Annotated in this window: 53 protein-coding genes and 3 tRNA genes (1 of these 56 running past the window's edge); 39 read left to right on the forward strand and 17 right to left on the reverse strand. The window is 65.4% G+C overall.

What is annotated here, in order from left to right; genetic code table 11:
• The first annotated feature begins 175 nt into the window (after positions 1–175).
• The 6 genes from ACXYMN_RS08590 to ACXYMN_RS08615 all read left to right on the forward strand — a co-directional run bounded on the left by ACXYMN_RS08590 (position 176) and on the right by ACXYMN_RS08615 (position 6,061).
• The gene (locus tag ACXYMN_RS08590; protein WP_459013159.1) at positions 176–1,324 is read left to right on the forward strand and encodes an alpha-hydroxy acid oxidase; all 1,149 of its coding nucleotides are present in this window, start codon (positions 176–178) and stop codon (positions 1,322–1,324) included.
• Between the two features lie 55 nt (positions 1,325–1,379).
• Positions 1,380–4,826 carry a pyruvate carboxylase gene (locus ACXYMN_RS08595; RefSeq protein ID WP_459013160.1) on the forward strand — a complete coding sequence of 1,149 codons (3,447 nt, stop codon included), beginning with the start codon at positions 1,380–1,382 and terminating at the stop codon, positions 4,824–4,826.
• 160 nt (positions 4,827–4,986) lie between these two features.
• Positions 4,987–5,391 (forward strand): rhodanese-like domain-containing protein, encoded by a 405-nt coding sequence (locus tag ACXYMN_RS08600; RefSeq protein WP_459013161.1) that lies wholly within the window; start codon positions 4,987–4,989, stop codon positions 5,389–5,391.
• Positions 5,392–5,402: 11 nt separating this feature from the next.
• Complete coding sequence (locus ACXYMN_RS08605; protein ID WP_459013163.1) at positions 5,403–5,792, forward strand: MAPEG family protein; 390 nt, start codon at positions 5,403–5,405, stop codon at positions 5,790–5,792.
• 97 nt (positions 5,793–5,889) lie between these two features.
• Positions 5,890–5,964 (forward strand) — tRNA-Gly (locus ACXYMN_RS08610).
• Between the two features lie 22 nt (positions 5,965–5,986).
• A tRNA-Gly gene (locus tag ACXYMN_RS08615) sits at positions 5,987–6,061 on the forward strand.
• Positions 6,062–6,380: 319 nt separating this feature from the next.
• On the opposite strand, the gene ACXYMN_RS08620 is transcribed toward ACXYMN_RS08615, so the two are convergent.
• Positions 6,381–9,047, reverse strand: a complete 2,667-nt coding sequence (locus ACXYMN_RS08620; protein ID WP_459013164.1) for a metallopeptidase domain-containing protein — start codon at positions 9,045–9,047, stop codon at positions 6,381–6,383.
• A 472-nt stretch (positions 9,048–9,519) separates the two neighbouring features.
• Entirely contained in the window at positions 9,520–9,759 is a 240-nt protein-coding gene (locus tag ACXYMN_RS08625; protein ID WP_459013165.1) for an Lrp/AsnC family transcriptional regulator, read from the reverse strand.
• Between the two features lie 132 nt (positions 9,760–9,891).
• Between ACXYMN_RS08625 and hisB the strand changes: the two genes are divergently transcribed.
• From hisB to ACXYMN_RS08640, 3 genes are read left to right on the forward strand one after another with little or no spacing between them, the layout of a single operon-like run.
• A complete protein-coding gene (hisB, locus tag ACXYMN_RS08630) occupies positions 9,892–10,479 on the forward strand; it encodes an imidazoleglycerol-phosphate dehydratase HisB (protein ID WP_459013166.1) in 588 nt (195 codons plus the stop codon).
• Positions 10,480–10,481: 2 nt separating this feature from the next.
• The gene (gene hisH, locus ACXYMN_RS08635) at positions 10,482–11,120 is read left to right on the forward strand and encodes an imidazole glycerol phosphate synthase subunit HisH (RefSeq protein WP_459013168.1); all 639 of its coding nucleotides are present in this window, start codon (positions 10,482–10,484) and stop codon (positions 11,118–11,120) included.
• Positions 11,108–11,797, forward strand: coding sequence for a Dph6-related ATP pyrophosphatase (locus ACXYMN_RS08640; RefSeq protein ID WP_459013169.1), 690 nt, complete (start codon positions 11,108–11,110; stop codon positions 11,795–11,797). Before hisH ends, ACXYMN_RS08640 begins: the two co-directional genes overlap by 13 nt.
• Before the next feature lie 90 nt (positions 11,798–11,887).
• On the opposite strand, the gene ACXYMN_RS08645 is transcribed toward ACXYMN_RS08640, so the two are convergent.
• On the reverse strand, positions 11,888–12,274 hold the full coding sequence (locus ACXYMN_RS08645) for a DUF2147 domain-containing protein (RefSeq protein WP_459013170.1): 387 nt from the start codon (positions 12,272–12,274) through the stop codon (positions 11,888–11,890).
• 135 nt (positions 12,275–12,409) lie between these two features.
• Here ACXYMN_RS08645 and hisA point away from each other — a divergent pair, with 135 nt between their 5' ends.
• Positions 12,410–13,129, forward strand: a complete 720-nt coding sequence (gene hisA, locus ACXYMN_RS08650; protein WP_459013172.1) for a 1-(5-phosphoribosyl)-5-[(5-phosphoribosylamino)methylideneamino]imidazole-4-carboxamide isomerase — start codon at positions 12,410–12,412, stop codon at positions 13,127–13,129.
• Positions 13,130–13,205: 76 nt separating this feature from the next.
• Here the strand turns inward: hisA and ACXYMN_RS08655 are convergent, their stop codons facing one another.
• A complete protein-coding gene (locus tag ACXYMN_RS08655) occupies positions 13,206–13,661 on the reverse strand; it encodes a DUF302 domain-containing protein (RefSeq protein ID WP_459013173.1) in 456 nt (151 codons plus the stop codon).
• A gap of 215 nt (positions 13,662–13,876) precedes the next feature.
• On the opposite strand from ACXYMN_RS08655, the gene hisF reads away from it, so the two are divergent.
• Genes hisF through ACXYMN_RS08670 form a run of 3 tightly spaced genes read left to right on the forward strand, consistent with a single transcriptional unit; the run spans position 13,877 to position 15,851 of the window.
• Positions 13,877–14,635, forward strand: coding sequence for an imidazole glycerol phosphate synthase subunit HisF (gene hisF, locus ACXYMN_RS08660; protein ID WP_459013174.1), 759 nt, complete (start codon positions 13,877–13,879; stop codon positions 14,633–14,635).
• Entirely contained in the window at positions 14,632–14,955 is a 324-nt protein-coding gene (locus ACXYMN_RS08665; protein ID WP_459013176.1) for a phosphoribosyl-ATP diphosphatase, read from the forward strand. Before hisF ends, ACXYMN_RS08665 begins: the two co-directional genes overlap by 4 nt.
• Complete coding sequence (locus ACXYMN_RS08670; protein WP_459013178.1) at positions 14,952–15,851, forward strand: DMT family transporter; 900 nt, start codon at positions 14,952–14,954, stop codon at positions 15,849–15,851. Before ACXYMN_RS08665 ends, ACXYMN_RS08670 begins: the two co-directional genes overlap by 4 nt.
• A gap of 58 nt (positions 15,852–15,909) precedes the next feature.
• Here the strand turns inward: ACXYMN_RS08670 and ACXYMN_RS08675 are convergent, their stop codons facing one another.
• The 11 genes from ACXYMN_RS08675 to tldD all read right to left on the reverse strand — a co-directional run bounded on the left by ACXYMN_RS08675 (position 15,910) and on the right by tldD (position 26,986).
• A complete protein-coding gene (locus ACXYMN_RS08675; protein ID WP_459013179.1) occupies positions 15,910–17,169 on the reverse strand; it encodes an aminotransferase class V-fold PLP-dependent enzyme in 1,260 nt (419 codons plus the stop codon).
• The gene (locus ACXYMN_RS08680; protein ID WP_459013180.1) at positions 17,166–17,363 is read right to left on the reverse strand and encodes a DNA gyrase inhibitor YacG; all 198 of its coding nucleotides are present in this window, start codon (positions 17,361–17,363) and stop codon (positions 17,166–17,168) included. The genes ACXYMN_RS08675 and ACXYMN_RS08680 overlap by 4 nt, the downstream gene beginning before the upstream one ends.
• Positions 17,360–18,379, reverse strand: coding sequence for a ribonuclease E/G (locus ACXYMN_RS08685; RefSeq protein WP_459013181.1), 1,020 nt, complete (start codon positions 18,377–18,379; stop codon positions 17,360–17,362). Before ACXYMN_RS08685 ends, ACXYMN_RS08680 begins: the two co-directional genes overlap by 4 nt.
• Positions 18,376–18,957 (reverse strand): Maf family protein, encoded by a 582-nt coding sequence (locus ACXYMN_RS08690; RefSeq protein WP_459013182.1) that lies wholly within the window; start codon positions 18,955–18,957, stop codon positions 18,376–18,378. The genes ACXYMN_RS08685 and ACXYMN_RS08690 overlap by 4 nt, the downstream gene beginning before the upstream one ends.
• Positions 18,958–19,029: 72 nt before the next feature.
• Entirely contained in the window at positions 19,030–19,248 is a 219-nt protein-coding gene (gene infA, locus ACXYMN_RS08695) for a translation initiation factor IF-1 (RefSeq protein ID WP_005978431.1), read from the reverse strand.
• Positions 19,249–19,333: 85 nt separating this feature from the next.
• Positions 19,334–20,236: a carbon-nitrogen hydrolase family protein gene (locus ACXYMN_RS08700; RefSeq protein ID WP_459013183.1), complete on the reverse strand. Its 903-nt coding sequence runs from the start codon at positions 20,234–20,236 to the stop codon at positions 19,334–19,336.
• 5 nt (positions 20,237–20,241) lie between these two features.
• On the reverse strand, positions 20,242–20,535 hold the full coding sequence (locus ACXYMN_RS08705) for a GNAT family N-acetyltransferase (protein WP_459013184.1): 294 nt from the start codon (positions 20,533–20,535) through the stop codon (positions 20,242–20,244).
• Between the two features lie 224 nt (positions 20,536–20,759).
• The gene (gene topA / locus ACXYMN_RS08710; RefSeq protein ID WP_459013185.1) at positions 20,760–23,351 is read right to left on the reverse strand and encodes a type I DNA topoisomerase; all 2,592 of its coding nucleotides are present in this window, start codon (positions 23,349–23,351) and stop codon (positions 20,760–20,762) included.
• A gap of 476 nt (positions 23,352–23,827) precedes the next feature.
• The gene (locus ACXYMN_RS08715; protein ID WP_459013186.1) at positions 23,828–23,989 is read right to left on the reverse strand and encodes a hypothetical protein; all 162 of its coding nucleotides are present in this window, start codon (positions 23,987–23,989) and stop codon (positions 23,828–23,830) included.
• Positions 23,990–24,151: 162 nt separating this feature from the next.
• A complete protein-coding gene (dprA, locus tag ACXYMN_RS08720) occupies positions 24,152–25,462 on the reverse strand; it encodes a DNA-processing protein DprA (RefSeq protein WP_459013187.1) in 1,311 nt (436 codons plus the stop codon).
• 102 nt (positions 25,463–25,564) lie between these two features.
• A complete protein-coding gene (tldD, locus tag ACXYMN_RS08725; RefSeq protein WP_459013188.1) occupies positions 25,565–26,986 on the reverse strand; it encodes a metalloprotease TldD in 1,422 nt (473 codons plus the stop codon).
• A 205-nt stretch (positions 26,987–27,191) separates the two neighbouring features.
• Between tldD and coxB the strand changes: the two genes are divergently transcribed.
• The 11 genes from coxB to ACXYMN_RS08780 all read left to right on the forward strand — a co-directional run bounded on the left by coxB (position 27,192) and on the right by ACXYMN_RS08780 (position 37,483).
• On the forward strand, positions 27,192–28,091 hold the full coding sequence (gene coxB, locus ACXYMN_RS08730; protein WP_459013189.1) for a cytochrome c oxidase subunit II: 900 nt from the start codon (positions 27,192–27,194) through the stop codon (positions 28,089–28,091).
• A gap of 71 nt (positions 28,092–28,162) precedes the next feature.
• Positions 28,163–29,107, forward strand: coding sequence for a heme o synthase (gene cyoE / locus ACXYMN_RS08735; RefSeq protein WP_459013190.1), 945 nt, complete (start codon positions 28,163–28,165; stop codon positions 29,105–29,107).
• Positions 29,104–29,295 (forward strand): hypothetical protein, encoded by a 192-nt coding sequence (locus ACXYMN_RS08740; RefSeq protein ID WP_459013191.1) that lies wholly within the window; start codon positions 29,104–29,106, stop codon positions 29,293–29,295. Before cyoE ends, ACXYMN_RS08740 begins: the two co-directional genes overlap by 4 nt.
• Positions 29,295–29,885, forward strand: a complete 591-nt coding sequence (locus ACXYMN_RS08745) for a cytochrome c oxidase assembly protein (RefSeq protein WP_459013192.1) — start codon at positions 29,295–29,297, stop codon at positions 29,883–29,885. The genes ACXYMN_RS08740 and ACXYMN_RS08745 overlap by 1 nt, the downstream gene beginning before the upstream one ends.
• Positions 29,886–29,913: 28 nt before the next feature.
• Positions 29,914–30,714, forward strand: coding sequence for a cytochrome c oxidase subunit 3 (locus ACXYMN_RS08750; protein ID WP_459013193.1), 801 nt, complete (start codon positions 29,914–29,916; stop codon positions 30,712–30,714).
• A gap of 218 nt (positions 30,715–30,932) precedes the next feature.
• Positions 30,933–31,613 carry an SURF1 family protein gene (locus tag ACXYMN_RS08755; RefSeq protein WP_459013194.1) on the forward strand — a complete coding sequence of 227 codons (681 nt, stop codon included), beginning with the start codon at positions 30,933–30,935 and terminating at the stop codon, positions 31,611–31,613.
• Positions 31,613–33,001, forward strand: coding sequence for a threonine synthase (gene thrC, locus ACXYMN_RS08760; protein ID WP_459013195.1), 1,389 nt, complete (start codon positions 31,613–31,615; stop codon positions 32,999–33,001). Before ACXYMN_RS08755 ends, thrC begins: the two co-directional genes overlap by 1 nt.
• Positions 32,998–34,260, forward strand: coding sequence for a M16 family metallopeptidase (locus ACXYMN_RS08765; RefSeq protein ID WP_459013196.1), 1,263 nt, complete (start codon positions 32,998–33,000; stop codon positions 34,258–34,260). Before thrC ends, ACXYMN_RS08765 begins: the two co-directional genes overlap by 4 nt.
• Complete coding sequence (locus ACXYMN_RS08770) at positions 34,260–34,844, forward strand: GNAT family N-acetyltransferase (RefSeq protein ID WP_459013197.1); 585 nt, start codon at positions 34,260–34,262, stop codon at positions 34,842–34,844. Before ACXYMN_RS08765 ends, ACXYMN_RS08770 begins: the two co-directional genes overlap by 1 nt.
• 165 nt (positions 34,845–35,009) lie before the next feature.
• Complete coding sequence (locus ACXYMN_RS08775; protein ID WP_459013198.1) at positions 35,010–35,849, forward strand: MBL fold metallo-hydrolase; 840 nt, start codon at positions 35,010–35,012, stop codon at positions 35,847–35,849.
• A gap of 215 nt (positions 35,850–36,064) precedes the next feature.
• Positions 36,065–37,483 carry an FAD-binding oxidoreductase gene (locus ACXYMN_RS08780; protein ID WP_459013395.1) on the forward strand — a complete coding sequence of 473 codons (1,419 nt, stop codon included), beginning with the start codon at positions 36,065–36,067 and terminating at the stop codon, positions 37,481–37,483.
• Positions 37,484–37,510: 27 nt separating this feature from the next.
• Here ACXYMN_RS08780 and ACXYMN_RS08785 read toward each other — a convergent pair whose 3' ends face one another.
• Complete coding sequence (locus tag ACXYMN_RS08785; protein ID WP_459013200.1) at positions 37,511–38,353, reverse strand: lytic transglycosylase domain-containing protein; 843 nt, start codon at positions 38,351–38,353, stop codon at positions 37,511–37,513.
• A gap of 334 nt (positions 38,354–38,687) precedes the next feature.
• Between ACXYMN_RS08785 and ACXYMN_RS08790 the strand changes: the two genes are divergently transcribed.
• The 15 genes from ACXYMN_RS08790 to ACXYMN_RS08860 all read left to right on the forward strand — a co-directional run bounded on the left by ACXYMN_RS08790 (position 38,688) and on the right by ACXYMN_RS08860 (position 52,602).
• Positions 38,688–38,876, forward strand: a complete 189-nt coding sequence (locus ACXYMN_RS08790; protein WP_459013201.1) for a hypothetical protein — start codon at positions 38,688–38,690, stop codon at positions 38,874–38,876.
• 245 nt (positions 38,877–39,121) lie between these two features.
• The gene (locus ACXYMN_RS08795; protein ID WP_459013202.1) at positions 39,122–39,310 is read left to right on the forward strand and encodes a hypothetical protein; all 189 of its coding nucleotides are present in this window, start codon (positions 39,122–39,124) and stop codon (positions 39,308–39,310) included.
• A 143-nt stretch (positions 39,311–39,453) separates the two neighbouring features.
• The gene (gene cpaB, locus ACXYMN_RS08800; protein ID WP_459013203.1) at positions 39,454–40,311 is read left to right on the forward strand and encodes a Flp pilus assembly protein CpaB; all 858 of its coding nucleotides are present in this window, start codon (positions 39,454–39,456) and stop codon (positions 40,309–40,311) included.
• 203 nt (positions 40,312–40,514) lie between these two features.
• Entirely contained in the window at positions 40,515–41,936 is a 1,422-nt protein-coding gene (locus ACXYMN_RS08805; protein ID WP_459013204.1) for a type II and III secretion system protein family protein, read from the forward strand.
• Between the two features lie 4 nt (positions 41,937–41,940).
• A complete protein-coding gene (locus ACXYMN_RS08810; RefSeq protein ID WP_459013205.1) occupies positions 41,941–42,642 on the forward strand; it encodes an OmpA family protein in 702 nt (233 codons plus the stop codon).
• Between the two features lie 256 nt (positions 42,643–42,898).
• The gene (locus tag ACXYMN_RS08815; RefSeq protein WP_459013206.1) at positions 42,899–44,155 is read left to right on the forward strand and encodes an AAA family ATPase; all 1,257 of its coding nucleotides are present in this window, start codon (positions 42,899–42,901) and stop codon (positions 44,153–44,155) included.
• Positions 44,156–44,169: 14 nt separating this feature from the next.
• Positions 44,170–45,597: a CpaF family protein gene (locus tag ACXYMN_RS08820; protein ID WP_459013207.1), complete on the forward strand. Its 1,428-nt coding sequence runs from the start codon at positions 44,170–44,172 to the stop codon at positions 45,595–45,597.
• Between the two features lie 3 nt (positions 45,598–45,600).
• Positions 45,601–46,566, forward strand: coding sequence for a type II secretion system F family protein (locus ACXYMN_RS08825; RefSeq protein WP_459013209.1), 966 nt, complete (start codon positions 45,601–45,603; stop codon positions 46,564–46,566).
• Positions 46,567–46,576: 10 nt separating this feature from the next.
• The gene (locus ACXYMN_RS08830; protein ID WP_459013210.1) at positions 46,577–47,554 is read left to right on the forward strand and encodes a type II secretion system F family protein; all 978 of its coding nucleotides are present in this window, start codon (positions 46,577–46,579) and stop codon (positions 47,552–47,554) included.
• A gap of 4 nt (positions 47,555–47,558) precedes the next feature.
• A complete protein-coding gene (locus ACXYMN_RS08835; protein WP_459013211.1) occupies positions 47,559–48,119 on the forward strand; it encodes a tetratricopeptide repeat protein in 561 nt (186 codons plus the stop codon).
• A 30-nt stretch (positions 48,120–48,149) separates the two neighbouring features.
• A complete protein-coding gene (locus tag ACXYMN_RS08840; protein WP_459013212.1) occupies positions 48,150–49,001 on the forward strand; it encodes a tetratricopeptide repeat protein in 852 nt (283 codons plus the stop codon).
• A gap of 15 nt (positions 49,002–49,016) precedes the next feature.
• The gene (locus ACXYMN_RS08845; protein WP_459013213.1) at positions 49,017–49,511 is read left to right on the forward strand and encodes a prepilin peptidase; all 495 of its coding nucleotides are present in this window, start codon (positions 49,017–49,019) and stop codon (positions 49,509–49,511) included.
• 125 nt (positions 49,512–49,636) lie between these two features.
• Positions 49,637–50,944, forward strand: a complete 1,308-nt coding sequence (locus ACXYMN_RS08850; protein ID WP_459013214.1) for an ATPase — start codon at positions 49,637–49,639, stop codon at positions 50,942–50,944.
• A gap of 248 nt (positions 50,945–51,192) precedes the next feature.
• Positions 51,193–51,269: transfer RNA gene (locus tag ACXYMN_RS08855), tRNA-Met, on the forward strand.
• Positions 51,270–51,654: 385 nt separating this feature from the next.
• Entirely contained in the window at positions 51,655–52,602 is a 948-nt protein-coding gene (locus tag ACXYMN_RS08860) for a 1-phosphofructokinase family hexose kinase (RefSeq protein ID WP_459013215.1), read from the forward strand.
• A 261-nt stretch (positions 52,603–52,863) separates the two neighbouring features.
• Here ACXYMN_RS08860 and ACXYMN_RS08865 read toward each other — a convergent pair whose 3' ends face one another.
• On the reverse strand, positions 52,864–57,116 hold the 3' portion of the coding sequence (locus ACXYMN_RS08865) for a VCBS domain-containing protein (RefSeq protein ID WP_459013216.1). Its footprint extends 2,533 nt past the window's final position; 4,253 of the gene's 6,786 nt are visible here — the last part of the coding sequence; the start codon falls outside the window, past its right edge; the stop codon is at positions 52,864–52,866.

Genomic DNA, 57,116 nt, shown 5'->3' on the forward strand with positions numbered 1-57,116 from the left:
CCTCCCTCTCCCCCCCCCCCCCCCCCCCCCCCCCCCCCCCCCCCCCCCCCCCCCCCCCCCCCCCCCCCCCCCCCCCCCCCCGCCCGGTGATCGGCACGATCAGCGGGCCAGATATGCCTGCGCCGTTCGCAGCCTTCTGGACAAAGCCCTCGACGCACAGGCTAATGCGGACACCATGAAAAATGACAGCCGATACCCCGCCATCTCCGACCTCAAGGCCCGCGCGCAGGCGCGGCTGCCGCGCTTTGTCTGGGATTACCTCGACAGCGCGACCGGCCGCGAGGCGACGCAGCGCCGGAACCGCGAAAGCCTCGACCGGATCACCTTCGCCCCCTCGATCCTGCACGGGGAAGTGGCGCCCGCGCTTGCCACGACGCTGCTGGGCGAGACCTATGCCGCGCCGTTCGGGATCGCGCCCGTGGGCATGTCGGGCCTGATCTGGCCCGATGCCGAAACCATCCTGGCCCGGGCCGCGACCGACGCGGGCCTGCCCTACACGCTGTCGACCGTGGCCGCCACGACACCCGAAACGGTCGGGCCGCATACGGGCGGGCGCGGCTGGTACCAGCTTTATCCGCCCCGCGACCCCGAGATCCGGCGCGACTTTCTGAGCCGCGCGAAAACCTCCGGCTTCTCGACCCTGGTGCTGACCGTCGACGTGCCCGTGGCCTCGCGCCGCGAACGGCAGGTGAAGGGCGGATTGACCCAACCCCCGAAGCTGACGGCGCGGCTCTTGGCCCAGACCGCGCTGCGGCCCGCTTGGGCGTTGGCGATGGCGCGGCGCGGCGCGCTGCCCCGGATGGAGTCGCTTGACCGGTACACCGCCACGACGCAAAGCCTCTCGTCGACCGCGCATGTGGGCTATCTGCTGCGCACCGCCCCCGACTGGGACTACCTGCGCTGGCTGCGCGACCATTGGGACGGACCGCTTGTGGTCAAGGGCGTGCTGCGCGCCTCAGATGCAAAACGGCTGGCGGATGAGGGGGTCGACGCGCTCTGGGTGTCGAACCATGCCGGGCGGCAGTTCGACGCGGCCCCCGCCAGCATCGACGCCCTGCCCGCCATCCGCGCCGCCACCGACCTGCCGATCCTGTTCGACAGCGGCATCGACGGCGGTCTCGACATCCTGCGCGCCATCGCGCTCGGGGCGGATTTCGTCATGCTGGGCCGGGCCTGGCACTATGCGCTCGCCGCCCTTGGCCCCAAGGGGCCCGCGCACCTCGTTCATATCCTGACCAGCGATCTTGCCGCAAATTTAGGCCAATTGGGTGTCGCGCACCCGAAAGACCTGCGCGGACATGCGCTTCTGCCGACGCCCGGTTGAGTGACCCGTCGCAGTTCCATAAAATACCGTCACGCCAACGCCAGAAGGACGCCCAATGCCCGAGTTCCAGAAGATTCTCATCGCCAATCGCGGAGAGATCGCGATCCGCATCATGCGTGCGGCCAACGAGATGGGAAAGAAGACCGTCGCGGTCTTCGCCGAACAGGACAAGCTGGGGCTGCACCGCTTCAAGGCCGATGAGGCCTACCGCATCGGCGAGGGGCTCGGCCCGGTCCAGGCCTACCTGTCGATCCCCGACATCATCCGCGTCGCCCGCGAATCCGGCGCCGACGCGATCCACCCGGGCTATGGCCTGCTGTCGGAAAACCCCGAATTTGTCGATGCCTGCGACGCCGCCGGGATCGTCTTCATCGGCCCGCGCGCCGAAACCATGCGGGCGCTGGGCGACAAGGCCAGCGCCCGCCGGGTCGCCATCGAGGCGGGCGTGCCGGTCATTCCCGCCACCGAGGTGCTGGGCGATGACATGGACGCGATCCGCGCCGAGGCCCGCGCGGTCGGCTACCCCTTGATGCTCAAGGCGTCCTGGGGCGGCGGCGGGCGCGGCATGCGGCCCATCCCCTCCGAGGACGTGCTGGAAGACATGGTCCGCGAAGGTCGCCGCGAGGCCGAGGCCGCCTTTGGCAACGGGGAGGGCTACCTCGAAAAGATGATCACCCGCGCGCGCCACGTCGAGGTGCAGATCCTCGGCGACAAGATGGGCAACATCTACCATCTCTACGAACGCGACTGCTCGGTCCAGCGCCGCAACCAGAAGGTCGTCGAACGCGCCCCGGCCCCCTACCTGACCGACGCCCAGCGCGCCGAGATCTGCGAACTGGGCCGCAAGATCTGCGCCCATGTGAACTACGAATGCGCCGGCACCGTCGAGTTCCTGATGGATATGGACACCGACGCCTTCTACTTCATCGAGGTCAATCCGCGGGTGCAGGTCGAACACACCGTCACCGAGGAAGTGACCGGCATCGACATCGTGCAGGCGCAGATCATGATCGCCGAGGGCAAGGACCTGGCCGAGGCCACCGGCAAGGCGTCGCAGGCCGACATCACGCTCAACGGGCACGCGCTTCAGACCCGGATCACCACCGAGGATCCGGCCAACAACTTCATCCCCGATTACGGCCGCCTCAGCGCCTACCGCTCGGCCACCGGCATGGGCATCCGGCTTGATGGCGGCACCGCCTATACCGGGGGTGTGATCACCCGCTATTACGATTCGCTGCTGGTCAAGGTCACCGCCTGGGCCGCGACGCCGGAAAAGGCGATCAAGCGGATGGACCGGGCGCTGCGCGAGTTCCGTATCCGGGGGGTATCGACCAATATCGAGTTCGTCGAAAACCTGCTGCGGCATCCGACCTTCCTCAACAACCAGTACACCACCACCTTCATCGACAACACGCCCGAGTTGTTCGACTTCAAGCCGCGTCAGGATCGCGGCACCAAGGTGCTGACCTATATCGCCGACATCACCGTCAACGGACACCCCGAGACCAAGGGCCGTGCCCGCCCCGCGCCCGATCTCAAGCCCGCCCGCGCGCCGGTGCCGAAGGTCGACACGCCCGCCCCAGGCACCCGCAACCTGCTTGAGGAAAAGGGCCCGCAAGCGGTGGCCGACTGGATGGCCGCGCAGACACAGCTGCTGATCACCGACACCACCATGCGCGACGGGCACCAGTCGCTGCTGGCCACGCGGATGCGCTCGCTCGATATGATCAAGGTGGCACCCAGCTATGCCGCGAACCTGCCGCAGCTTTTCTCGGTAGAATGCTGGGGCGGGGCCACCTTCGACGTCGCCTTCCGTTTCCTGCAGGAATGCCCGTGGCAGCGTCTGCGCGACATTCGCGCCAAGATGCCGAACCTGATGACGCAGATGCTGCTGCGCGCCTCGAACGGGGTCGGATACACCAACTACCCCGACAACGTGGTCCAGGGTTTCGTCAAACAGGCCGCGCTTTCTGGGGTCGATGTGTTCCGGGTCTTCGATTCGCTGAACTGGGTCGAGAACATGCGCGTCGCGATGGATGCGGTGCTCGAGACCGGCAAGGTCTGCGAAGGCGCGATCTGCTATACCGGCGACATCAACGATCCCGACCGCGCCAAGTACGACCTCAAGTATTACGTCGCCATGGGCAAGGACCTGCGCGACGCGGGCGCGCATATTCTCGGACTGAAAGACATGGCGGGCCTGCTGAAACCCGCCGCCGCCGGGCCGCTGATCACCGCGCTGAAGAACGAGGTCGGCCTGCCCATTCACTTCCACACGCACGACACCTCGGGTGCCGCCATCGCGACCGTCATGGCCGCCGCCGAGGCTGGCGTCGACGCGGTCGATGCGGCGATGGATGCGCTGTCGGGCAACACCTCGCAGCCGACGCTGGGTTCCATCGTCGAGGCGATGCGCTTTACCCCGCGCGAAACCGGCCTCGATATCGAGTCGATCCGCGAGATTTCCAACTACTGGGAGGCGGTGCGCGGCCAATACGCGGCCTTCGAATCCTCGCTGCAGGCCCCCGCCTCCGAGGTTTACCTGCACGAAATGCCGGGCGGGCAGTTCACCAACCTCAAGGCGCAGGCACGCTCGATGGGGCTCGAGGAACGCTGGCACGAGGTCGCCCATACCTATGCCCAGGTGAACCAGATGTTCGGCGACATCGTGAAGGTCACGCCGTCGTCGAAAGTGGTGGGCGACATGGCGCTGATGATGGTGTCGCAGAACCTGACCCGTGCCGATGTCGAGGATCCCGCGCGCGACATCTCGTTTCCCGACTCGGTGATCGACATGATGCGCGGCAGCCTCGGGCAACCCCCGGGCGGCTGGCCGGAGGCGATCCAGAAAAAGGTGCTGAAGGGCGAGGCGCCGTTCACCGACCGCCCCGGCAAGCATCTTCCGCCGGTCGATTTCGAAGCCGCCCGCGCGGAATTGTCGGCCAAGTTCGAGGATGCAACCTTCGACGACGAGGATCTGAACGCCTATCTGATGTATCCCAAGGTCTTCACCGACTATTTCGGCCGCCATCAGCAATACGGCCCGGTGCGCACCCTGCCGACGCGGACGTTCTTTTACGGCATGGAACCCGGAGAGGAGATCACCGCCGAGATCGACCCCGGCAAGACGCTCGAAATCCGGCTGATCGCGCTGGGCGAGACCCAGGACAACGGCGAGGTGCGGGTGTTCTTCGAACTGAACGGCCAGCCCCGGTCGGTCCGGGTGATCGACCGCGAAAAGATCGGAGGCCGGGCCGTGGCCCCCAAGGCCGAGCCTGGCAACCCGAACCATGTCGGCGCGCCGATGCCCGGGGTGGTGGCGACCGTCGCGGCAGAGGCGGGCAAGCCGGTCAAGAAGGGCGACCTGCTGCTGACCATCGAGGCGATGAAGATGGAAACCGGGCTGCACGCCGAACGCGACGCCGTGGTCAAGGCCGTGCACGCCGCGCCCGGCGCGCAGATCGACGCCAAGGACCTGCTGGTGGAATACGAGGCCTGAGCCGGCCCCGGCGCGTCCGCAACCGGGCGCGTCAGGGACCGGACGGCCCACCCCTGACCGCCCCGGTGCCGCAGCCTCTGCGCCGCGTGCCCGCGCCCTTGCCTTTGCCGGTTCGCTCCCGCACCCTTGACCGAGCTTCACGACAGGACCCGCAGAACTTATGACCAGCCTCAAGATCACCGCTGCCGACCTCGTTGCCGAAGCGCGCAGCCAAATCCCGGAAGTCACCACCCACGAGGCCCTCGCCATGGCGAAAGAGCCCGACGTGATCTTCGTCGACATCCGCGATGTGCGCGAACGCGCCAAGGCCGGTTTCATTCCCGGGTCGGTCCATGCGCCGCGCGGCATGCTCGAGTTCTGGATCGACCCCGAAAGCCCCTATCACCGCGATGTTTTTGCCCAGCAGAACAAGCGCTTCGTGCTGCATTGCGCCAGCGGATGGCGGTCCGCGTTGGCGGTCTTCCAGTTGCAGAAGATGGGGTTCGAGTGCGCGCATATGAAGGACGGCTTCAACGATTGGGTCGCCCAGGGCGGCGCGGTCGAAAAAGACGAGAGGTCGCGTTGATGGAGACCGTTATGCAGGTCGCCGTGACTCCGGTCTATGCCGGGCTTCTGGGCCTTGTCTATCTGGCGCTGACATGGCGCGTGATCACGCGCCGGGGCGAGACCAGGACCTCGCTTGGCGATGGCGGCGATACCGCGCTGACCCGCCGCATCCGGGCGCATGCCAATTTCGCCGAGTTCGCGCCGCTCGGGCTGGTGCTGCTGCTTGTGACCGAGTTGATGGGCGCGCCCGCAATCGCGCTGCACCTGGCCGGGCTGTCGCTGCTTCTGGGCCGGGCGATGCACGGTCTGGCGCTGACCCGCGAGACCCCGTCGATGCCGCTCCGCTCGGGCGGCATGGTGCTGACATTGCTGATGATCCTTGCGACATCTCTGGCGCTTGTGGCGCACAGCCTGTGGTAGCGCGCCGCCCCCGGCACAAAAAATCGCGACGGCCCGGGGCATTTTCCCCTTGCAGCGCGCGGCGCGATTTTCTACATCCCCGTCACTCGATTGGTTAGCGGGCGTAGCTCAGGGGTAGAGCATAACCTTGCCAAGGTTAGGGTCGGGCGTTCGAATCGCCTCGCCCGCTCCAAATCGAGACCGCCGATGGATATGCGGGCGTAGCTCAGGGGTAGAGCATAACCTTGCCAAGGTTAGGGTCGGGCGTTCGAATCGCCTCGCCCGCTCCATCGGACCCAATTCATTGTGACCGCCCAAGTCACCGTGATCTTCGCGACTTTCCCGGTCACGCTCCCGTCGCCCTCGTGCCGGATCGATGGTCCGCGCGCCGATGGCGAACGCCACGTTGCTTCGGGTGACCGACAGGCAACCGCCACGCCCGACTTGACCACTTTTTATGCATCGAGATCTTTGGCTTGCTGCCGCAGCATGTCGTGCAGGTTCGCCGTCACCCGCAGGCGACGATGCCGCCCCCATTAACCTAACGCCTGATTGCACCCAACCGAAGTGGGCGAGGATCATAGGCGTTTACCCAAGGGTGCGCATGGATCACCGGTCGCGCAACAGATCCCCGAATGCCCCGGGCCGCGTCGGTGAAACCTTGGCAGAAAGCGTTTTTCCCTTCCAACTGACGGTAAAACGCATCGGGGTGGCGCGCTGGTTGGTGTTGGCGAACTGCACTTCGCTGAAGCCCGTCGTTTCTCCGGCCTCGATCCGGATCGGGGGCGCCTTTGCTTGCCTGAGATTGCTGCTTTCGACCTTGAGGGCCACAGGCGTGCGCGACGCTGCCGTCAGCCTGACCTCCAACAACAACTTGCCTTGCTTCCATATCGCGCGCAGGGACGAGATTTCTGGTGCGGGGTCCACGGGCTGAAAGAACACCACCGGCTCTGAAATCGACTCGGCGAACTGCGGTGTTCCGGGGAATTGGGCAATGGCGGCGTGAACATCGCCAAGCGTATCGACGATAAACGAAGTGCCATAGCGCCCGTCTGCACCGGTGGTTGCGGTGAGTTGTATATCACTGCCATTTGCGCGGGACACCGTCAGGTTCACACGCTGATCGGCCAGCGCATCGACAGCGGCCCCATTGCTCATCTGGACAAGCTTGCCCGACAGCTCATATTTGTTGCCCCCGCCAGTAACATTCAGCGAAACGGCGGTCGTGGCCGTCAGCATGAAGTATCGGGGGATGTTCATGACCGGAACAAAACTGTCTCCTTCGTCCATCCACGCGGTGGTCGCCAGTGTCCCGATCTGACCCGGCTTCAGGACATCGGGCAATGGGGGCGTAAAGCTCAGCTTGAAGTGTCCGGACTCGCCAGTTTTCAAGAACATCCGCGCGTTTTCCATCACGTCCAGTTTCCAGCCCTCAGGCAGCGGCTTTGGCAGATTCATCGAAAAGGCAATCAAGTGGTCGCGCTTGTCGATATTGATCACGCTCTGGTCGATATCAAGAGATGGATACGGGCTGGCAAATGCCAGGACCGGGATCTCCAGAAAAGGCTCATAATAGACGTTGTTTAAGAGTTGCAGATCCGTCTCTGCCGAATTGATGTGAATGATCGCGATGGCAATAAAGGAATCCGACGGAGTGATCGTGGTGGTCACGGTCGACGTCCCGCCTGAGGCCATAACCGGTACCGTAAACGGGATGCTTGCGGTTCTGAAAGGCAGCAAGCTGGTCGGATCGGTCAGATCGAATGGAATGGGTATGTTCGGCTCCAACAACCACAGCTCACCGGACATTCCGGCTGGGTTGGCAGCGCTGCCGATATTTCGAAAGCTGATGCGCATGCTGTGCGGCGGCGTCACCGTTGTGACCGAAGGCGGCAGGCTGGACAGCGTCATCGTTGTCGTACTCATCAGCGGATCGCCAAACAGCAGAGGTTCGACAAATACGCCCAACCCGTTGACCGGGCTGTCCAGACGCAAATCGGTGATGACAATGTCCGGGCGCGGCGGCGGCGTCCAGGTGATGAACACGTTGATGCTGCCATCCGCATTTGCACCAATCGGGGTGACTGTCAGCCCCAGCGCCGGATCCACGAAAGGTGCGCCCACCGGAAACGCAGCCGTCGAAGGCGTTGTCACCGGGGCGGGTTCGGTCGGATGCATCAGGGTCAGGGGGCGTGGCGAAAACCCGGTTTCGGTGTTCAGCCAATCCGTATGCCGAAAGACCACCATGCCGCGATTGTAGCCATTTGCGGCGATTGCGGCATCCAGTGGCGTTGCCGATGGATTTCTGAATTCGACGTAATACCCGATAAACGGCACGAAATACCCGATCAGATCGCTGAACGGGCTGGGCAGAGGTGACGCCTCCATGCTGCTGGCGTCGATGCGGATAAGTTCGGGGTTTCCATTGTCATTTCCAGGGGTGTCCAAGCGGATCGGACCGGCAGGCACGGTCGACGGCGTAATGGTGATCACCCGGTTGCCAGGGTCTTCGATCCAGTTGGCCATGTAGCGGGAATAGGCCGTGAAATTCTGCATCCGGTCCTGCGCCATTTCCCCCCATTGCCCGACCAAACGCCCCGGCTCACCGTCAAGTTGATAAAGGTCAGGCAACCCAAGCTGGTGGCCCAATTCGTGCCCGATGGTGCTGAAATCCGTTTCGGCAACTTCGTCGGTCCCAATCACCGCGGCTCGGAGCATCTTGACCCCGGATTTCGGCAATACGAATGGCCAGTGTACCCAGGTCGCCCGCGCCCGCTTTTTTCCATTGACGATGACAATAACCCGAGACACCGTATCGAATACGCCGGGCAGTGCCTCATCGGCAAAACGCGCGCCCTGGAAGAACTCGTTCTGCATGGTTGTCGGATCATCGACCGTGCCGCTGTTTTCGAAATCAAACTGGCACTTTCCCGGAACCGGGATGAATGCAAAAGACGTCACACCCTGCCCTGCGACCGGTTGATGGGTTGCGTCCAGATAGTAGCGATTGACCGCGCCTTCCATCAGCTCGACGAAATCTTCGGCGTTTTCAACTTCCACCAATGTGCTTGGGTCGGCAGGATCGGCACGCAAGAACGGCGTTTCATCCCCCAGATACTCACACATAACCACAACCACGTTCTGGTTCAGACCAACGGAGTGTGCCAGACTGGTCCCGATCGGACCAATCTCGGGTTCCTGCGCGTCCGCCAGTGTCGTGGCAGCCAGGGCGAACAGAACGACAAAAAATGCGCGAAGACCTGAGTTAAAAAACACGGTATTTCCTCCACTGAAAAATTTTTATCCCGGGCATTGACACCGCTAAATATGCGGATGGCTACCGGGTAAAATTAACCAAGAGTTTGATCAATCCGAGGCCATTTGACAAGTAGGGGTAAAAATCCCCGCGCCGACGGCCCATATTAATTCTTGGTTTCAGTGCTTTGCAGGAAAACGCTGGCAAACCGCGATCAACTGCGCCGAATAAATTGGGCGGTTTATCCGGTGTCGCTCTTGGCGTTTTGCGACTCGCAATAAGACAGTCACCGGGACGCTGGACGCGTCGGCTTCGTCCGCGCTGCAGACATATGTCGGCGCCTGGGTAAAGGTCCGCTGTCGGGCGCCGGGCGGTCAAAACCGAACGGTGCTTTCACAGACGACATCGACCACTTTCGGCAGATCCACGCGACGCGAGACGGGCTTTTCCACCTCCGGCGTCATGGTCGGCCTGCCGACCGCTCTGCCCGCCTCAGAACGCCTTGAAGGTCAGCGTCGTCAACGACCGCTCGATCCCCGGAATGACCAGCAGGTTCTCGTTGATGAACTTGCCCACATCCTGCCCGGTCGGCACATACAGCTTCATCAGCAGGTCATACTCGCCCGAGGTCGAATGCAGTTCGGAATGCAACTCGCGCAGCGCGATTTCCTCGGCCACCTCGTAGGTTTTGCCGGGGGTACAGCGGATCTGGATGAAGACGCAGACGCTCATGGGGGCCTCCTCGTGCCGGGACACCCCAAGCTGGCACGGAAGCCGCGGGCGCACAATGGGCCAAGCCCGGCCTTTTCCTCGCCCCGAGCCGCCCCTATAAGCGCGCTGAACCAGCCCCGGAGGACACGCCCCATGCGCCGCGCCGAGATCACCCGCAAGACCGCCGAGACCGCGATCTCGGTGTCCATCGACCTCGATGGCACCGGCGAATACGACAACCGGACCGGCATCGGGTTTTTCGACCACATGCTGGACCAGCTGTCGCGCCACGCGCTGATCGACATGACCGTTCGCTGCGACGGCGATCTGCACATCGACGATCACCACAGCGTCGAGGATGTGGGCATCGCCCTCGGCCAGGCCCTGCGCGACGCCCTGGGCGACAAGCGCGGCATCCGGCGCTACGGGGCCTGTCTCCTGCCGATGGACGACGCGCTGGTGCGCGCGGCGCTTGATCTCTCGGCGCGACCCTACCTGGTGTGGAACGTCGATCTGCCCACCACGAAGATCGGCAGCTTCGATACCGAACTGGTGCGCGAGTTCTTCCAGGCGCTGGCGACCCATGGCGGCATCACCCTGCATGTGGATGCGCTGCACGGCATCAACAGCCACCACATCGCCGAGGCCATCTTCAAGGCCGTCGCCCGCGCCCTGCGCGAAGCGGTCGAACCCGACCCCCGCAAGTCCGACGCCATTCCCTCGACCAAAGGAGCGCTCTGAGCATGCTCACGGCGATCATCGACTACGAATCCGGCAACCTGCATTCCGCCGACAAGGCGTTCCAGAAGATGGCCCGCGAAACCGGCGGCGGCGAGGTTGTCGTCACCGACCGCGCCGACGTGGTGGCCCGCGCGGACCGGCTGGTGCTGCCCGGCGACGGGGCCTTCCCGGCCTGCGCCGCCGCCCTCAAGGGCAAGGACGGCGTCTATGAAGCGCTGGTCGAGGCGGTCGAGCAGAAAGGCCGCCCCTTCATGGGCATCTGCGTCGGCATGCAGCTGATGGCACGCAAGGGCCACGAATATATCGAGTGCGACGGCCTTGGCTGGGTCGATGGCGAGGTGCTCAAGATCACGCCCACCGATCCCGCGCTCAAGGTGCCGCATATGGGCTGGAACGATCTGGTGATCGAGCAGGCGCACCCAGTGCTCGACGGCGTGCGCACCGGCGATCACGCCTATTTCGTGCACTCCTACCAGATCCGCATGGCCAATCCCGATCACCGCATCGCCTATTGCGACTACGGCGAGGAAGTCACCGCCATCGTCGGCTCGCAAAACCGCATCGGGTTGCAATTCCACCCGGAAAAAAGCGCGGCCACCGGCCTCAGGATGATCTCCAACTTCCTGCAATGGACCCCCTGAGCCCGCCGCGCGCGGTGCTGTCCTGGTCGTCGGGCAAGGATTGCGCCTTTGCGCTGCAGGTCTGCCGCCGGCTGGGCCTGGCCCGGATCGAGGCGCTCTTCACGACCGTCGACCAGGCCTCCGCCCGCGTTGCCATGCACGGGCTCCGGCCGTCCCTGCTGCGCGCGCAGGCGACCGCGCTCGGCCTGCCGCTGATCGAGGTGCCGCTGCCCTGGCCCTGCCCGAACGCCGATTACGAAGCGATCATGACCGACGCGGTGGCGGCGCTGACCGCCCGCGGCATCACCCACATGGTCTTCGGGGATCTCTTCCTCGAGGATATCCGCGCCTACCGCGCGTCCCGGTTGCACGGCACCGGCATCACGCCGCTCTTCCCGATCTTCGGCACCCGCGCCCTCAGCCCCCGGCGCGCGCGCGAGATGATCGACAGCGGGCTCAGGGCGCGCATCGTGACCTGCGATCCACGCCAACTCGATGCCTCCTTCGCGGGCCGCCTGTGGGATGCCGACCTGCTCGCCGATTTGCCGGACGGCGTCGATCCCTGCGGCGAAAACGGCGAATTTCACACCTTCGTCTTCGACAGCCCGGACTTCGCGGCCCCCATCGCCCATGACCTCGGCGCCATCGTCGACCGCGACGGCGTCATCCATGCCGACGTGACCCTGACGGCCCCCTGACCACCCGCAACCACGCAAAAAAGGCAGGGACCACGCCCCTGCCTTTCCATTTTCCAAATACGCAGACCCGCGCCCGCGGCCCGCGCGGGATCAGTTCACCCGCGTCCAGTTCTGGCTCGAACACAGCAGCCCGCCCGCGACGCAGCCGCGCAGCTTCAGCGTGTTGCCCGACAGATCCATCTTGCCGAGATAGATCTTGTTGTTCGACGGACGCCAGACCCGGCCCTCGTACTTGCCGCCGCCCTGGGCGGTCATGTTCTGCACCAGCGTCTTGCCCTTGTTGGGCGACTCGTATTCGCTCGCGCCCTTGAAGGTGCGCACGATCACGCCGCACAGCTTGTCGCCGCAGGGGCGCATCTGCACATGCGCGTAGGCGCCGTCATCGACTTCGGTTTTCCAGATGCCCTCGATCGGGTCGGCGAATGCGGCGGTCGCGCTCAGCGCCAGCCCCGCAAGGGCGGTCAATATCGCTTTCATGGCTGTCCTCCTCTCCATGAGACATCGGCACCGTGGCCCGGCCCCGCGCTTCGATCAAGATTGACGCAGGGTCGCGTTGCATGTGCCGTTCCGTCATGCGATCTGGGCGCGAAAGTCTTTTCAGGGACCGCGCTCATGATCCTCTACCCCGCTATCGACATCAAGGACGGCCAGGCCGTGCGCCTTCTGCGCGGCGACATGGAGAAATCGACCGTCTTCAACGACGATCCCGCCGCCCAGGCCCGCACCTTCGCAGAGGCGGGCTGCGCCTGGCTGCACCTGGTCGATCTGAACGGGGCCTTTGCCGGTACGCCGGTCAATGCCGCGGCGGTCGAGGCGATCCTTGCCGCCTGCCCCGGCGTGCCCGCGCAGCTCGGCGGCGGCATCCGCGACATGGCCACCATCGAGGCCTGGATCGACAAGGGCCTGGCGCGGGTCATCCTGGGCACGGTCGCGGTGGAAAACCCAAGCCTCGTGCGCGAGGCCGCGCGCGCCTTCCCGGGCCGTGTCGCCGTCGGCATCGACGCGCGGGGCGGCAAGATCGCGACCAAGGGCTGGGCCGAGGACACCGATGTCGAGGTGACAGAGCTTGCCAGAAGCTTCGAGGATGCCGGGGTCGCGGCGATCATCTATACGGACATCAACCGCGATGGCGCCATGGGCGGACCCAACATCGACGCAACCGAAGCGCTGGCGCGCGCCGTGTCGATCCCGGTGATCGCGTCGGGCGGGGTGTCCTCTCTGGACGACCTGATCGCGCTGCGCGACACCGGCGTGATCGCGGGCGCGATCTCGGGGCGGGCGCTTTACGACGGCGCGCTCGATCTCTCGGCGGCCCTCGCGGCGCTCGGCTAGGCGCTGTCGAAGCCGGGTCCCGGACCTGATCCGGGACTTCGCCTGTGAACTGGTGCAGAACCCCGCCCGGGATCGGTCAGTCCGCCGTGGCAGCTCCGGTCAGCTTCTCCAGCGCGCCGGTCATCATCCCCAGATACGGCGCATCCGGCGCGATCTCGAGATCGGCGAACATGTCCGACGGATCCTGATAGGTGACCCAGACCTGCCCGTCGGCATCCTCATAGGCCAGCACCCGCAGCGGCAGCAGGGTCCCGGCGCGGATGTCGTCCTGCATGGCGGGCGTGCCAAGCTTGGGGTTGCCGAAGATCAGCAACTCGGCCGGGGCCAGCGCCATGTCCACCTTCGCCGCCCCGCCCGCGTGATCGACCCGTGCGAAGATCGACGCGCCCGCGTTCTTCACCGCTGTTTCCAGCTTGTCGATGGTGATCTCGACCGAATGGGCGCTTTGCGTGCGGATATAATCCGCCTGTGCGGACCCCGCGGTCAGGGCGATCAGCGAAATGGCGGCAAGGCGTGCGGCGGGGACGGGCATGGTTTTTCCTTCCGGAGGGTGTGACGCACCAACCCTCTCGCCGCCCATTCCGTTCCACGCCTGCCGGAAAGGCCACTTTGACATCGACGCGAAAAACCGCCCGAAATCCCACGCACCCCGTCGCCTGGCCCAAAGGCGTCGCCAAATCGCACAGCCATTCTTGTGATCCGGCCCCGCTTTCGGCATATCCCCAAGGAACCAGAAGGACCCGAGAAATGCTGAAGACCCGGATCATTCCCTGTCTCGACGTGGCCGATGGCCGCGTGGTCAAGGGGGTCAACTTCGTCGACCTGCGCGATGCTGGCGATCCCGTCGATGCCGCGCGCGCCTATGACGCCGCCGGTGCCGACGAGATCTGCTTTCTCGACATCACCGCCAGCCACGAGGATCGCGACACCATGCTTGACGTGGTGACCCGCACGGCCGAGCAGGTGTTCATCCCGCTCACCGTGGGCGGCGGGGTCCGCTCGGTCGTGGATGTGCGCAACCTGCTGCTGGCCGGGGCCGACAAGGTCAGCTTCAACTCCGCCGCGGTGGCCAACCCGGATGTGGTCTCCGAAGCCGCCGACCAGTTCGGCAGCCAGTGCATCGTGGTCGCCATCGACGCCAAGTCCGTGGGCCCCAACAAATGGGAAATCTTCACCCATGGCGGCAGGCGCGAAACCGGCATCGACGCCATCGACTTCGCGCTGACGATGCAGGCCAAGGGCGCGGGCGAGATCCTGCTGACCTCGATGGACAAGGACGGCACGCGCTCGGGTTTCAACATCCCGCTGACCCGCGCCATCTCGAACGCGGTGACGATCCCGGTCATTGCCTCGGGCGGTGTCGGCACGCTTGATCACCTCGTCGAGGGCGTCACCGAAGGCGGCGCATCGGCGGTGCTGGCCGCGTCGATCTTCCACTTCGGCGATTTCACCATCGGCGAGGCCAAGTCCTACATGGCCGAACGCGGCATCGCGGTGCGGCCATGACCCTTGAGGAACTGGCCCGCACCATCGCCAAACGCGCCAAGGCCGATCCGGGCGAAAGCTGGACCGCCAAGCTGCTCGCCAAGGGCCCCGAGAAGTGCGCCGAGAAGTTCGGCGAAGAGGCGGTCGAGGCGATCATCGAGGCCGCCAAGGGCGACCGCGCCGCGCTGACCTCCGAAGCCGCCGACGTGCTGTTTCATTTCCTGGTCATGCTGGAATCGCGCAAGGTACCGCTGGCGGACGTGATGGCCGAACTTGACAACCGTCAAAAACGCTCGGGCCTGGCCGAAAAGGCCGCGCGCAAGGGCAACCGGGGCGGATGACACCGCAAGCTCGCGGCATCGGCATTGCCGCGGTCCTTGCCGCCGCGATCCTCTGGGGGACGACGGGCACGGTGCAGACTTTCCTGCCGCCCGACCGTGCGCCGTTGGCGGTGGGCGCGCTCAGGCTTCTGGTCGGAGCGGTGGCGCTTTGGGCGTTGGCGCTGGCACAGCCCGAAAGCCGCCGCGCGCTGACCCGTCTTCCCTGGCGCGGCATCGTCTTCGCGGGCATTGCCATCGGTCTTTACAACCTGCTGTTCTTCTGGGGCGTCACCGAGGCCGGCATCGGCGTCGGCACCGCACTGACCATCGGCAGCGCGCCGATCTGGGCCACCGCCTATGAGGCGCTGTTCCTGGCCCGGGTGCCGCCGCCGATGCGCGCGGTCGGACTGTTGCTGTCGATCCTCGGGGTCGGCGTCCTGGCGGTGTCCGGGGCGGGCGGCGTGGCCTCGCCGCTGGGCATTGCGCTGACGCTGGGCGCGGGGGCCTGCTATGCGACCTATTCGCTGGCCACCAGCCGCATTGGCGGTCGCGCGCCCTCGACGGCCATCGCCGCCGCGACCTTCGGCGTCGCGGCGCTGGTCACCCTGCCCGCGCTTTTCGTGCTGCCGCTGGCGTGGCTCGCCGGTCCCGTGGCGCTGGGGGCGATCCTGTTTCTGGGCGTGGCGGCGACGGGCCTGTCCTACGCGCTCTACACCTGGGGCCTGACCCGGGTCGCGGCCTCGACAGCGGTGACGCTGGCGCTGGCCGAACCGGTCACCGCCTGGCTGCTCGCCACCTTCCTCGTCCAGGAGCCGGTGACGGCCTCGGGCCTTGCCGGTGCGTTGATGGTGCTGGCCGGGCTGGCCTTCGTGACCACCGCGCGTTCGGTGCCGGCATCCAGTTCCGACGCGCGCTGACGGCTGTCGCGGGGGCCGCCCCCGCGCGGGTTGGACGGGCCGGAGGCGCGTTCGAAACCTAGCCTAGGATCTTCGCCAGCGCGGCAAGGAACGTCGCCACTTCGGCGCGCGTGTTGTAATGGCACATCGACACCCGCACCGCCGCCGCGATCCCCAGCGGCGTCAGGATGTTGCCCGAGTAGTGATCCGCCTTGCGGATATGGACGCGCACGCCCTCGGCCTCAAGCGCGGCCACGATCTCTGCCGCCGCGCGCCCCTCTGCGGCAAAGGTCACCAGCCCCTCTCGATGGGCATTGTCGGCCCCGCCGATCACCGTCACGCCACGGGTCTCGGCCAGGCCGCGCAGGTTGCCGGTTCCCCAAAGCATCGCCTCGCAGAGCATCCGCTCTTGCGCGGCAATCGCAGCCCCCGCCGCCTCGATCCGCGCACGGGGGTCGGTGGCGCCGCTGACCTCGCCGCCAAGCCAGTCGAAATAGGCCACCACATCCTTAAAGGTCGCATAGGCCCCGGTGTCGCGGGTGCCCAGTTCCCAATGCGCGTCCGGCGCGCCGATCAGCGCGTCATGCGCCAGCGCCGCCAGTCGGTCCGACGCCCAGGCGATGCCGTAGCCGTGGCGCGAAAACACCTTGTAGGGCGAGACGACATAGCCATCGACGCCCGCCGCGGCCAGGTCGATGCGCCCGTGACAGGCGTGCTGGATACCGTCGACGATGATGTAGGCGTCGGGGGCCACCGCCCGGATCGCAGCGGCAATGGCGGCGATGTCGTTGCCGATGCCGGTGACGGGTGAGGTGTGCAGGATCGTCGCCACCCGTGTATCGGGCGTGACATGCGCGGCGTAGGCGTCGGCGGCGACGCCGCCCTCCGCATCGTCATGCGGCACCGCCACACAGGGCCGCCCGGTGATCCCGGCCCAGCGCTGCGCCGCCGAACGGGACGCCGGATGCTCGACGGTCGAGCCCAGAACGATGCCGCCCTCGGGTGCGCCAAGGCAGGCGTCGCGAATGAGGCGGAACAACAGTTCGGTGCCGCTTTCGCCAACCACGACGCGGCCACCCTGCGCGTTGAAGAACAGCCGCGCGTCATCCCGCGCCGCCTCGATGATCGCGACCAATGCCGCCGATGCCGCGTTGGCGCGGCCCTGGTTGTCGGGGATGGCGGCGAATTTTGCGCTGGTTTCGACCACCGAATTCAGGGTCAGCGCGCCACCCGCATTCTCGAAGAAGACGCGCGGACCGGTGAACGGGCATTCCGCGACATGGGCGAAGCGAGCGCGCACGCGCTCAATGAGCTGCCCATGGTCCTCGATCGGTTTCAATGCGTGCTCTCCCCGTCCTCGCGCGCGCGGGCCGCAAGCGCGGCATCCAGCGCTTCTTCCATATCCTCGGGATCGTCCGAGGGCACCGCATACCCGCCCGAAAACCATTTGGCGAGGTCCAGATCGGCGCAGCGCCGCGAACAGAAGGGCCGGTAGGCCTTGACGCTCGGGGCGGAACAGATCGGACAGCTCATGCCGACACCGCCGACAGCGCCACCCGGTCGCGTTTGCGCTGCAGTTCGATATTGCCCATCGGCGTCCAGCCGACGAAATTCGTCTCGACGCTGTCGGATTTCAGCGCCGCGCGCAGGACGCTTTCGATCTGCCGCCGCTCTTTCTTGGGGAACGGCGCGGGGTCGATGACGATGACACCGCCCAGCCCGCGCAGCCGCAATTGCCGGGGCAGATCGCGCAGCGCCTCGATGGTGACCTTGAGCCCGGCCGCGGGCGAGGTGTCGCCGCCGGTGTTCACATCCACCGCAACCAGCGCGCGGGTCGCCTCGACCGCCATGCTGCCGCCCGCCCGAAGCGGCACCACGGGGCTGTCCAACGCGGCCAGCGCATCGGCGACGCCGCTGGCCTCGAACGCGTCGGGCGCGTCCTCGACACTTGCCGCCATGGTCCATTCCCGCCAGGCAAGCTGGTGCGGACCGTCGCCCGCGACCAGCAGTTCGGCACCCTTGCCGGTATCGCCCATGACCTGCTTCGCTAGATCCTGCATCGCGGCGATATCCTCGGCGATGGCATCGGCATCCGCCCCGTCACAGGAGGACCGCAGGATCAGCCCGTGATCGCCGGTCATCACCTGATGCGCGATCTCGAGCAGCGCATCGCGGCTGTCTTCATCGCGGATCCGGCGCGAAATGTTCAACCCGGGCGCGCCCGGCGTGACGATGGCGTAGCGCGACTTGAACAACAGCTTCGTCGTCACCGGCACCGCCTTGCCCGGCTCTGCGTGCCCCGTGACCTGCACCAGAAGCGGATCGCCCGGCGAGATGCCCCGGATCTGGCGCAGATAGGCCGACCCGTCCGGTGTGTCGCAGAAGATGCCGCCCTGCCCCTTCATCGGGCGGTTGGCGATGGCGCGGTAGATCGTGCCGACCGCGGGCTGGTCGCCTTCGAGGAACAGATCCTCAAGCCGGCCATCCACCATCAGGGCCGCCGCCTCGCGCTGCCCGACCCGGCCCAATGCAATCACTGCCCCCTTCATGCGTGGGCCTCCTTCCAGAAATTGACGCCCGCCGCCTGCAACAGATGCGCGGTCTCAGTCAGTGGCAGACCGACAATCGCCGAATGCGACCCCTGGATCCACGGAATCAGCGCCCCCGCCGGGCCCTGGATGCCGTAGCCCCCGGCCTTGCCCTGCCAGTCGCCGGTGGCCAGATAGCCGTTCACCTCGACATCCGAAAGCGGCTTCATCCGGACCTGACTGACCACGTCGCGTTCCCAAAGGCGATCGCCCTTGCGCAGCGCCACTGCGGTGATCACCCGGTGCCTGCGCCCCGACAGCGCCCAGAGAAACGCCGCCGCCGCACCCGCATCCTCGGGTTTGCCCAAGATGCGCCGACCCAGCGCCACGGTGGTATCGGCGCACAGCACCACGTCGTCGGGCCCGGCGGTCACGGCCAGGGCCTTCTGGCGCGCGATGCGCACACAATAGGGGCGCGGCAATTCCCCCTTGTGGGGCGTCTCGTCGATCTCGGGCGGGCGCACGTCATCGGGCACGACGCCCAGCGTGGCCAGCAATTCCAGCCTGCGCGGTGAGCCTGATCCCAGAATCAGTGCCATGGTCATGCGTCCCCCAGACATGCGAGAGGGGCCCGTAGGCCCCTGTCATCGCCGAACCCGATCGCGGTCGGCTTACTTGAAACGGTAGTTGATCCGGCCCTTGGTCAGATCGTAGGGCGTCATCTCGACCTGAACCTTGTCGCCAGCCAGAACGCGGATGCGGTTCTTGCGCATCTTGCCTGCCGTATGTGCGATGATCTCATGGCCGTTTTCAAGCTCGACCCGGAACGTCGCATTCGGCAGGAGTTCCTTCACGACACCGGGAAATTCGAGCGTATCTTCCTTGGCCATTGTCTCTCCTGTAGTGGTGTAGGCACGGCATCCCCGACGGGATACCGTGCGATGCGCTGGTAAATGGGCCGATTTCGCGGGGTTTTCAAGGGCCAATATCGCGCAGGTCCTGCACCGGCGGCGCACCGTCCCGGCCTGCCTGGTCGGCCCAATGGGTCCGGTTGCGCACAACGCCCCCCGCCCGCACCGCCGCCACCGCTTCCGTCGCGACGGTCGCATAGGTCCAGCCCGGCGCATTCAGCACCCCCTCGGCCAGCACGCCGGTCGCCGGAAAGCCGGTATCGGGCGGGCCAAAGACGCCACCCGCGCCGCAATTGGTGTCCACCGCCTCGGACCACGGCGCATCCCCCACGGTCGAGGCCATGACACTGACGCATTGCGCCTCGAGCGCGCGGGCCATGGCCCCGATCCGCACCCGCCAATAGCCCGACTGCGCCTCGGTGCAGGACGGCACCAGCAGGACCGAGGCCTCCGACATCGCCCGACCCAGCAGCGGATATTCGGCGTCATAGCAGATCAGGATGCCGATCCGGCCCAGCCCTGTGTCGAACAGCCGCAGCGGTCCGCCGCCCACCACACCCCAGACCTCGCGCTCGAATCGGGTCATGATCTGCTTGTCCTGCACGCCAATCCGCCCGTTCGGCGCAAAAAACCGCGCGCGGTTGACCGGGCGCGGGCCGATCTGCGGATCGAACACCGGCGCGGAGGCGGCAAGGATATGCACCCCGTAGCGCCGCGCGAGGTCCACATGCAGCGCATCGGCGGCAGGCACCCGGTCCGACACCGCGCGCAGCGACGCCTCGAGATCGCCCGCCACGTCGAGACCGGCCAGCGTGGCCAGTTCCATCGCACCGTATTCGGGAAACACCAGCAGCGCCGCCCCCTGCCCCGCGGCCTCGGCCACCCAGGCTTCAAGCTTCGCGGCATAGGCGGCCCAGTCGGTCAGCACGTCCATCGGGTAGGCGGCGGTCGCCACTGTGAAAGCCATGCCGGTCACAGCTCGAATATGTCCGACCAGTCCGGGTGGCGGCGGCGATGCGCATCGATGAACGCGCACCGCGGCACGATCCGGACGCCCTCGGAGCGGGCATCGGCGACAAGACGCCTGACCAGCGCAAGGCCCGCGCCGGTGCCGCGCATCGCATCCGGCACCCCGGTATGTTCGGCGATGATTCGCCCGGACGCCGCGATCCGGTAGGTCAGCTCGGCCCTGGCCCCGTTCGCGACCAGAACATAGCGACCATGCACCCCCGTAACCTCGCGGGTGATGTCGGCGTCACGCGACATGGCCTGCCGCGCCCAAAGCCCGAAGGCCCGCCCGGACACCACCGTCCGGTGCCCCCGGCATGTCAATTGCGGATACCCGGATCGCCTGCATGGATGCCCCCTTCGATCGTCAGACCCGTCACGTTGTGGCGCTGCCCCTCGGGCGTGTCAATCCGGGCGGCACACCCGCTGCGGGGGACGCAGCACGGCCCCGACCCAGGTCAGGCCCGTGATCCCGGGCGCGGCTATTCGGCGGACTTCTTCGCCGCTGCGGGCTTCTTCGCGGCAGGCTTTTTGGCAGCCGGTTTCTTCGCGGCGGGCTTTTTCGCGGCGGGCTTTTTCTTGGGGGCCGCCTTTTTCTTGCCGGCACCGGACTTGGCCTGCTTTTCGGCGATCAATTCGACCGCCATGGCGACCGTGACGCTGTCCGGCTCGACATCCTTGGGCAGGGTCGCGTTGACCTTTTCCCACTTGATATAAGGGCCATAGCGCCCGTCCATGACGTTCATCGCCCCCCCGGCCTCGGGGTGGTCGCCCAACTCCTTGAGAGGCGTCGCCGCCGCGCGCCCGCCACCGCGCTTGGCGGCCTTTTCCGCCAGCACGTCAACCGCGCGGTTGATGCCGATCTCGAAGACCTCGTCGACCTCCTTGAGGTTGGCATAAAGCTTGCCGTGCTTGACGAACGGCCCGTAGCGCCCGATGCCCGCCTCGATCGGCTCTCCGTCCTCGGGATGCTTGCCAACCTCGCGCGGCAGGCTCAGCAGGGTCAGCGCCTTCTCGAGGTCCATGTCGTCGGGCGACCAGCCCTTGGGCAGGCTTGCGCGGGGTGGCTTCTTGTTGTCTTCGGTCACCGCGCCGCGCTGCACATAGGGTCCGAACCGGCCCGAGCGCAGGCTGATCTCGTCGCCATTGTCCTCGCCCAGAACCCGGTCGCCCTGTTCCGCGGCGTCGCCCCCGATGGGGCGGGTGTAGCGGCATTCGGGATAGCGCGAGCAGCCGACGAACCCGCCGGTGCGCGACGTCTTGAGGTGCAGACTGCCTTCGCCGCACAGCGGGCAGATGCGCGGGTCGGTGCCGTCCTCTTTCGGGGGATAAAGCTGCGGTGCCAGCGCATCGTCCAGCACATCGAGCACCTGCGCGATGCGCAACTCCGACGCCTCGGCGATCGCCGCCGAGAAATCGCGCCAGAACCGGCTGAGGATTTCCTTGTAATCGGCCTCGCCTGCGGACACGTCGTCAAGTTCTTCCTCGAGCGCCGCGGTAAAGTCATACTCCACGTAGCGCTTGAAGAAGTTCAGCAGGAAGATGGTGACGATCCGGCCCTTGTCCTCGGGGAACAGGCGGTTCTTGTCCTTGCGGACATATTCGCGGTCCTGGATCGTCGAGATCACGCTGGCATAGGTCGAGGGGCGGCCGATGCCCAGCTCTTCCATCTTCTTGACCAGCGTCGCCTCGGTGTAGCGCGGCGGCGGCTGGGTGAAATGCTGCTCGGGCGTGACCGATTTCTTGGCGGTCTTGTCGCCCTGGCTGATCTGCGGCAGTCGCTTGTCGTCGTCGTCCACGACGTCGTCCCGGCCCTCTTCATAGACCCGCAGGAAACCGTCGAACAACACCACCTGCCCGGTCGCGCGCAGGCCGACCTGGTCGTCGCGGCTGCCGATCTCGACGGTGGTGCGTTCCAGCCGCGCGCCTTCCATCTGGCAGGCCAGCGTCCGTTTCCAGATCAGGTCATAGAGCTTTTTCTGGTCGCCGTCGCGCAGCCCCAGCGCGCCAGCGTCCTTGGTCATGTCCGTGGGGCGGATACATTCATGCGCTTCCTGCGCGTTCTTGGCCTTGTTCTTGTAGATGCGCGGGCTGCCGGGCACGTATTCCGCGCCGAACCGGTCCTTGATCGCGGCGCGGGCCTCGGTCACCGCCTCGGGGGCCATGTCGATGCCGTCGGTCCGCATATAGGTGATGTGGCCCGCCTCATATAGCCGCTGCGCCGTCGACATGCACATCTTGGCGCCCATGCCGAACTTGCGGCTGGCCTCCTGCTGCAGGGTCGAGGTCATGAACGGGGCGGACGGGTTGCGCGACGCGGGCTTGGCCTCGACCGAGGTGACAGTCAGGTCGCGGCTGGTGATCGCCTGCGCCGCCATCTCGGCCTGGGTCGCGTTTTCAAGATCGTACCGGTCGAGCTTCTTGCCCGCCAGTGTGACCAGCCGCGCCTCGAATTCCTGCCCGCGCGGCGTTTCAAGCAAGGCCTTGACCGACCAGTATTCGCGGGCGCGGAAGGCCTCGATCTCCATTTCGCGCTCGACGATCAGGCGCAGACAGACCGATTGCACACGCCCCGCCGACCGGGCGCCGGGCAGCTTGCGCCACAGCACCGGCGACAGGTTGAAGCCGACAAGGTAATCAAGCGCGCGGCGGGCCAGATAGGCCTCGACCAGCGGCGCGTCGATGTCGCGCGGGCTTCTCATCGCCTCGGTCACCGCATCCTTGGTGATCGCGTTGAAGGTCACGCGGCTGACGGCGGTATCCTTCTTGATCGACTTGCGCTTGGTCAGCGCCTCCTTGAGGTGCCACGAGATCGCCTCGCCCTCGCGGTCGGGGTCGGTCGCGAGGATCAGCGCGTTGTCGTCCTTCAGCGCGTCGGCGATGGCCTTGACGTGCTTGCGGCTGTCCACCCCCACTTCCCAGGTCATGTCGAAGCCGTTGTCGGTATCGACCGATCCGTCCTTGGGCGGCAGGTCGCGCACGTGCCCGTAGGACGCCAGAACGACATAGTCCGAGCCCAGGTATTTGTTGATCGTTTTGGCCTTGGCGGGGGACTCGACAACGACGACGGGCATGAAAAAACCTCTGGAAAAAGACGGGTGTGATATGGCTGCGCAGAAGGTGGGGTGCAAGCGCTCATTCTCAAATCACCCGATTGCAGCGCCTCGGCGATGGGCCCCGGGACCGGTCCGGGGCCGGGCGATGCGGGCATTTGCCGGCAGCCTCATGTGCCATTGCGCCGCAGGCCGGGCCCTGCCGCGCGCCCGCTATGGCAAGGGGGTGGGCCGTGGTCGAGTGCGCTGCCGCCGGCGCGGTCCGCATCCCGGGGATGCGCCGCGCCGTCCGGCCCCGTGGCGCATCGCCCTGCGGCGCGATACGGCATCGCCGCTGGCACAGGCACGCGCAAAAAATGGCACGCGCAGGAAAAAGGCACGCGCAGGAAACGGGCGGAGGCACGAAAAAACGCGCAGACCGCGGGGCCTGCGCGCCTTGGCATCCGCTCGGGATACCCGTGACCTCGTTCGGTCCGGCAACCCGGACCAAACGACGATTACATGCCTGCGGGCGCCATCACGGTCGCGCGCGGATCGATGATCGTGCCATCCTTGGCGTAGATCGGATCGACCTGGATCAGAACGGTGAACGTGTCGTCACCCGAGCTGCAGGCACCCAGCATCAGGGTCGAGGCGATTAGCAATGCAACGGTCTTCATGTCTTTGGTCCCACTCTTCGATTGTATGCCGAGTCTTGACAGCACTCGTTAATGGACAAGGCTAACTCAAGACAAGCGCGTATCAAGGCCTTCATGTCCATTTGCCTGTCCAAAGCGCCGTTTTCGCGGATTATCAGCCCGACACCGGGGGTATTGTCCACTCTACGAGGACGCCGCGAGCGCCAACAGGCCACCCGGGGCACGACAGATTCGCCCCTCCAGTTCCAGATCGGTCAGCACCGGCCCGATCCGTCCCATCGGCGCGTTCAGGTCGCGGATCAGCTGGTCCTCGGCCATCGGCGATGGCCCCAGACGCGCCAGGATTTGCGCGTGTAGGGCGACCATCTCTGCCTGACCGCGTCGGCTGTCAGTGTCGCGCGGCCCCTGGGGCGACGGGGCGGGCGGCGTCCCGGTCCTGGGATGTTCGCCGTGACTGTCGCACTCGGGCCCGGATCCCGGGGAGTTAACCAAGGGTCGTACCGGTGCCGCGGCATCCCGCGGGCGGCGCTTTGACCTGGGCGCTGTGGCCAATGGCAGGCAAGGTTCGGCCACGCCGCACCCGGCGTGCGGCGGTGCGATATCGGCCAGCACCTCGAGAACGTCGCGGCTGCCACGCACCAGCCGGGCCCCGTCGCGGATCAGCGCGTTGCACCCCGAGGCGCGGGCATCGAAGGGATGACCCGGCACGGCAAGCACCTCGCGGCCCTGGTCGAGCGCGTTGCGCGCGGTGATGAGAGAGCCCGACTTGCACGCCGCTTCGACGATGACCACCGCCTGAGACAGTCCCGAAATCAGCCGGTTGCGCATGGGAAAGTGCCGCGCCTGCGGCGACAGCGCCATTGGCTGTTCGCTGATCCGGACGCCGCCCGCCGCGACGATATCTTCGGCGAGACGGGCGTTTTCCTGCGGGTAAAGCACGTCGACCCCGCCCCCCATGACCGCGACGGTCCCGGTGCCGATGGCAGCGGCGTGGGCAGCGGCGTCAATGCCGCGGGCCAGCCCCGAGACGACAACGATACCCGCCGCACCCAGATCGGCGGACAGGCTGCGGGCCATGCGCAGGCCCAGCGAAGAGGCGTTGCGCGCGCCGATCAGCGCCACCAGCGGGCGATCCAGTACCGACAGGTCGCCGACGGCCCAGAACATCGGCGGTGCATCGGACAGATCGTCAAGCCCGGCGGGATAGTCGGGCGTGCCCTGAAAGACCAGCCGCGCGCGTTCGGCCCGCCCCACCCGCAACTCGGCGTTGACGACGGCTTCGGGGCAGATGCGGTAATCGGGAACACCCGCGGCGCGGGCAATGTCGGGAAGCGCCTCGAGCGCGGCGCGCGCGGTGCCGTGTTCGGCCATCAGCCGCCGGTATGTGGCGATGCCGACCCGGCGAGAGCGCAAGAGACGGAGCCGGTCAAAACGGTCGTCTTCCGTGGTGGGTGGGATTGGGGGGTGAGTGGAAGAAGGATGGTCTTCGGCCATTCGCCCGTCCCCGTCTGCTTGCAGAATCAGGTATAGCGCACGGGGGGTTAAAGGAAGCTTAAGACCGGTGGCCAGTTTGTGGCGGTGGCGTTCGACGCCGTCTCAGCCTTGCGCGCCGCCGACCGTCAACCCACCGATCAGCACGCTTGGCTGGCCGACACCCACCGGCACCCACTGGCCCTGCTTGCCGCAATTGCCCATGCCCGGATCCAGCGCCATGTCATCGGCCAAGCCCCGGATATGCTGCAGGGCGGTGGCACCGTCGCCGATCAGCGTCGCACCCTTGACCGGTGCGCCGATGCGTCCGTTCTTCACCCGGTAGGCCTCGGTGCAGGAGAACACGAACTTGCCATTGGTGATGTCGACCTGACCGCCGCCGAACCCCACCGCGTAGATGCCGTCGGTCAGCTCTCCGATCAGGTCCTCTTTGCGCGCCGTGCCGCCCAGCATGTAGGTATTGGTCATGCGCGGCATCGGGATATGCGCAAAACTTTCGCGCCGCCCGTTGCCGGTGGGGGCCACCCCCATCAGCCGCGCGTTCTGGCGATCCTGCATCAAGCCCACAAGGATACCATCCTCGATCAGCACGTTCTTGCCCGACGGCGTGCCCTCGTCATCGACGGTGATCGACCCGCGCCGGTCGGGGATGGTGCCATCGTCCAGCACCGTCACCCCCGGTGCCGCCACGCGCTGCCCCATCAGCCCGGCAAAGGCCGACGTGCCCTTGCGGTTGAAATCCCCCTCGAGCCCGTGGCCCACCGCCTCGTGCAAAAGGATGCCGGGCCAGCCGGGCCCCAGCACGATGTCCATGACCCCGGCGGGTGCGGCCTCGGCCGACAGGTTCACCACCGCCACGCGCAGCGCCTCGCGGGCCTTGGCCTTCCAGTCCTCGGGGTCGACCAGCCCGTCCAGCAACACCCGTCCGCCGCCGCCCGCCGACCCGCTTTCGCGGCGACCGTCCTCTTCGACGATGACACTGACATTGAGCCGGGTCATGGGGCGGGTGTCGCTGACCATGTGGCCGTCTGCGCGCAGGATGCTGACCTCCTGCATCGAGGCCGCGAGCGACGCCGACACCTGCACCACGCGCGAATCGAGGTCGCGCAGGAAGGCGTCGATCTCGCGCAGGGTGTCGAGCTTGGCCGCAAAGGACAGCCCGGCGATCGGATCGGCATCGGTATAGAGACGGCGGTTGGTGGCGCCGGGCGCGGGCGACATGACGCCGCCGCCATCGCCCACAGCCAGCCGCGCCGTTTCCGCGGCCCGTTGCAATGCGGCTTGCGATATCTCGGTGGAATGGGCATAGCCCGCGACCTCGCCCTTGACCGCGCGCAACCCGAATCCCTCGGATGCGTCGTAGTTCGCCTGCTTGACCCGGCCGTCGTCGAAGACGATGCCCTCGCTGCGCCTGCGCTCGAAAAACAGCTCTCCGTCCTCGGCCCCGTTCAGGGCCGTGTGCAGCGTCTGCAGGGTTTCATCGCGGTCAAGATGGGTCTCGAGCGGGCGGAACGGAGCATCGGACATGAGGGACCTTTTTCGTCGAACGGGATCGGATACGGGGTCGAATGCGGATCAAGCGGCTCTTTGACGCAAGTATCCGCCTTTATCTACACGTAAGAATATGGTTTTAACCGATCCAGAGACAATCCGAAGATTCCTCGGCATACTGAAGCAGGTGCGCCGCGACCTTCGACCGACGCAAGAACGACAGAACCGATCAAGGTGATACATGAAACTCAAAACGATGCTTTCGGGCCTTTTCGCGGCCACCCTCGCTGCACCGGCCCTTGCCCAGAGCGACGAGATCGTTGGTGCCCCCAAGCCGGGCGGCATCGGGTTCCAGCCAGCGGTAACCGAACTCGCACGCGACCTGCAATGGCTCGACGGGATGATCACGATCATCATCACGATCATCACGCTGTTCGTGACCGCCCTGATCGGCTGGTGCATCGTGCGCTACAACCGCAAGTCCAACCCCACCGCCGCCGCCTTCACCCATAACACCCCGGTCGAGATCGCCTGGACCATCGTGCCGATCGTGATCCTGGTGTTCATCGGGGCGTTCTCGCTGCCGGTGCTGTTCAAGCAGCAGGAAATTCCGGAAGGCGACATCGTCATCAAGGCCACCGGCTACCAGTGGTACTGGGGCTATGAATACGCCGATGACGGCTTTGCCTTCGACAGCTACATGATCGGCTCGCCCGCGACCGGCGGCGACAATGCCTACAGCGACGAGGTCGAGGCCCAGCTGCTCGAGGCCGGCTACCAGCCCGAGCATTTCCTGCTGGCCACCGACACCCAGGTCGTCGTGCCCGTCGGCAAGACCGTGGTGATGCAGATCACCGGCGGCGACGTGATCCATTCCTGGACCATTCCGGCCTTCGGCGTGAAGCAGGACGCGGTGCCGGGACGCCTGGCAGAGCTGTGGTTCACCGCCGAACGCGAAGGCATCTATTTCGGCCAGTGCTCCGAGCTGTGCGGCATTGCCCACGCCTACATGCCGATCACCATCAAGGTGGTGAGCGAGGCCGATTACGCCGAGTGGATCGCCCAGATGAAAGAGGAATACGCATCATACGATGCGGCCCCGGCCGCCGCCGCCCCGATCCAGATCGCCGCGGCGAACTGAGCTACCCTTGCAAGACCGGACAGCGCGGCATGCATCGCGCTGTTCTCCTTCCCTGACCCGTTGAGCCCCTCATGACCGACGCTTCCCTTCAGACCGCCTACCAGGACGAACCGCAATTCGGCGACTATTTCGCGCTGCTGAAGCCGCGCGTGATGACGCTCGTGGTGTTCACGGCCTTTGTCGGACTGCTGGCGGCACCCGTGGACGTGCATCCCTTCGTGGGCTTCTGCGCGATCCTGTTCATCGCCATCGGTGGCGGTGCCTCGGGCGCGCTCAACATGTGGTGGGACGCCGATATCGACGCGGTCATGCGCCGCACCGTCAAGCGCCCGATCCCGTCGGGCCGCGTGGCCGGGGACGAGGCGCTGGCCATCGGGCTGGCGCTTTCGGCGTTCTCGGTGGCGTTCCTCGGGCTGGCGACCAACTGGGTCGCGGCGGGGCTTCTGGCCTTCACCATCTTCTTCTACGCCGTGGTCTATACCATGTGGCTCAAGCGCTCGACGCCGCAGAACATCGTCATCGGCGGTGCCGCGGGGGCCTTTCCCCCGATGATCGGCTGGGCCGCCGCCACAGGCGGCATCGCGGTCGAGAGCGTGCTGATGTTCGCGCTGATCTTCATGTGGACGCCGCCGCATTTCTGGGCGCTGGCGCTGTTCATGCGGTCCGACTACGACGACGCGGGCGTGCCGATGCTGACCGTGACGCATGGCCGCCCCGCCACCCGCCGCCACATCCTGATCTACACGCTGCTGCTGGCCGTGCTGGCGCTGGCGATGGGCGTGACCGCGGTTGCGGGCCCGGTCTACCTGGCCACCGCCATCGTCCTGAACGTCCTGTTCATCAAGGGCGCCGTGGCGATCTGGCGGCGCGACGAGGTCGCCGCCGAGGCCGACAACTACCGCGCCGAAAAACGCTTCTTCAAGCTGTCGCTGCTGTATCTCTTTGCCCATTTCGGGGCCATCCTCGCCGATCAGGCGCTGGCCCGCTTCGGGCTGACATGGGGGGTCTTCGCATGAGCCTGTCGCAGAAACACGAACTCCACACCCGCCGCTTCAGCCGCAACCTCGGCGTCGGCCTGTCGCTCGCGGCGCTGATCGCCATCGTCTTCGGGCTGACCTTCGTCAAGGTCACGCGCGGCGATTTCGAGGTGCCCCGCGCGGGCAATGTGACGATGGATCCGGGTATGGCTACGGGGTCGGACTGATGGCGATGGACGGCAAGACAAAGACGCTTGTGCAACTGATCGGCGTCGTGACCTTCATGGGCGCGATGGCCTGGGCCTCGGTGCCGCTGTACAACTGGTTCTGCGCCGTGACCGGCTATGGCGGCACCACCAACACCGCCGTGGCCGGCAGCGAAACCGTGCTCGACCGCGAGATCACGGTGCGCTTCGACGCCAATACCGAAAAAGGCATGGCATGGGAATTCAAGCCCATGCAGCGCGAGATGACGTTGAAGATCGGTGCCGACGGCATGGCCTTCTACGAGGCCTACAACCCCAGCGACCGCCCGATTGCCGGTCAGGCAGGCTACAACGTCGCCCCCTTCATCGCCGGGAACTACTTCTCGAAGATCGAATGCTTCTGCTTTACCGAGCAGGTCCTGATGCCCGGAGAGCGCGTCGAGATGCCGGTCAACTTCTTCGTGGACCCGGCAATCGTCGACGATCTGGACGCCAGGCACATCAATCATATAACCCTGTCCTACACCTTCTACGAGATCGACCTGCCCGAGGACGTGGCAGCGCATGTCGACGCGACGGCAGGACCGGACACCGAAACAACACTGAATTAACGCGAAAGCGAGCGAGGGAAGCAAAACGATGGCGCACGCGAAGAACCACGATTACCACATTCTAACCCCGTCGGTCTGGCCCTTCATCGGGGCGGTCTCGGGTTTCATCATGCTGTTCGGGGCGGTGCTCTGGATGAAGGACAGCGGGCCCTGGATGTTCCTGATCGGCCTCGTCGGCGTGCTCTACGTCATGTTCGCATGGTGGTCGGACGTCATCGCCGAAAGCCAGGTCGGCGATCACACGCCGGTGGTCCAGATCGGCCTGCGCTACGGCTTCATCCTGTTCATCATGTCGGAAGTGATGTTCTTCTTCGCCTGGTTCTGGTCGTTCTTCAAACACGCCATGTACCCGATGGGCCCCCAAAGCCCTGCCGTGGACGGCGTCTGGCCGCCCGCGGGCATCGAGACCTTCGATGCCTGGCACCTGCCGCTGATCAACACGCTGATCCTGCTCTGCTCGGGGGCTGCGGCAACCTGGGCGCACCACGCTCTGGTGCACGAGAACAACCGCAAGGACATGGCCAACGGGCTGATCCTCGCCGTGGTGCTGGGCCTGATCTTCACCGCCTTCCAGGCCTATGAGTACAGCCACGCAGCCTTCGGCTTCTCGGGCAACATCTACGGTGCCAACTTCTTCATGGCGACGGGCTTCCACGGCGCGCATGTGATCATCGGCACCATCTTCCTGTTCATCTGCTACCTGCGCCTGCGGCGCGGTCACTTCACACCGACCAAGCATGTCGGCTTCGAGGCCGCCGCCTGGTACTGGCACTTCGTGGACGTGGTGTGGCTGTTCCTCTTTGCCGCGGTCTACGTCTGGGGCGGCTGACCTCTCGCCCCGGCATACCCGACGACAGATGCAAACGCCCGGTCGCGCGCCGGGCGTTTCGCTTTCCACACCCCCTGCCCCGAACCCTATGCGGGGCCTCCGATCCGGGCAAACCCGCAATTCCGCCAGGCGTCGCCCGCGGCCACACCCTCCATTGAACCCGTCCGCGCCAGACGTTAGACGGACGCTCAGCCACCCAGCGGATTGCTCCCGATCTCATGCGTCTTGTCGTCCCCCTCCTCTTCGGCCTCATCGGATGCGCCATCCTGATCTCGCTCGGGACCTGGCAGGTGCAGCGGCTTGCCTGGAAAGAGGGCATCCTCGCCGAAATCGAAGGCCGTATCGACGGTGCGCCCGAACCGCTGCCGACGACCGTCTCGCCCAGCGCACAACGCTACCAGCCGGTGGCCCTGACCGGCACCATCGACGCGGGCGAGGTACATGTGCTGGTGTCGACCAAGGCGCAGGGCGCGGGCTACCGTATCATCGCTCCCTTCACGACCGGGGATGGCCGCAAGCTGCTGCTCGACCGGGGCTACGTCCCCGCCGCGGCCAAATCCGCCCGACGCCGCATCGGCCCCGCCACCGTCACCGGCAATCTGCACTGGCCTGACGACCGCACCGCATCGACGCCCGCCAATGACCGCGACGGCAACATCTGGTTCGCCCGCGATATCGGCGCCATGGCGGACGCATTGAAATCCGAGCCGTTGCTGGTCATCGTGCGCCGCGAAGACCCCGCACCGCCGGGCATCCTGCCGCTGCCGGTGTCGCCCTCGGGCATTGCCAACGATCATCTGCAATATGCCATCACATGGTTCTCGCTCGCGGCCATATGGGCGGCTATGACGGTGTTCTACATTGTCCGCGCGCGCAAATCTCCGAAAGGCCCGGCCTGATGAAATACATCTCGACCCGCGGGAAAGCCCCTGCTCTCGGCTTTGAAGACACCATGCTGTCCGGCCTGGCCCGCGACGGCGGGCTCTATGTGCCCGAAACCGTTCCACAGATGTCCGCCGCCGATATCCGCGCCCTGCACGGCCTGCGCTATGAAGAGGTCGCCTACCGCGTCATGCGCCCCTTCGTGGGCGATGCCTTCGACGACGCCACCTTCGCGCAACTGATCGAAAACGCCTATCGCGACTTCGGCCACACCGCGCGCGCCCCGCTGGTGCAGCTGGCACCCGGGCACTTCCTCGCCGAGTTGTTCCACGGCCCGACGCTGGCCTTCAAGGACTTCGCGATGCAGCTCATCGGGCAGATGTTCGAGACAGCGCTGACGCGGCGCGGCAGCCGGGTAACCATCGTCGGCGCCACATCGGGCGACACCGGATCGGCGGCGATCGAGGCATTCCGCGGGCTTGATGCGGTCGATGTCTTCATCCTGTATCCGCATGGCCGCGTCTCGGACGTGCAGCGCCGCCAGATGACCACGCCCGTGGAATCCAACGTCCATGCCATAGCGCTCGACGGGCATTTCGACGATTGCCAGGCGCGGCTGAAGGACATGTTCAACCATTTCGAGTTTCGCGACGCGGTCCGCCTTGCGGGCGTCAACTCGATCAACTGGGGCCGGGTGCTGGCGCAGATCGTGTATTTCTTCACCTCCGCCGTGGCCCTCGGCGCGCCGGATCGCCGCGTCAGCTTCACCGTGCCCACCGGCAATTTCGGCGACATCTTCGCAGGCTACATCGCCAAGCGCATGGGCCTGCCTATCGACAAGCTGGTGGTGGCCACGAACCAGAACGACATCCTGCACCGCTGCCTGTCGACCGGCGACTACCTGACCGACACGGTCGCGCCCTCGATCTCGCCGTCGATGGACATCCAGGTCAGCTCGAACTTCGAACGCGCGCTCTTTGACGCCTACGGGCGCGACGGCGCGGCCATTGCCCAGCTCATGGACGAGCTGAAGACCGGCGGCTTCCATGTCAGCCAGGGCGCGCTGCAGACCTTGCGCGAACACTACATGTCGGGCCGCGCCTCCGAGGCGGAAACCCTGGCGACGATCACCCGCGCGCATGCCACCATGGGCGAATTGCTGTGTCCGCACACCGCCATCGGCGTGCACGTGGCCGAACGGCACCTCGATCCCGCGGTGCCGATGATCACGCTGGCCACCGCCCATCCCGCGAAGTTCCCCGACGCGGTCGAGAAGGCCACCGGCATCCGCCCGGCCCTGCCCGACCGCATGGCAGACCTCTTCGAGCGCCCCGAGCGTTTGACCCGCGCCGAGAACGACCTTTCGGCCCTCGAGACCCTCATAAAGGACCGGATCGCCCTTTGACTTCCCGCATCACCACCCTGCCCAACGGCTTCCGCATCGTCACCGAGGCCATGCCGCATCTGAAATCCGCTGCCCTCGGCATCTGGGTCAGCGCCGGTGGCCGCCATGAACGCGTGGCGGAAAACGGCATCGCGCATTTCCTCGAACACATGGCCTTCAAGGGCACCGCCAGCCGGTCGGCGCTGAAGATCGCCGAAGAGATCGAGGACGTGGGCGGCTATATCAACGCCTATACCTCGCGCGAGACGACGGCCTATTTCGCCGGTGTGCTGGAACCCGACGTGCCGCTGGCGCTGAACCTGATCGCCGACATCCTGCGCAACCCGGTCTTCGACGCCCACGAGATCGAGACCGAGCGCCACGTGATCCTGCAGGAGATTGGCCAGGTCCGCGATACGCCCGACGACATTATCTTCGACTGGCTGCAGGAAAAGTCCTATCCCGATCAGGCCATCGGCCGGTCGATCCTGGGCCCCTCGGACAATGTCTCGCGCTTCGGACGCGACGATCTGACCGCCTTCGTCAGCGAACACTACGGCCCCGACCAGCTGATCCTGTCGGCGGCCGGTGCGGTCGACCATGACCTGATCGTCAAGCAGGCCGAAGCGCTGTTCGGCGACATGGTGCCGCGCGGCTTCCGCGAGGCCGATCCGGCCAGCTTCGGGGGCGGCGAGGTGCGCGAGACGCGCAAGCTCGAACAGGCGCATTTTGCGCTGGCCTTCGAATCCCCCGGCTACCGCGCGCCCGGCTTCTACCCGGCGCAGATCTATTCGACCGTCCTGGGCGGCGGCATGTCGTCGCGCCTGTTCCAGGAGGTGCGCGAAAAGCGTGGCCTCTGCTACACGATCTTCGCCAATTCCGGTGCCTATGCGGATACCGGCACCACCACGATCTACGCCGGCACCTCGGGCGACGAGTTGTCGGCACTGGCGCATCTGACCATCGACGAGATGAAGCGCGCCGCCTCGGACATCCGCCCCGAAGAGATCGACCGCGCCCGCGCGCAGCTCAAGGCGGGGCTGCTGATGGGGCTCGAATCGGCCTCGGCACGCACCGAGCGGCAGGCGCGCATGGTGCAGATCTGGGGCAAGGTGCCCCCCCTGGAAGAGACCATCGCCCGGATCGATGCCGTCACCCTCGACGATGTGCGCCGCTTCGCCGAAACGATCGCGGTCGAGGCCCCGGCAGCCATGGCGCTTTACGGCCCGGTCGAGAAAGCGCCCACGCTTGACGCCCTGAACGCGGCCCGCGCCGCCTGATGCTGTCGCGCCGGCGGAAACTGAAGGTCGAGACAGAGCGGCTGACGCTGCGACCGCCGGTGCATGGCGATTTCAATGCCTGGACGACGCTGCGCCGCGACAGCCGCGATTTCCTGACCCCGTGGGAGCCGACCTGGGCCGCCGACCATCTCGCCCGGCGCGCCTTTACCAACCGCGTCTACTGGGCAAATCGCGCGATCTCGGGCGGCACGGCGGTGCCGGTGTTTCTGATCCGCCGGAACGACCAGGCGCTGCTGGGGGCGCTGACGCTGGACAATATCCGCCGCGGCCCGGCGCAATCGGGCACCATGGGCTATTGGATCGGCGCGCCCTTCGCGCGTCAGGGCTACATGCGCGAAGCGATCGAGGCGATGGTGCATTACGCCTTCGAACGGCTCGACCTGTCGCGTATCGAAGCCGCCTGCCTGCCGGAAAACGTGGCCTCGCGCGGTCTTCTGGAACGCTCGGGCTTCAAGTACGAAGGCGTGGCGCAAAGCTATCTCCAGATCAATGGCCGCTGGCGCACCCATGTCCTCTACGCCGCGCTGCGCCTTGATCGCCGGGGCAAGACGCAGGTGGGCTGAGACCTTCCCCGCCGCTCCCGACAAACCACCCGCCCACTGCCCCCACCGCAAACCGCGGGCCTCCCGCGCGCTTGAAAGCCACCGCCGCCAGACCTCACACCCTCGTGACACCGCGCACCGGCAAAATCGCGCACCCTTCGCAGCACGCAAAGGAGTCCGCTCGCCATGATCCGCCCTGTCACTGCCCTGATGCTGACGATTCTGACCGCCCTGCCGATCTCGGCGCGCGCGCAGGACCAACCCCGCCGCCCGTCGCATTGCATCGCCATCGCCGATGCGGCCCCGGGGATACGCTACCTGCACAAGGCCAGCTGGCAGGACCCGGTGCCGCAATATTCCGTGCGCATCCACTACATCGCCCATGCCTCTTTCCTGATCCAGACCCGGGGCGGGCTGAACGCGGTGACCGATTTCACCGGCTTCATCGGCAACACCACCCTGATTCCCGATCTGGTCACCATGAACCACGCCCACGACACCCACTGGACCGCCCATCCCGACCCGGCGATCCCGCATGCGCTGCCGGGCTGGGGCCCGTTCGGCGAAGGCATCGACCACCATGTGGACCTGGGCGAGATGCTGGTGCGCAACGTTTCGACCGATATCCGCAGTCAATTCGGTGGCCGCGAGGATAACGGCAACTCGATCTTCGTCTTCGAGGTCGAAGGCCTCTGCATCGGCCATCTCGGCCATCTGCACCACGAACCCGACGATGCCCAATACGCCGCTCTCGGGCGGCTCGACGTGGTGATGGTGCCGGTCGATGGCGGCTATACCATGGCCCGGACCAACATGATCAACGTGCTCGAGCGCCTCAAAAGCCGCGTCATCATCCCGATGCACTGGTTCTCGGGGCTGGCGCTCGAGGCTTTCCTCGACGAGATTTCCACCAGCTTCGCGGTAACGCGCACCGGCCAAAGCCATCTCGAGGTCTCGCTCGCCACCCTGCCCGACCGCCCGACCGTGACGATCCTGCAACCGGGCTGGCTGCGCGATCCGCAATAACGCCGCGATCCCATGCCGGGCGCACCGCTTATGCTTCATCTTTCCGAAAAAACGCCCGCCGGAGGCACCCGGAACGGCGCGCTCCGCGCCGATGACATGACATGTCGCGCGCCCCGCGCGCGTCCGCCGGATCGAGCCAGATCAAGCCGCCCTTTCGCTGCCGCATCGATCCGCGCTATCTCGTGCCTGCAACACAACCCGGAGTCCGCCACCCGATGCCTCTCTCCTCTGCCGACCAGGGCTTTCTCGACGCGCTCGCCGCCGAACTGCCCGCCGACACCATTCGCGCCGCCGATGCGCGCTTTCACGAAGAACCGCGCGGACGCTACAAGGGGGCGGCCACCCATGTGGCCCTGCCGCGCACGACCGCAGAGGTGGCCCGCATCACCCGCCACGCCAACGCGGCCCGGGTGCCGCTGGTGCCCTACGGCGGCGGCACCGGGCTGGTCGGCGGCCAGATCGCGCCCGAAGGCGGCGCCGTTCCGCTTCTGGTCAGCCTCGAACGGATGTGCGCGATCCGGTCGGTCCACGCCTCCGAGAATGTGCTCATTGCCGAGGCCGGTGCGATCCTCGTCGATGTCCAGGCGGCGGCCCGGGCGGCCAATCGCCTGTTTCCGCTGTCCCTCGCCTCGGAAGGGTCGGCGCGGATCGGCGGGCTGCTGGCCACCAACGCGGGCGGCGTGAACGTACTGCGCTACGGCAACGCGCGCGATCTCTGCCTCGGGCTCGAAGCGGTGATGCCGGACGGCGCGGTCTGGCACGGGCTGAAACGCCTGCGCAAGGACAATACCGGCTACGATCTGCGCAACCTGATGATCGGGGCGGAAGGCACGCTGGGGATCATCACCGCCGCCACGCTCAAGCTGTCGCCGATCCCCGCGGGCACCGGCACCGCCCTGCTGGTGGTCGACAGCCCGCGCGCCGCCCTCGATCTGCTGGCCATGGCGCAGGACCGGCTGGGCGATGGCGTCTCGGCGTTCGAACTGATGAGCCGCATGGGCTATGACTTCCTCGCCGAAACCATCCCGGAGTTGCGCCAACCCTTCCCCGAGGCCCCGGAATGGTCGGTCCTGATCGAGGTCGGCCTCGCGCGCGGCCTCGATCCCGCCGATGCGCTCGCGGCGCTGTTTGCCGATGCGCTCGAGGCCGGGCTGGTGTCGGACGGGCTGATCGCGCAATCGCAGGCGCAGCGCGACGATTTCTGGGCGATTCGCGAACGCATCCCCGAGGCCAACCGCCACATCGGCGCGGTCTCGAGCCATGACATCTCGGTGCCGATCTCGGCCATCCCGGAGTTCATCCCCGAGGGCATCGCGCGCCTGAAGGCGATCGGCGACTTCCGGGTCAATTGCTTTGGCCATCTGGGCGACGGCAACCTGCACTACAACGTCTTCCCGATGCCGGGGCGCAGCCGCGCCGATCACGAGACCCAGCGCGACGACATCAAGCGCACGATCCACGACCTCGTGCACGAGCTGGGCGGCTCGGTCAGCGCCGAGCATGGCATCGGCAGGCTCAAGGTCGACGATCTGGAACGCTATCAGGATCCCGCGAAGCTGGCGGCGATGCGGGCGATCAAGGCCGCGCTCGATCCCAACGGCATCATGAACCCGGGCGCGGTGCTGCGCGCCTGAGCGTGGCATGCCCCGGGGGTGCGGGCCTCAGGGCGAGACGATGAAGACGCAGCCGTCCGAGATCATCATCGGCGGCGTCTTGCACAGCCCGCGCGCGATCTCGAACGCCGCGAGCACCTTGGGCACATAGTCCCGCGTCTCGGCGAAGTCGGGCACACCACCGGCTTCGGCGACGGCGGTCTGCCCGGCATTATAACCCGCCAGCACCAGCACCGGGTCGCCGCGATAAGCCACCATCAGCGCATCGAGGAAGACGATCCCGCCGCGAATGTTCTGGTCGGGGTCAAAACTGTCCGCGACACCCAGCTTGCGCGCGGTATCGGGCATCAGCTGCATCAGCCCCTCTGCCCCGACCCGGCTGACCGCGTCGACCTTGCCGCCCGACTCCACCGCCATCACCGCAAGCGCCAATGCGGGCGAGACGCGGGTGCCGACCGAATGGCGCAGCAGCGACGAGCCGTGGCTGGCGGCGATGTCCTGCAGGACCTGCATGCGCGGCGCCGAGACCCGCGCGGCTTCGGGCGCGGCTTTCAGCGCGGCAAGCGCGGGCTCCAGCCGACCGGGCCCCGACGCCTCGGCCGTGGAGGCGGCGATCTTCTGCCAGAACCAGCCATAGCGCCCGCCGGGTTTCGCCGGTGTCACCGCGACGACATCCTGCGGCATCTCCGGATCGGCGGTGCCGGTCTCGGGCGGCGGCAACACGGCGGGATTGGCGCGCGGGGCGATCTGGACGGTAATGCGCTTCGAGGTGCCGGGTTTGGGCGGCTTGACGAAGCGGGCGGACATGCCCGTCTCGGATTGCGCCACGGCATCCAGCGGCGCCGCAAGGGTCAGGGCGACGCAAAGCGCGCTGAATTTCACAAGGGACATCGGGACTGCTCATTCGTTTTTTGTTGTCCGCAGTCTCTCACAAACGGCCCATTGTCCCAAGCGCCGATCCAATCGCGTCGATTTTGCCGGATTATCGTGCCCAGAATGCGCCTGTTGAGACAAATTTTAACTTTAAATCAAACATTAACAGTGACTTACCTGTTTTTCCCAGTGATGCCCGCCGGATACGAAAATCGAACGATTGCGGTCAAAATCGTGCCCCAATCCAAGGTCTATATAGCTCCATACCGCAACGGAGGCGGGGGAATGAGAGACCCCGGCAAACTCTGGAGCGGTGGAAACGAGAGCAAACATAACCCTACGGAGAATACCCATGCTTAACTTCATCAAGAACTTCCGCAACGACGAAGACGGCGCAGTAACAGTTGACTGGGTCGTGCTGACCGCAGCCGTCGTCGGCCTCGCAGTTGCCGCCTACACCACCATCGAGACCAACTCCAAGGCGCTGATCGGCGCCGCTGCAACCGCAGTCTCGACCGAGAACGACGGTTTCGCGAAGTAATATTTCAGGCCTGAGGGCCTGCGCGGGGCACTTGACCCCGGAAAAGTTCAAGGGGTGCGCTGGCCAGCAAGCTGGCGCACCTTTTCCATTCAGAGGTCATCGCGCAAAACGCGGCAGGGGTCGACGAAGAAACCCCGGATGGTCTTGTCGATATAGAGGTGCCCTTGTTGGTCTTTTGGATCCAGGGGGCAGTCTTCTCCCGGGTATGGTCCCGAGCGAGATGTGGGAAAAGGCGCGTGAAGAGAATGCTAAATTTCATCTTCAGACATTTCATCCGCACCGAAGACGGTGCGGTCACGGTCGACTGGGTGGTATTGACCGCCGGCGTGGTCGGGCTCTGCCTGATCGCCTACAGCACCATGGAAACCGAAGCCGTGGGCCTGGCTACAGCGGCCGGCGCCGCCGTCGGCGACAGGGCCGGGGAATTGCCATGAGGCCGCGGCGGGCCATTCGTCGTTTTTGACAAAGAGTGGTCACGCCCCCTCCCGTTTTTCGCCATTGTTTCCTGTCACGCTTCAAACAGAACAAGGGCCGCGGCAATCCCGCAGGCGGTCGACAGAAGAATTGAGGTATCACCATGCGACTTGTGTTCGGACTCGTTCTGATCGCGGGCCTCGGCTTTGCCGGTTTCGCGGTGTACATGGCCCAGAACTACATCGGAGCCTATGAATCAGCGCTCGAGGAAGAGCGTGCGAAACAGGCGGGGTCGGTGGACGTGACAGACGTCTATGTCGCCGCCAATCCCCTGACCTACGGGCAGGTCATCACCGAAGAGGACGTCAAACTCGTCCCCTGGCCGGTCGCGGCGCTTCCCGACAAGTACTTCACCCCCGACGAACCGCTGCTTGTCAAAGGCGAAGACGTGCGCGTCGCGCTGCGGCAGATCGAGGTCAACGAGGTCTTCATGGCCGCCAAGGTATCGGACCCCGGTGGCGATGCGGGCCTGACCTCGCGTCTCAAGAAAGGCATGCGCGCCTTCGCGGTCAAGGTCGACGTGGCCTCGGGTGTGTCGGGCTTCCTGCGTCCGGGCGACCGGGTCGATGTCTACTGGACCGGCCGCATCGGGTCCCGCGATCCGTCGCTGCCCCAGGGCGAGGTCACCAAGCTGATCCAGACCGGGGTCGAGCTGATCGCCATCGACCAGACCGCCAATGTCGACGGCACCAGCGCCACCATCGCCCGCACCGTCACCGTTGCCGCCACGCCGCAGCAGATCGCATCGCTGGCCCAGGCCCAGTCCACCGGCAACCTGTCGCTGTCGCTGATGGCCAACAACGACACCACCATCGCCGAGGCGGTCGAGGTCGACCAGCGCACGCTTCTGGGCATCGAGAAGAAGGAAGCGCCCTCGATCCAGAAGGCGCGCGAGGTTTGCACGATCAAGACGCGCAAGGGCTCCGAGATCATCGAGATCCCGATCAACTGCACGAACTGACCCGCATTTCAACGACTTGCCGAAGGCGCCCCCCGGGGCGCCTTTTTGGCCTGCGCGGCGCGAAAGTCACGGTTGTTGCGCGCAACCCACATCAATTCTCACCGTGAAGCCATTGATTCTTGCAAATAATCAAAATGTCGCGCAGGCTTCGGCGCAATGCAGGCAAAAGACTTGCACCTGAGGCGTGATCGGAAAGGCAGGTCATGAAATTTGACAATTATCTACGGGCGACCCTTGTGGGATGCGTCCTCGGACTTGCACCCGCGGCGGTTCCGCTTGCAAAGGCCGATACCCTTCGGGTGGTGCGCGGCAACGTGGGTTCCGTGCTCAGTGTCTCGATGAACCGGGCGCTTGTGGTCGAAAGCGACATTCCCTTCGCGGAACTGTCCATCGCCAACCCCGCCATCGCGGATATCTCGTCGCTGTCGGATCGCTCGATCTATGTGCTGGGCAAGGCGCCGGGCACCACGACGCTGTCGATCTTCGACGCCGAGGGGCGCCTGATCTCGAACGTGGATGTCCGCGTCGCCGCGGATGTCAGCGAATTCAAGGAGCGGCTGCGCCAGATCCTTCCCGGAGAGCCGGTGGAAGTGCGCACCGCCAATGACGGCATCGTGCTGTCGGGCACCCTCACCTCGATCCAGTCGCTCGACAAGGCGCTCAGCCTCGCGGAACGCTACGCCCCCGGTCGGGTGTCGAACCTGATGCAGGTCGGCGGCGTCCAGCAGGTGATGCTGAAGGTGCGCTTCGCCGAGATGCAGCGCTCTGTCTCCAAGGCGCTGCGGTCGTCGATGTCGATCGGCGGCGATCTTCTGGGCGGCGATGTGGGCCTGGCGTCTGAAACCGGCGACTGGCTTGGCGCGAACACGCTGGGCAGCCCGGTCACCTTCGGCAACGGCGCCGAGGGCGGCGCGGTCATCGGCTTCGACGCCGGCGGTCTGGAAGTGGGCATTCTTCTGGAAGCCCTTGAATCCAAGGGCCTCGTCCGCATGCTGGCCGAACCGAACCTGACCGCCCTGTCCGGCCAGGAAGCCTCGTTCCTGGCGGGCGGCGAATACCCGGTGCCGGTGCAGTCGCAAAACGACAACGTCACCATTGAATTCAAGCCGTTCGGCGTCGAGCTAAACTTCATCCCACGTGTCATCGACGGCGATCTGATCAATCTCGAACTGAAAACCGCCGTCTCGGCACTTGATACCACCACGGGCATCGACCTCGATATCGTCCGGATCAACGGCTTCACCCGCCGCGAGGCCTCGACCACGGTCGAGTTGCGCGACGGCGAAAGCTTTGCCATCGCGGGCCTGCTGCAGGACGATTTCCGCGACCTGAACGGCCAGGTGCCTTGGCTGGGCGACGTGCCGATCCTCGGTGCGCTGTTCCGCAGCGCCGAATATTCCCGCGAACAGTCCGAGCTGGTCATCATCATCACGCCGCATCTTGTCACGCCGACGCGCGGCGATGCGCTGGCGCTGCCGACCGACCGGGTCCGCCCGCCGACCGAACGGGACCTGTTTCTCTATGGCAAGACCCAGGCAGGCGAGCGTCGCAAACCGCGCAGCGGTGCCGCCGGAGAGGTTGCAACGCAGGACTTCACCGGCTCCTATGGCTATGTGATGGATTGAGGTGATGAGGATGCAGGCGAACGCGATCAAAACCGGTCTTATGGCCCTCGGCACCGTCAGCTTCCTGTCCGCCTGCACACAGGAGGCCGGGCGGGCGCAATCGCACGCGTCTTTCCAGCGCGAGGCAGGATCGATCCTCGATCCCGGCGATTTCGGCGCGGCGACCAAGAACAACGTCGCCCTCATGTCGGGCGAACAGCGCTATACCTTCGATCTGGCCCAGCGTTTTGCCAGCGAAGTGATGACGACCGTCAACTTCGCCTTCAATTCCGCGCAGCTCGACAGTGGCGCGCGCGATACCCTGCGCGAACAGGCGGCCTGGATCCGTCAGTTCCCCGAAGTGCGCTTCCGCGTCTACGGGCACACCGACCTGGTCGGCGGCGACAGCTACAACAAAAGCCTCGGACTCGCCCGCGCCCGGGCCGTGGTGCACTACCTGTCGACCCAGGGCATCAGCCTCAACCGCCTGGAAGCCGTTGTTTCCTTTGGCGAAACCCAGCCGCTGATTGTCACCCAGGGCCGCGAGCGCCGGAACCGGCGCACCGTGACCGAAGTGTCGGGCTTCGTGTCGGGCCATCAGAATGTGCTCGACGGCAAATATGCCCAGATCATCTACCGTGACTACGTCAACTCGGCCGTGTCCGAGACGTCGCTCGGCGGGTCGGGCGACGCGGCGGCGATCACGATCCCGGCGTCGGGCGGCTGATCTGCGCCCCGGCGTCCGGACATCCGGACGCCCGGCGGACAGGCTGCAACAGCCCCCTCACCGTCTGCAAAGAACGTACAATTACGTTTTTTTCGTCCAAATGTTGCCGCCTTTGACTGCGATCTTCACACCATAGCGACAGGACCGTCCGGGCATTTTGCCCTGCGGTTCCTTCGTCGGAAAGGGTGCAGGCGCCCGCAGTCTGACTGCGTTCCTGCCCCTGTTCGATGTGAGACAGGCAAAGGACTTGACGCAGATGAGCAAGGTGACAGACGCAAAAGCGTCCGCAGAAACCGCACCGATCGTGGCCTGCACAATCAGCCGGGACGTGCAGATTTTCGACCTTCTGATCGAAGACATGGAAACGATCCTGGGGGAAACCTGGGGCGATCTGGGCTTTGCCGAAGCGCTGGCCTTTCTGGGTCAGCCAGAGGCGGAAACCCTTGAATTCGTGGCGCTTGCCATCGACGACACCGACGAGGAAAACGTCGATCAGCTGATGTCGATCATCGCCACCGCCAAGGCACGCGGCGTCCGCGTGGTGCTGATCGCCGAAGATGTCACCCCCGCCACGCTGCACCGTCTGCTGAAGAACGGTGCCGACGAATTCGTGCCCTACCCGCTGCCCGAAGGCGAACTTGCCGCGGCCATCGAACGGCTGAAGGCGGTGCCCGCACCCGAGCTTGCGGCGCAGCCCGCCGGGACCGGACGCGCCAAGCTGAAATCCGGCGGCGACGGCATCCTTTTGGCCGTGCAGGGCATGGCCGGCGGCGTCGGGGCAACCACCTTTGCCGTCAACCTGGCATGGGAACTGGCCAATGTGGTCAAGGACAAGGACAAGGCCCCGCGGGTCTGCGTCGTCGATCTCGGGCTGCAATTCGGCTCGGTGGCCACCTATCTCGACCTGCCCCGCAAGGAGACGATCATCGAGTTGATGGCCGATATCAGCACCCTCGACGAGGAATCCTTTGCCCAGGCGCTGCAAAACTACGGCGACCGGATCGAGGTGTTCACCGCGCCGTCGGACCTGCTGCCGCTCGACATGCTGGCGCAGGAAGACGTGAAGCTGCTGCTCAGCCTCGCCCAGGAGCATTTCGACTACGTCGTCATCGACATGCCGTCGGCCATCACCCAGTGGTCCGAAACGGTGCTGCAGGCCGCACAGGTCTACTTCGCGATGGTCGAACTGGACATGCGCTCGGCGCAGAACACGCTGCGCCTCAAGCGCGCGCTGCAAGCCGAGGACCTGCCCTTCGACAAGCTGCGCTTCGTGTTGAACCGCGCCCCGAAATTCACCGACCTGCAGGGCAAGAGCCGCGCCAAGCGCATGGCCGAAAGCCTCGATATCACGATGGACCTGTACATGCCCGATGGCGGGCGTCCGGTGGCGCAGGCCTGCGATCACGGTCTGCCGCTGGGCCTGCAGGCCAGCAAGAACCCGCTGCGCAAGGAAATCAACAAACTGGCGCTGTCCCTTTACGAGATCGGCCAGACCGACGCCGTCGCCGCCTGAGGAGCTGACCCGACATGTTTTCGCGTTACAAGAAGAACGCCGACCCCGCCGTCCCTGCCCCGGTCGTGGAAAAGCCCGCGCCCGCCGCCAAGGACAAACCCGTCGCCATGCGCCGCGTGCAGCCCAACGCGGCCGCCCTCCCGGTTGCGGGCGACAAGGAGAAAAAGCGCAAGGAACGGCTGGCCGAGATCAAGCTCGACCTGCACCGCGCGCTTCTCGACAACCTCAACCTCGCGGCGCTCGACCAGGCCTCCGAAGCGGACCTGCGCGCCGAGATCCAGGCCATCGCGGTCGAATCGCTGCAAGAGCGGTCCATCGTGCTCAACCGCGAGGAACGCCAGCAGCTCAACCAGGAGCTCTACGACGAGGTGAAGGGGCTCGGTCCCCTCGAGACGCTTCTCAAGGACGACACCGTCTCGGACATTCTGGTGAATGGCCCGCAGCAGATCTTCATCGAACGCAACGGCAAGCTGACCCTGTCGGACATCACCTTCAAGGATGAACGCCACCTGATGCGGATCATCGACAAGATCGTGTCCGCCGTGGGCCGCCGGGTCGACGAATCGAATCCCTATGTGGACGCCCGCCTTCAGGACGGATCGCGTTTCAACGCCATGGTGCCGCCGATCGCCATCGACGGCAGCCTCGTCTCGATCCGGAAATTCAAGAAGGACAAGCTCGGCATCGACGATCTGGTGGCCTTCGGGGCGTTTTCGGAAGAGATGGCGGTCTATCTGCAGGCCGCGGTGGCGACGCGCCTCAACATCATCGTTTCGGGAGGCACAGGTTCGGGCAAGACCACGACGCTGAACGCGCTGTCGTCCTTCATCGACAACAGCGAACGCATCCTGACCATCGAGGATACCGCCGAACTTCAGCTGCAGCAGTCGCATGTGGGCCGGATGGAAAGCCGCCCGCCCAACGTCGAGGGCAAGGGCGCGGTCACCCCGCGCGACTGCCTGAAGAACGCCCTGCGGATGCGTCCGGACCGGATCATCGTCGGCGAGACGCGCGGCGAGGAAGTCATCGACATGCTGCAGGCCATGAACACCGGCCACGACGGCTCGATGACCACGATCCACGCGAACTCTGCCCGCGACGGCGTCGCCCGACTGGAAAACATGATCGCCATGGCCGGGATCGAGATGCCGCTCAAGGCGATGCGCAGCCAGATCTCGTCGGCTGTGAACCTCATCGTGCAGGCGTCGCGCCTGCAGGACGGGTCGCGCCGGATGACCTCGATCACCGAAATCACCGGCATGGAGGGCGAGGTCATCTCGATGCAGGAGCTGTTCCGCTTCCAGCGCGTCGGCCTGACGCCGGAAAACAAGATCCTCGGTCATTTCACCGCGACCGGGGTCCGCAGCCATCATTCAGAGCGTTTCAAGATGTGGGGCTACGATCTGCCCGCCTCCATCTACGAACCTTTCCGGGGGGATTGATCCATGTTTAGCGCAGAATTCCTAATCTACGGCGCGATCTTCGTCGGCGTGCTGGCGCTGGTCGAGGGCGTCTACCTTGTCGCCTTCGGCAAGTCGATCAGCCTGAACAGCAAGGTCAATCGCCGCCTGCAGATGCTCGACAAGGGCGCGCATCGCGAAGAGGTGCTGGCCAAGCTTCGAAAGGAAATGGACCAGCACATGCAAAGCGGGGGCATTCCGCTTTACTCGATGCTCGCCGACCGGGCCCAGAAGGCCGCGATCGCCTTCTCGCCGAACCAGCTCATCCTTCTGATGGGCGGCGTTTCGGTGCTGGCCTTTCTCGGCCTGAGCATCGGCACCGAGGCCGGGCTTGCGGTGCGGCTGGTGATGGGCATCGGCTTCGGCATCGGCGGCGTGTTCTTCTGGGTCAATTCGAAGGCCAAGAAACGCCTTTCGATGATCGAGGAACAACTGCCCGACGCGGTCGAGCTGATGGTGCGCTCGCTTCGGGTCGGCCATCCCTTCACCTCGGCGATCTCGATCGTGTCGAAGGAAATTCCCGATCCGCTGGCCACCGAGTTCGGTGTCATCGCCGACGAGTCCGCCTATGGTCGCGATATCGGCGAAGCGCTCAAGCACATGGCCGAGCGGCTCGACATGCAGGATTTGCGCTTTCTCGCCGTGGCGGTGACGATCCAGCAGCAATCGGGCGGCAACCTCGCCGAGATCCTCGATGGTCTGGCCAAGGTGATCCGGGCGCGCTTCCGCCTGTTCCGCCGGGTCAAGGCGATCACCGCCGAGGCGCAATGGTCGGGCAAGTTCCTGTCCGGCTTCCCGGTCGGTGCGCTGCTGTTCATCCAGGTCACCAAACCCGACTACTACGACGATGTGCTGGACCACCCGTGGTTCATCCCGGCCTGCTTCATCGTCGCCATTTTCCTCGCGCTCAATCTGTTCGTGATGCGCATGCTTGTGAACATCAAGGTCTGAGGGGGCCCCAATGGATTTGATAAATACCATGAACGACGCGATGGTCGGCCTTCTGGGCCCGGCCGCGCCGATGATCCTGGCCGGTGTGCTCGGGCTGTTGCTGATCCTCGCCTGCATCCCGATCATGCTGGCGCGCAAGCCCGATCCGATGGACAAGCTCAAGATGTCCGAACGGCGCAACCAGGAAGCCGCGGTCGAGACCAAGCAGATCCTGCGCGAGAAGGCCAAGAACGACAAACTCAACCGCTACGCGCAGTTCCTCGAACCGACGGACGAGAAAGAGCTTGGCACCGTCCGGCTCAGGCTGCTGCAGGCGGGCTATGCGTCCAAGGAGTCGGTGCGGCTTTACTACTTCCTGCAGGCCGCGCTGGGTCTTCTCGGGCTGGCGCTGGGCACGGCCTATTACACGCTTGCCCTGGGCGACGCGGCGACCACCAAGGACATGGTGCTCTATGTCCTCGGCCCCGGCGGCGCCGGGTACTACCTGCCGAAATACTGGATCACGCGGCGCGCCGCGATGCGCCAGGAACAGATCCAGGACGGCTTTCCCGACGCGCTCGACATGATGCTGGTCTGCGTCGAGGCCGGGCAGTCCATGGACCAGTCGATCGTCCGCATCGCCCGCGAACTGCGCCCGTCCTATCCCTATCTGGCGGACGAATTCCAGCTCGTCAGCTACGAGATGAAGGCCGGCAAGGACAAGTCCACCGTGCTCAACGACATGTCCGAACGCTGCGGCGTGCAGGACGTGTCCTCCTTCGTGACGGTGCTGAACCAGTCGCAGACCTTCGGCACCTCGGTGGCGGATGCGCTTCGGGTCTATGCGGCGGAAATGCGTGACAAACGCGTCATGCGGGCCGAAGAGAAGGCAAACAAGTTGCCCACCAAGATGACTTTGACCACTATGATGCTGACGGTGCCGCCGCTGCTCATCATCCTGGTGGGTCCTTCCGTGGTCGGCATCACCAACATGACGGCCGGGAACTAGACACATGCGCCTTCCCCTCGCGGGAGCTCTGATCATCGCAACTGCCCTGGCCGCCTGTTCCTCAGGCGGTCAGGCCGTGCCCGAGGGCCAGCTTTTCGCGCCCCAGGTCGACCCCGACGGACAAGGCGTGGACGGGCTCATCGTCGGCCACCGCCTGATGGACGGCAATGAGCCGGAACTGGCGCTCGATGCCTATACCCGCGCCGCGTCCGAGATCGGCCTGACCGTCGATGTGCTGTCCGGACTGGGGTCCGCCAACCTTGCGCTCGGGCGGCTGAACCAGGCCGAACGGCTGCTTCGGCAGGCGGTCGAGGAAGACGAGGCCAGCCCGGAAGTGTGGAACAACCTCGGTGTCGTGCTGATGGAACGCGGCAAGACCGCCGAGGCGGCGGCCACTTTCCGGCGGGCCTATGCGCTCGATAATGGCCAAAACGACTCAATCCGCGACAATTTGCGCTTGGCGCTCGCAAAATTGGAAAATTCGGTTTACGCTCCGGAACAAGAAAAAGAATTTAAGCTTGTGCGGCGGGGCCAGGGCGATTTCCTGATCACCGCTTCCGAGTAACGAGGCAGTAGCAGAACAAGGACGCAGAAAATGCGCCATTCCAAGATATTGGCCCTCTGCACGGCAGGGGTTTTGGGCCTATCGGCATGCGATACGCAGGACGCCGAAACCGTGGATCGCAATTTCCAGGGTGTGAATGCCATCGACGGCACCGGTCTCAACGACGTGATGCTGACGGTCGCGGATCCCAACGAGGCGGTGGATTATTTCCGCCGCGCCCTGCAGGACGCCCCCGACAATGTCGAACACCAGCGCGGGCTGGCGAAATCGCTGATCCGTGCCAAGCGCGTGCCCGAAGGCGTGTCGGCCTGGGCCAAGGTCACCGAGCACGAGGACGTCACCAGCGCCGACCGCGTGGCCTTTGCCGATGCGCTGATCCGTTCGGGCGACTGGAAACGGGCGAAATCGACGCTCGATGCGATCCCCCCCACCTACGAGACCTTCGAGCGCTACAAGCTCGAGGCGATGGTGGCCGACGTCAACAAGGACTGGAAAAAGGCCGACAGCTTCTACGAGGTGGCGCTTGGCCTGACGACGCGGCCCTCGGGCGTGCTCAATAACTGGGGCTACTCGAAGCTGACGCGCGGCGATTACGGCGACGCCGAACGGCTGTTCACCGATGCGATCCGCCAGGACGAAACGCTGTACACCGCCAAGAACAACCTGATGCTGGCCCGCGCGGCGCGCGGCGACTACTCGATCCCGGCCATCCCGATGAGCCAGGTCGAGCGGGCGCAGCTACTGCACACCCTGGCACTCGCCGCGATCAAGAAGGGCGACGTCGAGACCGGCAAGTCGCTGCTGCGCGACGCGATCGAAACCCATCCCCAGCATTTCGAAGCCGCCGCCACGAGCCTTGATGCGCTCGAAGCCTCGAACTAGGGCACCGGTCGCGCCATGAGCATCGCCGCCGCGGCCGCACTCTGGTTTCTGCCCTTCGTGGCGCCGCTGTGCCTGTACACCTGCTATACCGACCTGTCGCGGATGAAGATTACCAATGTCACGGTGATCGCCTTGCTGGCGGTGTTCGTGGTCGTGGGCTTCGTGGTCCTGCCGCTGGATGCCTACCTGTGGCGCTATGCCCATCTGGCTGTCGTGCTGGTGGCCGGGATCGCATTGAACGCGGGCGGCGCGATGGGGGCGGGCGACGCGAAATTCGCCGCCGCCGCCGCGCCGTTCATCCACCTGGGCGACCTGCGGTTGCTCATGGCGCTGTTCGCGTCGGTGCTTCTGGCGGCCTTCGTGGCGCACAGGATCGCGCGGGCGACGCCGCTCAGACGGCTTGCGCCGCAGTGGAAAAGCTGGACCGCGGGCTCCAAGTTTCCGATGGGCCTGGCACTTGGCGGCACGCTCGCGCTCTATCTCGCGCTGGGCGCGCTATACGGCGCCTGACACCGGCCCCCCGCCCCCGATTCCCGCCCGCCCCCGCGCGCGAAAACGCCAAGGCCCGGCCCCGGTCTCGCCACAAAGAAGTGTTCCTCTCTGGCCGACAAATCCGGTCAAAGGGACCTTTCGCTATGAACATGCAGACGTCGAACGTCATGGCTCCTCCACCCCCGAAACGGTTGCAGGACATGCAGCTGTCGATGGTGATGATGCGCGATATCGTGATCAAGACGATCTTTCGCAAGAACTCCGGCAGCGTCACCGAAGTGGCCAGCGCCGTCTGCCTGCCGGTGCCGATCACGCAAGAGCTGATCGACTATGCCCGCGGGCAGAACCTGCTCGAGGCGATGGGCACCATGTCGGCCTCGGCGAGCTCCGAGATGGGCTACCAGCTGACCGACAGCGGCAAGGCCCGCGCGATGGATGCCCTGACCCAGTCGGAATATTACGGCGCAATGCCGGTGCCCCTGCAGGTCTACCGCGAACAGGTACAGCGCCAGTCGATCCGCAATATCCAGATCACCCGCGACCAGCTGACCAATGCGATGGGCCACCTGATCCTGCCGCCGGGGCTGCTTGGCAATCTCGGCCCCGCCGTGACCTCGGGCCGCTCGATCCTGATGTACGGACCCCCGGGCAACGGCAAATCCTCGATCTCGAACGGTATCCGCGATGCCATGGGCGACAAGATCTATGTGCCGCGCGCGATCGAATACGCGGGCTCGGTGATCACCGTCTACGACCCGATCGTGCATTCCAAGGCCGAACAGCTCGGCGAGGATCCGACCCAGCTGCGCCGCCGCATCCTTTATGACACGCGCTACGTGCTCTGCGAACGCCCGACGGTGGTCACCGGGGGCGAGCTGTCGCTGAACATGCTCGATCTGGTCTACAACCCCACCGCGCGGACCTACCAGGCACCGCTGCAGCTGAAGTCCACCGGCGGCATCTTCATCGTCGACGACCTTGGCCGCCAGGCCGAACCGCCGCAAAAGCTGGTGAACCGCTGGATCGTGCCGCTGGAGGAAAGCAAGGACATCCTGTCGCTGCAATCGGGCGAAAAGTTCGAGGTGCCGTTCGACACGCTGGTGATCTTTTCGACCAACTTCCACCCGAACGAGATCTTCGACCAGGCCGCGCTGCGCCGGATCTTCTTCAAGATCAAGATCGACGGTCCCAACCAGGAGGATTTCCTGAAGATCTTTGCGCTGGTGGCCCGCAAGAAGCGTATGCAGCTGTGCGAGAAGAGCCTCGTTCACCTGCTCAAGAACAAGTATCCGACGATCAAGAACATCTACGCGAACTATCAGCCGGTGTTCCTGGTCGACCAGATGATCGCGGTCTGCGACTTCGAAGGCCTGCCCTACAAGATGACACCGGAGCTGGTGGATCAGGCCTGGGCGAACATGTTCGTCAAGGACGAGGTCATCGTGAAATAAGCCCCTTTGTCGGGTTGGCGGGCCTGCCGGACCGGTGCGCCCGTGACGGCCAGGGCGAGGGGGCTGTCTGCCCCCTCACACTCCCCCGAGAGTATTTTTGGTCCGTTCGTGACAGGTTGGATGGTGCGGGCCGCACAGCCGCGACTGCATGTCATGGCAGGGGCCGGGTTTTGTGGGTCCGGGCGGTGCGTCTTGCACAATTTCCCGCTTGACCCGACCGGGCCGCTCTTCTAATCAACCGCCACTTTGGCGGAGTAGCTCAGTTGGTTAGAGCAGCGGAATCATAATCCGCGTGTCGGGGGTTCAAGTCCCTCCTCCGCTACCATCGCACCCCTCATTTGTTGCAGATCGAGACCGGCGCGCCGAAGCGTCCGCCTGCGTCGACAGGTGCGCCGCCGTGATCAGCCGCAGCGACGAGACCTGCCGCCCGATGCTCATCGTACTTGCGGTCGCGGGGTCGACGTGACTTGGCCGGGCACCGCCATGACACCTCGGATCGACGGCCCGCATCGCCCCCCTAACCCGAGCCTGTCCCGGAGCAAGCGTCGCCAGAGGGCCTTTGAAGCCGGTAACCGTGATGCCTTGCACGCCCGGGCCCGGCAGAGCAATCATACGGCCATTGTAAATTCCGGATCGTATCGATCTGCCAGCCCACGTCTGACATCGGCGGCAGTTTCGAGCATCACGACCCTACTGCGGGAAGCTGCATCGTGCCTGACATCGTGACCATCACCCTCAAGCCTGCTGTCGATTACGCAACCTCTGCCGAGCACGTTGTGGCGGGGCCGAAATTGTATTGCACGGCGCCGTTGATCGATCCGGGTGGCGGCGGCGTGAACGTCGCGCGGGCGATCTTGAAACTGGGCGGAAGCGTCACGGCGCTGATTGTGGTAGGCGGGCCAATGGGCGACCGCCTTCAGGCCTTGCTGGCGACGGAGAAGGTTCCGGTCGTGGCGTGCCGGGTTGCCGGAGAAACGGCCTGCAGCCTTGCGGTGACCGACTCCGTGTCGGGCGAACAGTTCCGCTTTTCCCTGCCGGGCGAAGAGTTGAGTGAAACCGAAGCTCGGATGATCCTCGACCGGATCGCCGAGACGGTGCAGAAGGACAGGTTCGTCGTGCTGAGCGGTGGCATCGCCAATGGTCTAGCGGACGATTTCCTGCAGAGGGTGCAGGCTGTCGTTACGGGTGTACAAGGACGTCTGGTTGTCGATACGTCCCGGTCGTCGCTGCTGCATCTGATCAACGCGCCGATTGCCCCCCTCGACGTCCTGCGGCTCGACCGCAGCGAGATCGAGAAGGCGACCGGGCGCGAGATCCGTACCGTTGCCGAAAACCTTGCCTTTTGCCAACAGCTGATAGATCGCGGTGTCGCGAGGACTGTGGTTACCGGTCACGGCGCCGAGGGGTCCGTCATGGTGACCGGCGATCAGAAGTTTTTCTGCCGTCCCCCCAAGGTGACGGTCCGAAGCAAGATCGGCGCGGGGGATGCGCTGGTCGGCGCCTTCACGCGGTCGCTGGCACTGGGCGATGCGCCCGATCAGGCGCTGAGATGGGGCGTCGCGGCGGCGGCGGCGACGGTTCGCACCGAGGGAACCGCCCTCTTCGACCGCGCCGATGCCGAACGCCTGCTGCCCGACTGCAAGCTTGAACACCTATAGGCCGAGAACCGGCGCTTGACGCCATTGAGCGCGTTCAGGGAAAGAACGACTTGCCGTCCGCGACGTGCATTGCAGCGGACCGCAGCCTCCGCACCCCGCGGCCCGGGCAGCTCAGGGCCTTGCGGAGCTGAGGTCGCATGGCCGCGTCACGCAGGACCCCATCGTCCCCAAGGCACGCCGTGGCGCGGAACCGACCCGGACTGGCCCGGACCCGGTCGCTTCCGCCGTCATCTTGTGTGGGCGATCTGGTTCCGCGCCCCTTCAGACGAGCCAGTCGGCGCTGCCGTAAATGACATAGGCTTCGGACTCCGGGCTTGACGCGAACGCCACATGGTCGGCGATCAGGATATCGTCGAGGCCGTCGCCATTTACATCCCCCGCCGCGGACACGAAGACTTCACCGTCGAACCCGTCGAATGCCACGCCTTCGAGGTTGGTCAGATCGGCAATGTCGAGGCTCGCATCTCCGTCTTCCGTGGCGCCAAAGATCAGATAGGCGTCGTACCGTGTCGAGATCAGCAAATCGTCAAAGCCATCGCCGTTGACGTCGCCTGCGCCCGATACGGAATAGGTCTGCCCCCCCGGAGTGCCGTTGATGACGAAGCCGTTGCTTCCGTCAAGCTGGGACGGAGCGGTGGGGAACACGGCGCCGGGGGTCTCGTCGCCATAGATGACTGCCGCCTGATTGCCGACAAAACCCGAAACGATGACATCATCGATGCCATCGCCATTGACGTCGCCCGCGTCTGCAACCGAATAGCCCATCCTGTCCGATGCGTTCTCGCCCGAGAACGTGAAGCCCTCGGTCACGCTCAGTGCATCGACATCCACATTTCCGGGGGCCGCGCTGCCATAGATGACATAAACGCTTCCCGAGGATGTCCCGGCCGGGTCCTGCAATTCCTCTCCGACAATCAGATCGTCATAGCCGTCGTTGTTGATGTCCCCGGCGGAACTGACCTGTGAGCCGAAGCTTTCAGACTGGCCGGTGATCTCGATCCCGTAGGGCGCGATGCCGCTGAACGATGTGACGATCTCTGCGGGCAAGCCAGTGTCCGACCCGAAGACGACAAAAGCGCTTCCGTTTGTGCTTCTGGTCGACACGATCAGGTCATCGATCCCGTCGCCGTTGAAATCCCCTGCACCGGAGACATCGACACCCACCTCGCTGTCATACGCTCCGCCGGTGATCATCATCCCGTCATCCGGGCCCATGGCGGACGGATCCAGCGCGGAGGGGAACCCATCCGTCGTGCCGAAGACGATATACGTTCGCCCTGAATTGCCCGATCCGCCGTCGTGGTAGAACGCCGAGACCGCAAAATCGTCAAGCCCGTCGCCATTGATATCGCCGACGCCCGAAATGGCATTGCCCATGAGGTCCTGGGTCTGCGCGCTGGTGATGACGAACCCATTCGTCCCGTCCAGGTCATCGACGGACAGGTCGGCTGGAAACCCTGTCGCACTGCCGAAGACGACATAGGCTTCGCCGGTATCCGTACCGGACCCGCCATTGGCATTTCCGGCACCGATCCCGAAATCATCGAGCCCGTCGCCATTGATATCGCCCAGATTGGCGACATCCATCTTGACGGTAAGACCGATCTCGTTGCGCGCCTCGATGCCGGTGACGGCAAAGCCGTTCGTACCGTCAAGCTCGGACATCAGCAGGGTGTCCGCGGGCCCTTCGACCACCGGGTCCGTCACGCCGTCCACCGTCAGCGAAACGGTTGCGGTATCGAATCCGCCCTGACCGTCCGACACGGTGTATTCGAACGTGTCCGCGACGCTTTCGCCATCCGCCAGGGCGTCAAGAACCGCCGAGGTGGTCGGATCGTAGGTCACTGTCCCGTCGCCATTCAGCGTCACGTCCGCCCCCGAGGCGCTGGTCGCAGAGACCGCCGTGATCACGAGCGGATCGCCGTCGGCATCGGTGTCATTGGCCAGCAGCACGTCGCCGTCGATGGTCAGAACCGTGTCTTCGTCCACGGTGCCGCCCGAGGTGGACAGGTCGGGTCCAAAGATACGGATCGCGGTGTAGCCGCCGCCGCCATCGTCGGGGCGCACTTCCCAGGTGACGATGATATTGCCGTTGTCCAGCGTATCGACATGCGGGGCGATCTGGGCCGCGTTGGTGTTCTCCTCGACGACGATCTCGGGCCCGCGCGGTGTGCCGTCGGACTCGAAGGTGCGGATCTTGATATCGCCCGGATAGCTGGACCCGTGCCAGACGATGGCAAAACCGCCGTCGTCCAATGCCGTGACGTCGCTGACATACTGAAAGCCGGCTTCTTGGTTGTTGACCAGGAACTCGTCGGTGATGGGGGTGCCGTCGGCGGCGAAGACGCGCGCCTTGATCCCGGCCTGATCGGCATCGCCGTCATAGGAATACCAGGTCACGACGAAGCTGCCATCGGACAGCGTGGTGACGCTCGGGGAAGACTGCGTGTTGTCGGTCTCCTGATTGATCAGGAAGTCGTCGCCCACCGGCGTACCGTCGGCGTTGAAGATACGCGCCCGGATGCCCGAACCGCTGTCGTCGTCGGTGCCGTCAGACGATGTCCACGTGACGATGAACTGCCCGCCCGAAAGCTCGGACATGGCCACATTCACGGTTACGGATTGCGAGCCAATGGTGGTGTCGGGCACACTGAATTCGCTGACCAGCACGTTGCCGTCGGCGTCGAGGATCACGGCGCTGACCCCGGCCCCGTCGGTGTCGGGTCCGTCCCGCGTCGTCCAGGTCACCACGATCTCGCCCGTGCTCAGGCCCAGAACGGACGTGGAGCCCTGGAAGGTGGTGCCGTCATCGACCAGAATGCCACTGGTCACCGCAGTGCCGGTCTCGTCGAAGATCTGGACGAAAATGTCGTTCCCGACATGCCAGCCGACCGCAAAGCCGCCGTCCGGCAACGCCGTGATGCTGGCGCTTTGGTTGGTGGACGCGGCCGCCGTCGTGATGGGGCCGCCGACCGGATTGCCGTTCGGATCGACGATCTGCACGTCGATGCCCCAGGCGGTCGACACGATGGCCACGTTGCCATCCGCCAGCACCGCCGATGCGGGCACCGTGCCGCCGTCATTGATGGTGATTTCGCTGGCCACACGCCCCTCAAGCACGTCGTCCACCGCGACCGGCGCATCGTTGACCGGCTGGATCGTGAATGCGGCGCTGGCCACCGTCGACGCCTGATCGCCATTCGCCCCCTCGGTCGCCGTGGCCGTCGCGGTCAGCGTGAAGGTGCCGCTCCAATCTGCGGGCGGGGTCATTTCCAGCGTCGACAGATCGACCGCCTCGGCGCCGGTGATCACCCAGTCGCTGCCATCCGCCGCACCAAGGTTGAACGTCGCCCCGTCGGGGTAGCCCGCAAGCGTGATGGTCAGCGTCTCCGAGCCGTCGGTGTCGGTCAGCGCGGCGGACAGATCGATCGCCAGCGGTTCGTCCTCGAGCGCCACCTCTGGCATCGGTATTTCGAGGAAGCTGAGGAAGATCTCGCCGTTTCCGCCATGCTCGGTGATGACCGCAAGCGTGCCGTCGGCCAGTTCGACCACGTTGTTGCCGCCATGGAACGATTGCCATTCCTGGATGCCGTTTGTTTGATTGTGCAGAATGACAGGATCGCCGACCGGGTTGCCCGACGCGTCAAATCGCTGGCCGTAGACATCGCCCGAGGTGTCGTTTGCACCACTGCCGTTCTCGGTCCATGAAATGATATAGCCGCCGTCGGACAAAGCCGTGACCGTGGGATTATACTGCCGCCCGTCGGTTTCGGTATTGACCAGAAGCTCGCTGCCGATCGGCACGCCGGATGCGTCGAAGGTCTGCGCATAGACGCCGTAGGAATCGCCGTCCTGCTGGAACGACCCCCAGGTGACGACAAAACTGCCATCCGCCAAGACCGCCACCGATCCGGTGCCCTGAGTCGAGTTTGTCTCAGTGTTCACCTGGAATTCCGCGCCGACAGGCACGCCGGCGGCGTCGAAACGCTGGCCATAGATGCCCTGACCGGACGTATCCTGCCCCGACGAGCTCCAGACCACGACGTAGCTTCCATCCGCCCCGACCGAGACGTCAACCTCGCCCTGCGAATCTGTCGTGTAGGTGTTCACCTGCGTTTCGGTCCCGACCGGGTTGCCGCCAGCATCGAAGCGCTGAAGCGAAACGCCGAACCCGGAGCCGTCGATATCGCTCGAAGACCAAAGCACGATCCAGCCGCCATCGGGCAAAGCCGCGACCGTGGCGTCGGTCTGCACACTCGCGGTGTTGGTGTTGACCTGTGTTTCGGGGCCCACCGGGTTGCCCGCCGCATCGAAGGCCTGCTGGTATATCTCGCGCTCGCTGAAATCAGCGCTCAGGTTGCTCCAGGTGATCACATAGCCGCCATTCTCGAGCGCGGTGATCGCGGGAAACCACTCGGTCCCGGACGTGGTCTCGTTCACGGTGAAGGGGGTGCCCACAGCCGTGCCGTCAGCGTCGAACCGCTGCGCGATGATATCCCATTGCGCGTCCGCGT

Source organism: Roseivivax sp. CAU 1753, from assembly GCF_054482575.1.

Bases quoted from the DNA above. Each gene is read 5' to 3' on its own strand.
- ACXYMN_RS08590 (WP_459013159.1), top strand. From the start codon at position 176: ATGAAAAATGACAGCCGATACCCCGCCATCTCCGACCTCAAGGCCCGC.
- ACXYMN_RS08595 (WP_459013160.1), top strand. From the start codon at position 1,380: ATGCCCGAGTTCCAGAAGATTCTCATCGCCAATCGCGGAGAGATCGCG.
- ACXYMN_RS08600 (WP_459013161.1), top strand. From the start codon at position 4,987: ATGACCAGCCTCAAGATCACCGCTGCCGACCTCGTTGCCGAAGCGCGC.
- ACXYMN_RS08605 (WP_459013163.1), top strand. From the start codon at position 5,403: ATGCAGGTCGCCGTGACTCCGGTCTATGCCGGGCTTCTGGGCCTTGTC.
- ACXYMN_RS08625 (WP_459013165.1), bottom strand. From the start codon at position 9,759: ATGAGCGTCTGCGTCTTCATCCAGATCCGCTGTACCCCCGGCAAAACC.
- hisB (WP_459013166.1), top strand. From the start codon at position 9,892: ATGCGCCGCGCCGAGATCACCCGCAAGACCGCCGAGACCGCGATCTCG.
- hisH (WP_459013168.1), top strand. From the start codon at position 10,482: ATGCTCACGGCGATCATCGACTACGAATCCGGCAACCTGCATTCCGCC.
- ACXYMN_RS08640 (WP_459013169.1), top strand. From the start codon at position 11,108: ATGGACCCCCTGAGCCCGCCGCGCGCGGTGCTGTCCTGGTCGTCGGGC.
- ACXYMN_RS08645 (WP_459013170.1), bottom strand. From the start codon at position 12,274: ATGAAAGCGATATTGACCGCCCTTGCGGGGCTGGCGCTGAGCGCGACC.
- hisA (WP_459013172.1), top strand. From the start codon at position 12,410: ATGATCCTCTACCCCGCTATCGACATCAAGGACGGCCAGGCCGTGCGC.
- ACXYMN_RS08655 (WP_459013173.1), bottom strand. From the start codon at position 13,661: ATGCCCGTCCCCGCCGCACGCCTTGCCGCCATTTCGCTGATCGCCCTG.
- hisF (WP_459013174.1), top strand. From the start codon at position 13,877: ATGCTGAAGACCCGGATCATTCCCTGTCTCGACGTGGCCGATGGCCGC.
- ACXYMN_RS08665 (WP_459013176.1), top strand. From the start codon at position 14,632: ATGACCCTTGAGGAACTGGCCCGCACCATCGCCAAACGCGCCAAGGCC.
- ACXYMN_RS08670 (WP_459013178.1), top strand. From the start codon at position 14,952: ATGACACCGCAAGCTCGCGGCATCGGCATTGCCGCGGTCCTTGCCGCC.
- ACXYMN_RS08680 (WP_459013180.1), bottom strand. From the start codon at position 17,363: ATGAGCTGTCCGATCTGTTCCGCCCCGAGCGTCAAGGCCTACCGGCCC.
- ACXYMN_RS08685 (WP_459013181.1), bottom strand. From the start codon at position 18,379: ATGAAGGGGGCAGTGATTGCATTGGGCCGGGTCGGGCAGCGCGAGGCG.
- ACXYMN_RS08690 (WP_459013182.1), bottom strand. From the start codon at position 18,957: ATGGCACTGATTCTGGGATCAGGCTCACCGCGCAGGCTGGAATTGCTG.
- infA (WP_005978431.1), bottom strand. From the start codon at position 19,248: ATGGCCAAGGAAGATACGCTCGAATTTCCCGGTGTCGTGAAGGAACTC.
- ACXYMN_RS08700 (WP_459013183.1), bottom strand. From the start codon at position 20,236: ATGGCTTTCACAGTGGCGACCGCCGCCTACCCGATGGACGTGCTGACC.
- ACXYMN_RS08705 (WP_459013184.1), bottom strand. From the start codon at position 20,535: ATGTCGCGTGACGCCGACATCACCCGCGAGGTTACGGGGGTGCATGGT.
- topA (WP_459013185.1), bottom strand. From the start codon at position 23,351: ATGCCCGTCGTCGTTGTCGAGTCCCCCGCCAAGGCCAAAACGATCAAC.
- ACXYMN_RS08715 (WP_459013186.1), bottom strand. From the start codon at position 23,989: ATGAAGACCGTTGCATTGCTAATCGCCTCGACCCTGATGCTGGGTGCC.
- dprA (WP_459013187.1), bottom strand. From the start codon at position 25,462: ATGGCCGAAGACCATCCTTCTTCCACTCACCCCCCAATCCCACCCACC.
- tldD (WP_459013188.1), bottom strand. From the start codon at position 26,986: ATGTCCGATGCTCCGTTCCGCCCGCTCGAGACCCATCTTGACCGCGAT.
- coxB (WP_459013189.1), top strand. From the start codon at position 27,192: ATGAAACTCAAAACGATGCTTTCGGGCCTTTTCGCGGCCACCCTCGCT.
- cyoE (WP_459013190.1), top strand. From the start codon at position 28,163: ATGACCGACGCTTCCCTTCAGACCGCCTACCAGGACGAACCGCAATTC.
- ACXYMN_RS08740 (WP_459013191.1), top strand. From the start codon at position 29,104: ATGAGCCTGTCGCAGAAACACGAACTCCACACCCGCCGCTTCAGCCGC.
- ACXYMN_RS08745 (WP_459013192.1), top strand. From the start codon at position 29,295: ATGGCGATGGACGGCAAGACAAAGACGCTTGTGCAACTGATCGGCGTC.
- ACXYMN_RS08750 (WP_459013193.1), top strand. From the start codon at position 29,914: ATGGCGCACGCGAAGAACCACGATTACCACATTCTAACCCCGTCGGTC.
- ACXYMN_RS08755 (WP_459013194.1), top strand. From the start codon at position 30,933: ATGCGTCTTGTCGTCCCCCTCCTCTTCGGCCTCATCGGATGCGCCATC.
- thrC (WP_459013195.1), top strand. From the start codon at position 31,613: ATGAAATACATCTCGACCCGCGGGAAAGCCCCTGCTCTCGGCTTTGAA.
- ACXYMN_RS08770 (WP_459013197.1), top strand. From the start codon at position 34,260: ATGCTGTCGCGCCGGCGGAAACTGAAGGTCGAGACAGAGCGGCTGACG.
- ACXYMN_RS08775 (WP_459013198.1), top strand. From the start codon at position 35,010: ATGATCCGCCCTGTCACTGCCCTGATGCTGACGATTCTGACCGCCCTG.
- ACXYMN_RS08780 (WP_459013395.1), top strand. From the start codon at position 36,065: ATGCCTCTCTCCTCTGCCGACCAGGGCTTTCTCGACGCGCTCGCCGCC.
- ACXYMN_RS08785 (WP_459013200.1), bottom strand. From the start codon at position 38,353: ATGTCCCTTGTGAAATTCAGCGCGCTTTGCGTCGCCCTGACCCTTGCG.
- ACXYMN_RS08790 (WP_459013201.1), top strand. From the start codon at position 38,688: ATGCTTAACTTCATCAAGAACTTCCGCAACGACGAAGACGGCGCAGTA.
- ACXYMN_RS08795 (WP_459013202.1), top strand. From the start codon at position 39,122: ATGCTAAATTTCATCTTCAGACATTTCATCCGCACCGAAGACGGTGCG.
- cpaB (WP_459013203.1), top strand. From the start codon at position 39,454: ATGCGACTTGTGTTCGGACTCGTTCTGATCGCGGGCCTCGGCTTTGCC.
- ACXYMN_RS08805 (WP_459013204.1), top strand. From the start codon at position 40,515: ATGAAATTTGACAATTATCTACGGGCGACCCTTGTGGGATGCGTCCTC.
- ACXYMN_RS08810 (WP_459013205.1), top strand. From the start codon at position 41,941: ATGAGGATGCAGGCGAACGCGATCAAAACCGGTCTTATGGCCCTCGGC.
- ACXYMN_RS08815 (WP_459013206.1), top strand. From the start codon at position 42,899: ATGAGCAAGGTGACAGACGCAAAAGCGTCCGCAGAAACCGCACCGATC.
- ACXYMN_RS08820 (WP_459013207.1), top strand. From the start codon at position 44,170: ATGTTTTCGCGTTACAAGAAGAACGCCGACCCCGCCGTCCCTGCCCCG.
- ACXYMN_RS08825 (WP_459013209.1), top strand. From the start codon at position 45,601: ATGTTTAGCGCAGAATTCCTAATCTACGGCGCGATCTTCGTCGGCGTG.
- ACXYMN_RS08830 (WP_459013210.1), top strand. From the start codon at position 46,577: ATGGATTTGATAAATACCATGAACGACGCGATGGTCGGCCTTCTGGGC.
- ACXYMN_RS08835 (WP_459013211.1), top strand. From the start codon at position 47,559: ATGCGCCTTCCCCTCGCGGGAGCTCTGATCATCGCAACTGCCCTGGCC.
- ACXYMN_RS08840 (WP_459013212.1), top strand. From the start codon at position 48,150: ATGCGCCATTCCAAGATATTGGCCCTCTGCACGGCAGGGGTTTTGGGC.
- ACXYMN_RS08845 (WP_459013213.1), top strand. From the start codon at position 49,017: ATGAGCATCGCCGCCGCGGCCGCACTCTGGTTTCTGCCCTTCGTGGCG.
- ACXYMN_RS08850 (WP_459013214.1), top strand. From the start codon at position 49,637: ATGAACATGCAGACGTCGAACGTCATGGCTCCTCCACCCCCGAAACGG.